Annotated in this window: 42 protein-coding genes and 1 riboswitch (2 of these 43 running past the window's edge); of the genes, 16 read left to right on the forward strand and 26 right to left on the reverse strand. The window is 64.2% G+C overall.

Going from position 1 to position 57671, the window contains the following annotated elements:
* From ABB26_RS06820 to ABB26_RS06860, 9 genes are all read right to left on the reverse strand, one after another.
* Positions 1–1218, reverse strand: the 5' portion of a protein-coding gene (locus ABB26_RS06820; RefSeq protein WP_057632930.1) for a hypothetical protein. It extends 3 nt beyond the left edge of the window; the window shows 1218 of its 1221 coding nt (coding positions 1–1218); its start codon is at positions 1216–1218; the stop codon falls past the left edge of the window.
* A 222-nt stretch (positions 1219–1440) separates the two neighbouring features.
* Complete coding sequence (locus ABB26_RS06825; protein ID WP_057632931.1) at positions 1441–2175, reverse strand: energy transducer TonB; 735 nt, start codon at positions 2173–2175, stop codon at positions 1441–1443.
* Entirely contained in the window at positions 2175–2597 is a 423-nt protein-coding gene (gene exbD / locus ABB26_RS06830) for a TonB system transport protein ExbD (protein ID WP_057632932.1), read from the reverse strand. The genes ABB26_RS06825 and exbD overlap by 1 nt, the downstream gene beginning before the upstream one ends.
* A gap of 12 nt (positions 2598–2609) precedes the next feature.
* Entirely contained in the window at positions 2610–3326 is a 717-nt protein-coding gene (gene exbB / locus ABB26_RS06835; RefSeq protein WP_245626155.1) for a tonB-system energizer ExbB, read from the reverse strand.
* Between the two features lie 165 nt (positions 3327–3491).
* On the reverse strand, positions 3492–3881 hold the full coding sequence (locus ABB26_RS06840; RefSeq protein WP_057633006.1) for a YbaN family protein: 390 nt from the start codon (positions 3879–3881) through the stop codon (positions 3492–3494).
* Positions 3882–3924: 43 nt separating this feature from the next.
* Positions 3925–4515 carry a biliverdin-producing heme oxygenase gene (locus ABB26_RS06845; protein WP_057632933.1) on the reverse strand — a complete coding sequence of 197 codons (591 nt, stop codon included), beginning with the start codon at positions 4513–4515 and terminating at the stop codon, positions 3925–3927.
* A gap of 172 nt (positions 4516–4687) precedes the next feature.
* Positions 4688–7603 carry a TonB-dependent receptor gene (locus ABB26_RS06850; protein WP_057632934.1) on the reverse strand — a complete coding sequence of 972 codons (2916 nt, stop codon included), beginning with the start codon at positions 7601–7603 and terminating at the stop codon, positions 4688–4690.
* A 115-nt stretch (positions 7604–7718) separates the two neighbouring features.
* Positions 7719–8699 (reverse strand): FecR family protein, encoded by a 981-nt coding sequence (locus ABB26_RS06855; RefSeq protein ID WP_057632935.1) that lies wholly within the window; start codon positions 8697–8699, stop codon positions 7719–7721.
* Between the two features lie 84 nt (positions 8700–8783).
* Positions 8784–9290 (reverse strand): RNA polymerase sigma factor, encoded by a 507-nt coding sequence (locus ABB26_RS06860; RefSeq protein WP_057632936.1) that lies wholly within the window; start codon positions 9288–9290, stop codon positions 8784–8786.
* A gap of 221 nt (positions 9291–9511) precedes the next feature.
* On the opposite strand from ABB26_RS06860, the gene ppa reads away from it, so the two are divergent.
* Positions 9512–10057 (forward strand): inorganic diphosphatase, encoded by a 546-nt coding sequence (gene ppa / locus ABB26_RS06865; protein WP_057632937.1) that lies wholly within the window; start codon positions 9512–9514, stop codon positions 10055–10057.
* Between the two features lie 161 nt (positions 10058–10218).
* A complete protein-coding gene (locus tag ABB26_RS06870; RefSeq protein WP_057632938.1) occupies positions 10219–11334 on the forward strand; it encodes an HDOD domain-containing protein in 1116 nt (371 codons plus the stop codon).
* A 260-nt stretch (positions 11335–11594) separates the two neighbouring features.
* Here the strand turns inward: ABB26_RS06870 and ABB26_RS06875 are convergent, their stop codons facing one another.
* The 6 genes from ABB26_RS06875 to thiC all read right to left on the reverse strand — a co-directional run bounded on the left by ABB26_RS06875 (position 11595) and on the right by thiC (position 21375).
* Complete coding sequence (locus ABB26_RS06875) at positions 11595–14465, reverse strand: TonB-dependent receptor plug domain-containing protein (RefSeq protein WP_057632939.1); 2871 nt, start codon at positions 14463–14465, stop codon at positions 11595–11597.
* A gap of 51 nt (positions 14466–14516) precedes the next feature.
* The gene (locus tag ABB26_RS06880) at positions 14517–15410 is read right to left on the reverse strand and encodes a helix-turn-helix transcriptional regulator (RefSeq protein ID WP_057632940.1); all 894 of its coding nucleotides are present in this window, start codon (positions 15408–15410) and stop codon (positions 14517–14519) included.
* A gap of 114 nt (positions 15411–15524) precedes the next feature.
* Complete coding sequence (locus ABB26_RS06885) at positions 15525–17831, reverse strand: winged helix-turn-helix domain-containing protein (protein ID WP_057633007.1); 2307 nt, start codon at positions 17829–17831, stop codon at positions 15525–15527.
* Between the two features lie 248 nt (positions 17832–18079).
* Entirely contained in the window at positions 18080–18751 is a 672-nt protein-coding gene (locus tag ABB26_RS06890; RefSeq protein ID WP_057633008.1) for an ion channel, read from the reverse strand.
* A gap of 59 nt (positions 18752–18810) precedes the next feature.
* Positions 18811–19392 (reverse strand): DUF4136 domain-containing protein, encoded by a 582-nt coding sequence (locus ABB26_RS06895; RefSeq protein ID WP_057632941.1) that lies wholly within the window; start codon positions 19390–19392, stop codon positions 18811–18813.
* A 108-nt stretch (positions 19393–19500) separates the two neighbouring features.
* On the reverse strand, positions 19501–21375 hold the full coding sequence (gene thiC, locus ABB26_RS06900) for a phosphomethylpyrimidine synthase ThiC (RefSeq protein WP_057632942.1): 1875 nt from the start codon (positions 21373–21375) through the stop codon (positions 19501–19503).
* A 116-nt stretch (positions 21376–21491) separates the two neighbouring features.
* Positions 21492–21593, reverse strand: a riboswitch (TPP riboswitch).
* Between the two features lie 217 nt (positions 21594–21810).
* Here thiC and ABB26_RS06905 point away from each other — a divergent pair.
* A complete protein-coding gene (locus ABB26_RS06905) occupies positions 21811–23391 on the forward strand; it encodes a BCCT family transporter (RefSeq protein ID WP_057632943.1) in 1581 nt (526 codons plus the stop codon).
* A gap of 213 nt (positions 23392–23604) precedes the next feature.
* Here the strand turns inward: ABB26_RS06905 and ggt are convergent, their stop codons facing one another.
* The gene (gene ggt / locus ABB26_RS06910; protein WP_057632944.1) at positions 23605–25314 is read right to left on the reverse strand and encodes a gamma-glutamyltransferase; all 1710 of its coding nucleotides are present in this window, start codon (positions 25312–25314) and stop codon (positions 23605–23607) included.
* A gap of 170 nt (positions 25315–25484) precedes the next feature.
* On the reverse strand, positions 25485–26288 hold the full coding sequence (locus ABB26_RS06915) for an AfsR/SARP family transcriptional regulator (protein WP_161809016.1): 804 nt from the start codon (positions 26286–26288) through the stop codon (positions 25485–25487).
* A 645-nt stretch (positions 26289–26933) separates the two neighbouring features.
* Here ABB26_RS06915 and ilvC point away from each other — a divergent pair.
* From ilvC to gdhA, 9 genes are all read left to right on the forward strand, one after another.
* The gene (gene ilvC / locus ABB26_RS06920; protein WP_057632946.1) at positions 26934–27908 is read left to right on the forward strand and encodes a ketol-acid reductoisomerase; all 975 of its coding nucleotides are present in this window, start codon (positions 26934–26936) and stop codon (positions 27906–27908) included.
* Between the two features lie 38 nt (positions 27909–27946).
* The gene (ilvG, locus tag ABB26_RS06925) at positions 27947–29674 is read left to right on the forward strand and encodes an acetolactate synthase 2 catalytic subunit (RefSeq protein ID WP_057632947.1); all 1728 of its coding nucleotides are present in this window, start codon (positions 27947–27949) and stop codon (positions 29672–29674) included.
* Positions 29658–29909, forward strand: a complete 252-nt coding sequence (locus tag ABB26_RS06930; protein ID WP_057632948.1) for an ACT domain-containing protein — start codon at positions 29658–29660, stop codon at positions 29907–29909. Before ilvG ends, ABB26_RS06930 begins: the two co-directional genes overlap by 17 nt.
* A gap of 111 nt (positions 29910–30020) precedes the next feature.
* Positions 30021–31121: a threonine dehydratase gene (locus ABB26_RS06935; protein WP_057632949.1), complete on the forward strand. Its 1101-nt coding sequence runs from the start codon at positions 30021–30023 to the stop codon at positions 31119–31121.
* Complete coding sequence (locus ABB26_RS06940) at positions 31118–32671, forward strand: 2-isopropylmalate synthase (RefSeq protein WP_057632950.1); 1554 nt, start codon at positions 31118–31120, stop codon at positions 32669–32671. Before ABB26_RS06935 ends, ABB26_RS06940 begins: the two co-directional genes overlap by 4 nt.
* A gap of 31 nt (positions 32672–32702) precedes the next feature.
* Complete coding sequence (leuC, locus tag ABB26_RS06945) at positions 32703–34121, forward strand: 3-isopropylmalate dehydratase large subunit (protein ID WP_057632951.1); 1419 nt, start codon at positions 32703–32705, stop codon at positions 34119–34121.
* Complete coding sequence (leuD, locus tag ABB26_RS06950) at positions 34121–34699, forward strand: 3-isopropylmalate dehydratase small subunit (protein ID WP_057632952.1); 579 nt, start codon at positions 34121–34123, stop codon at positions 34697–34699. The genes leuC and leuD overlap by 1 nt, the downstream gene beginning before the upstream one ends.
* Before the next feature lie 235 nt (positions 34700–34934).
* Entirely contained in the window at positions 34935–35996 is a 1062-nt protein-coding gene (gene leuB, locus ABB26_RS06955) for a 3-isopropylmalate dehydrogenase (protein WP_057632953.1), read from the forward strand.
* Between the two features lie 158 nt (positions 35997–36154).
* Positions 36155–37504, forward strand: a complete 1350-nt coding sequence (gene gdhA, locus ABB26_RS06960; protein ID WP_057632954.1) for an NADP-specific glutamate dehydrogenase — start codon at positions 36155–36157, stop codon at positions 37502–37504.
* Positions 37505–37566: 62 nt separating this feature from the next.
* Here gdhA and ABB26_RS06965 read toward each other — a convergent pair whose 3' ends face one another.
* The 3 genes from ABB26_RS06965 to ABB26_RS06975 all read right to left on the reverse strand — a co-directional run bounded on the left by ABB26_RS06965 (position 37567) and on the right by ABB26_RS06975 (position 44908).
* Complete coding sequence (locus ABB26_RS06965) at positions 37567–40512, reverse strand: ligand-binding sensor domain-containing diguanylate cyclase (RefSeq protein WP_083490716.1); 2946 nt, start codon at positions 40510–40512, stop codon at positions 37567–37569.
* Positions 40513–40618: 106 nt separating this feature from the next.
* Complete coding sequence (locus ABB26_RS06970; RefSeq protein ID WP_057632956.1) at positions 40619–43780, reverse strand: efflux RND transporter permease subunit; 3162 nt, start codon at positions 43778–43780, stop codon at positions 40619–40621.
* Positions 43781–43783: 3 nt separating this feature from the next.
* On the reverse strand, positions 43784–44908 hold the full coding sequence (locus ABB26_RS06975; RefSeq protein ID WP_057632957.1) for an efflux RND transporter periplasmic adaptor subunit: 1125 nt from the start codon (positions 44906–44908) through the stop codon (positions 43784–43786).
* A 106-nt stretch (positions 44909–45014) separates the two neighbouring features.
* Here ABB26_RS06975 and ABB26_RS06980 point away from each other — a divergent pair, with 106 nt between their 5' ends.
* The 3 genes from ABB26_RS06980 (at position 45015) to ABB26_RS06990 (ending at position 47850) form a co-directional block, all read left to right on the forward strand.
* Positions 45015–45677: a TetR/AcrR family transcriptional regulator gene (locus ABB26_RS06980; protein ID WP_057632958.1), complete on the forward strand. Its 663-nt coding sequence runs from the start codon at positions 45015–45017 to the stop codon at positions 45675–45677.
* A gap of 146 nt (positions 45678–45823) precedes the next feature.
* Positions 45824–46471, forward strand: a complete 648-nt coding sequence (locus ABB26_RS06985) for a protein-L-isoaspartate O-methyltransferase family protein (RefSeq protein ID WP_057632959.1) — start codon at positions 45824–45826, stop codon at positions 46469–46471.
* A gap of 20 nt (positions 46472–46491) precedes the next feature.
* Positions 46492–47850 carry a TolC family outer membrane protein gene (locus ABB26_RS06990; protein ID WP_057632960.1) on the forward strand — a complete coding sequence of 453 codons (1359 nt, stop codon included), beginning with the start codon at positions 46492–46494 and terminating at the stop codon, positions 47848–47850.
* Positions 47851–48007: 157 nt separating this feature from the next.
* On the opposite strand, the gene waaA is transcribed toward ABB26_RS06990, so the two are convergent.
* Positions 48008–49303: a lipid IV(A) 3-deoxy-D-manno-octulosonic acid transferase gene (gene waaA / locus ABB26_RS06995; protein ID WP_057632961.1), complete on the reverse strand. Its 1296-nt coding sequence runs from the start codon at positions 49301–49303 to the stop codon at positions 48008–48010.
* Positions 49304–49366: 63 nt separating this feature from the next.
* Here waaA and ABB26_RS07000 point away from each other — a divergent pair, with 63 nt between their 5' ends.
* Positions 49367–50296 (forward strand): LpxL/LpxP family Kdo(2)-lipid IV(A) lauroyl/palmitoleoyl acyltransferase, encoded by a 930-nt coding sequence (locus ABB26_RS07000; protein ID WP_057632962.1) that lies wholly within the window; start codon positions 49367–49369, stop codon positions 50294–50296.
* Between the two features lie 168 nt (positions 50297–50464).
* Here ABB26_RS07000 and ABB26_RS07005 read toward each other — a convergent pair whose 3' ends face one another.
* From ABB26_RS07005 to ABB26_RS07025, 5 genes are all read right to left on the reverse strand, one after another.
* Positions 50465–51790, reverse strand: coding sequence for an O-antigen ligase family protein (locus ABB26_RS07005; protein ID WP_057632963.1), 1326 nt, complete (start codon positions 51788–51790; stop codon positions 50465–50467).
* The gene (locus tag ABB26_RS07010) at positions 51771–52886 is read right to left on the reverse strand and encodes a glycosyltransferase (protein WP_057632964.1); all 1116 of its coding nucleotides are present in this window, start codon (positions 52884–52886) and stop codon (positions 51771–51773) included. Before ABB26_RS07010 ends, ABB26_RS07005 begins: the two co-directional genes overlap by 20 nt.
* Before the next feature lie 9 nt (positions 52887–52895).
* Entirely contained in the window at positions 52896–53093 is a 198-nt protein-coding gene (locus tag ABB26_RS07015) for a zinc-finger domain-containing protein (RefSeq protein ID WP_057632965.1), read from the reverse strand.
* Between the two features lie 108 nt (positions 53094–53201).
* Positions 53202–55328, reverse strand: coding sequence for a peptidase domain-containing ABC transporter (locus tag ABB26_RS07020; RefSeq protein WP_057632966.1), 2127 nt, complete (start codon positions 55326–55328; stop codon positions 53202–53204).
* A 36-nt stretch (positions 55329–55364) separates the two neighbouring features.
* Positions 55365–57671: the 3' portion of a M16 family metallopeptidase gene (locus tag ABB26_RS07025; RefSeq protein ID WP_245626157.1), read on the reverse strand. Its footprint extends 486 nt past the window's final position; the window shows 2307 of its 2793 coding nt (coding positions 487–2793); its start codon lies off the right edge, out of view; its stop codon occupies positions 55365–55367.

The following is a 57671-nucleotide window of genomic DNA, read 5'->3' on the forward strand; positions in this document are numbered from 1 at the left end:
GTCAATCGGCAGCGCAGCAGGGAGTAACAAGATCGTCGTGAATCCGCTCAACGGCATCGACCGCCAGCGCTGCGCTCGACCGCGTCCGTTGGAGTACACACGCCCTGCCGTCTCCAGCTCGATCAACGCCCGTTGCACGTTGCGCTGGCTGACTCCCAACGCCAAGGCCAGCGCCGAGGTTGACCATGCGGCGCCATCGGCGAGCAGTGCGACCAGCGCGCCCTGTTCACCTTCGATGGGTGGGAACAGCACCTTCACCGAGGTGGCCGAGCAAGGTGACAGGCGAAAGCCCGTCGCCGTGGCTTCGATACGCGCCTGCGCCGCGATGAGTCCGCGCAACCTGCCGATTTCCACTCGCAGCCGGGCTCGCAGCGTCTCGTCGGAATGACGCATGCCAAATGCGCGTGAGATCAACACATCGCGGTCAACGTCGCCCGGCCAGGCTTCGGCCAGTACGCGGGCAAGCTCGAACAGCACGGGACGCCTTGCCAACGATTGCCAGCGGGCTCCCGCCAGTACGCCGCGACGGCAGCCGTCCACGATCAGTGCTCCAGACTCCAGCAACTGCTGTACCTGATCGATACGCAACAACTGATCCGCGCCTCCACCAAGGCAGCGCGCAGCCGGTTGATCCAGTTTAGTGCGGGCTTCAGCTACTTCCATCTGCAGCGCCGTGATTCCTGCCTCAGCAGCCGCCTCGCGGGCGCTTTCGAGCAATGAATGTGCCTGCCCGATCCGCATCCGGCGCATTGCCAACGTTGCAGCTGTCAGCCCGGCCATCGCGCTCAGCGCGGGAGGCAAGCGCCTGCCGTCCATCCGACTCAGCGCATGTGCCGCATCATCCAGTCTGCCCAGCAGCAACAACCGTCGCGCCAATATCAGCCACGCCTGCAATGCATTGGCCGTATCACCATTCGAATCAAGCACGGCCGCGATAGCTGACAGCGGTTCGGAAGAACCGCCGAGTTCACGCAGTGCCAAAGCCACTTCGGCTTCGGCCAGTCCGCAGCGCGCACGCGCCAGCACCTCGTGCGTGTCGAAGCCACGCTGCGCACGTCGCAGCAGTTCCCGTGCAAGCGACAGGTCGCCCAGCTGGGCCATTGCGATTCCGCGCAACGCCAACGCCGGTGGATCCTCACGCAACGCGACGTGCTTGAGCGCGGTGAGGACGTCACCGGTAGCGAGGGCGCGGGCGGATGCTGCGATCAGGGAATCCATGGGTGCAGGCTAACTGCGGAGATGCGCAGATGCACTTTTCCGTGACCGCGCCGGTTGCGATCGGCGTGCTGCCGGGGTTCTTGCGGGTGCTGGATGAGTACTGGCGGGATGTCCAGATGCGTCGAGCTGCAAGAGAACGGCGATGAGCACTTTCTTCCCTGCCCTCCCCCGAAAGCAGCAGAGGGGACGACCTGCGCCCCCGGCTCACCTGGGCGCTGTTGTCTACCTGCGATTGATGAAGAATTCCACCGGCACCATCACTTCCACCGGATCGCCGCTCACCTCCGCAGGGGGCGGCGGTATGGGCGTTGCCCGCGCAATGGTTTCCAATGTGGCCTGGTCCAGCGCATCGTGGCCGCTGCTGCGACCAATCCGTGGATTGCTCACATTGCCCCGGCGGTCCACGCTGAAGCGCACATACGCCACGCCTTCCTGGCGCATGCGTTCGGCAAGCCGCGGATACCGGCGGTACTTTTCCAGATGTCCCAACAACAGCCCCTGCCAGGTGAGTGACGCCTGCGCCCGTTGGCCGGAGGTGGTCTGCCTGGCGGCATAGCGATCGCTGGGCGTGGCGGTGACATCCGGTGGCGCGAGGGTCTGGTCGACGTTGTGCGCATCCGATGCCGGCTGCTCGCGCGGCTGCGGCGGCACGTAGGCGTCCACAACCTCCGGTTCCTGCGGTGGTGGCTCACGCTCAACGCGCGGTGCCGGTGTGGGTTCGCTGCGCTGTTGCTCCTGCTGCGCTGGACCGGGCGGAATCTCGGTGGGTACCGCAGGCGGTGCTTCCGGTGACTCGGCCAGCTCCACCATCACCGCCTCCAGCGGTTGCGGATCGAGCAGCACGGGAGGTGCACGCAAACTCCACCACAAGGCCACGCCGATCACCACGACGTGCAGCAGCACCGCGACCAGGAAGCTGCCGCCCCAGCGCAGACGGGAAGATGCGCACCAGCCCATCACGGCGCCTGCTCTACCCCGACCAGCGCCACTTTCAGATAGCCGGCGCGACGCAGTGCATTCATCGTTTGCATCAGGTCGCCATAGGCGACCGAGCGATCCGCACGCAGGAAGATGCGCTGCGCGTGATCCCCCTGCGTACGTCGGTCCAGTGCGGTTCCCAGTGCCGTGGCGGTGACGATTTCCTCGCCCAGGCGCAGTGACAGATCCGCCTGCACCGTCAGGAACAGCGGCTCTGCATCACGCGGCTGCGGTTTGGCGCTGCTGGCCGGCAGTTCCACCGGCACGTCCACGGTGGCCAACGGCGCGGCAACCATGAAGATGATCAACAGCACCAGCATCACGTCGATGAAGGGCGTGACATTGATTTCATGCGATTCGTCCAAGGTCTCGTCGGACTCGCGGGAAGTGCGGATCGCCATGACGTGGTGGCCTCAGCGCGCGTTGCGCGGCTGCGCGCGGCCGCAATCCAGATCGCGCGAAACGATCTGCTGCACGCTGGCCGAGATGTCGCCGCCCAGCGCGCGCAACGTCAGCAGCCGCCGACTGAAGTAGTTGTAGATGACCACGGCAGGAATCGCGGCCACCAGGCCCATCGCCGTGGCCAGCAATGCTTCGGCGATGCCCGGCGCGACCACCGCCAGATTGGTGGTGTTGGATGCGGCGATGCCGACGAAGCTGTTCATGATGCCCCACACCGTGCCGAACAAGCCCACGAACGGTGCTACCGCCCCGATGCTGGCCAACAGCCCGACGCCGTGCCGAAGTTGCCGGCTGCTGCCCAGCTCGATGCGCTCAAGCCGCGAGCCGAGGCGCTCCTTGATGCCCTCATGGCCCTGCGCATCCACCGACAGCGTCAGCTCGGTGCGGGCTGCGTCCAACATGGCGCGCGCCAGCCCCGGCTGCTGCAACTCCGGCTGCGCATCGGTGATGTCCAGGCTGCCACTCGTATCCAGCAATTGGCGGGCGGACTGCAGTCTGCGGCCGATGCGCCCCAGCTCCAGCGTCTTGGCGATCAGCACCGTCCAGGTGGCCAAGGATGCCAATGCCAGGCAGATCATCACTGCCTGTACCACCCAATCGGCGGACTGATACATGGCCCAGGGCGTGAGTACCTGCGTGGTGGCGTGTGGAGAGATATCAGCGTGCATGTATGAGTTCCGGATCGTCGTCATGAAAATTCGCACTGGCGATCTGGCTGGTGCGTTGAACAGGAAGCGAAGCAGCGCCTCCCGTGGATGGGGCGCTACGATAGTGCGTCGACGTGTGTGGTGAATGAACCGAATCGATCCGCGCGGCGGGGAAATTCCGTTGCATCAGCGCTGCTCCGTGTCGTTCGCAGGCTGCTCGCGCGGGCTTGGCCGCGACAGCACATAGGCGGCACTGGCGAGAAAGAACAAGCCCACGCACACCGCCAGTTTCCAGCCCGGATGCGCTCCGATGAAGAACAACACGTAGCCCAGCGCCATGCCGGCAGCGGCAAATACCTTTCCCTTGCGACTCACCGCGCCCTGTTCACGCCAGAGCGTCAGTGCCCGGCCATAGCGCGGGTGCTGCAACAGCCACGCTTCAAAGCGCGGCGAGGATTTGGAGAAGCACCACACCGCAAGAATCAGGAAGATGGTGGTCGGCATCACCGGCAGCAATGCGCCGATCACGCCAAGCGCCACCATCACCCAACCCAGGCAGAACCACAGCCAGCGGATCACGGCCAATCCTCCCTGGCTTCAGGCCGTGCGCTGGCGTGCATCAGGCAAATTCCTGCTCGACATAACCGCGCACGGTACGGAACGCCACGTTCGCGCCTTCGATGGCGGCAGCTTCCTGCGCCTCGGTCATGGCAATGGCATCCAATGCGGCCGTGAACTCGCGCCAATGACGGGCCGCGCCATCGGGATGCGCGGCCAGGTGGCTGGCACCAAATGCCGCACCCAGCCCCAGCTTCGCCGCCAGCTTGAACAGAATGGTGCCGCCGAGGTTGGAACCCTCGGCCACGTACAGCCAGCCCAGCGCCTGCGGCAGTTCGATATCGTTGGGAATGACCGCGGCGGTTTCGGCCGGAATGCCCTGCCCCAGATCGCCGAGATCGGCAGCAATCTGTGCAAGCCGCTGGCGTTGTTCAAGGTCTGGCAACAGTGCGCGCAACAAGGGCGTTGCGTACAGCGTCTGAATGTCGCGGTGGAAGCGGTACTGCACCCGCACGAACTTCGCGAAACGCTCGCGGCTGACGAAGATGTCCTCGGACATGATGCGTTTATCCAACGAATCATGGGTGCTGCTGGTGGCTGCCTTCAGGCGTTGACTGCGGAGGGAGCCGGCAAGGGTTTCGGTGGTGGTCATGGCATGCAACAACGTAACGGAGGGGGAGCCGGCGGCATCGCGCACGATGCGGTTGCCGGCTATCAGGGTTAAGACGTCTGTCGGGGGCACATCCCCCAAGCTGCGCCGCCACATCCGTTGTGACGTCTGATCCCGGCAGCACTGCTGCCGGGATCATGGCTTGCGACGTGGATCAGTAGCGGAACGTCAACGCCATCCGCGCGGTACGACCCGGCGCCGGCAACACCCCCAGCGCGAGTGGGTCCAGGTAGTAGCGATCGGTGGCGTTGTCGAGGTTCACATCCACCGCCCACTGCTCATTGAACGACCAGCTCGCGAACAGGTCGACGATGGTCGCCGGGCGATACAGCTGCTGGATAGCCGACAGGCCGACATTCCATTCCTTGTCCAGCTTGCTGATTGGTCCGGCGTTGTGCACCACGCGGGTGCCGAACGTCAGCCGCTCGTCGAACAGGCGCGCCCCGAGCGTGGCGTTGACCGTGTAGCGCGGCGGGTTCTGGGTATTGCTGTACGAACCCTCGAAGCCACCATCCACGCAATTGGGCGTGTTCTTCAGTTCCTCGATGTTGCGCTTCACTCCGTATTCGCGACGCTCGGCCGCGATGTCCGGCGCACAGGTCTTGGCCTTGAAGTAGTAATGCGCGGACAGGTCGGCGAACACCTTGCCAGCGTCATAGTTGGACTGGAACTCCATGCCCGACACCTTGAAGCGATCGACATTCCGGATCAGGCCGGCCGACAGTGTGCGGTAGTCGCGGGTGATCAGGTCATCGACGCGGGTATCGAAGTACGCCAGCTTCAGCGCCAACTGATCGCCACCGATGAACAGATCATGCTTGATCGTGCTGGCGCCGATTTCCCAGCTGCCGGCGCGTTCCGGCTTCAGCTCACCCACCGGTTTGGCGGCAGTGAACAGGCCCAGCGTGGTTTCAAACAGACTCGGCAGCTTGGTGCCTTCGGCGTACTTCACGTACACCATGCTGTCTTCATCGAAACGATAGGTGACGCTGGCACTGGGCGAGAAGGCGCTGTCGCGGCGGTGGATCGGCCTGGACCAGGCCCAGCTCACCGGGACCATCAGGTCTTCAGCATCGTCGGCATCATGGAAGTTCCATCCTCCGATGTCGGCCACCGTACCCCTTTCGTAAGGCGAGGCCAGCAGCGAGGCTTCGGTGAAGTTGCCCTCCGCATCCGGGTACCAGTTCAACATCGCGATGCGCTTGGCACGCCACGACGGAAGGTTCGGGTCGCCATTGAGCAGCTGGGTGTAACGGTACTGACCGTCCGCCTCGAAGCGGTCTGCGGTGGCCAGTCGGTTGCGGTCCTGCACGTTCACGCGGTTCCAGCGGCCACCGAGCATCAGCTCCCAATGTTCATCGGGCTCCCACTTCATCGACGCCACAGCGCTGTATTCCTTGCGCTCGGCATTGCGCAGGAAGCGGTTGTTGACGATATCGTCGTGCATCACCGGCGCATTCGGGCGGATGTCCTCGTCGCTGAGCGACAGGCCATAGTCGAAGGTAAACAGACCGGCGCGGGTATCCAGCAATGAGGTATTGCTCACGTCCAGACCAAAACGCTTCTGCTTCAGCGGATTGGCGTAAGCGTCCTTGTAGCCGGGGTTGCCGCTGAAGCTCGGCGCGTCATACCACTCGGTGCGACGGTCGTAGTACCACGGCGTGATGCCGGTGAGGCTGTTGTACATCAGGCTTTCGGCATCGGTGAACCAGGCATTGGCCCGCAGGTCGACCAACGCGCTGTCCGGGTTGAAGCGATAACGCAGGCTGTAGCTGTCCATGTCGACGTGACCCGGATCCCACTGCGGTACGCGGTCACGGTCCACGCGGATGATCTGCGAGGCCATGATCTCGCCAGCCGTGCCCTCGTAGCGGCGGTAACCCAGCTCCAGGGTCTGCGCGTCATCGATGCGCCAGGTGCCCTTGAGCAACGCCGACTCCGACCGCGAGGAGGTATTGAAGACCTCCGTGCGCGGCGGGTTCAACGGCGCCAGCGTGCGGCGCGCCTGCGGGAAGTCGTCGTAGCCGTGCTTGCCACCAAAATAGTTGCCGGTATCGCGCCAGGCGTAGGCCGCTACCAGATCGAAGCGATCCCAGCGCTGGGCCACGGCGACGTTGGCGAACTGATTGCCGGTGGCGTTGCGGTCGGTGCGCGGAGCAGCACTGTAGTCCGGCACGTTGTTGGCGCTGTTGTTGGCCAGGCCGGTGCGCACGCGGATGCCGCTGTCACGCCCTTCGCGCAGCACGTCATCGACCTTCAGCGTTTCCATTTCCACCACGCCCCCAATGCCACCGGAGGCGTTGGCCTGCAAGCTCGGGCCCTTGGTGATGGTGATGTTGGAGATCAGGTCCGGATCCAGATAGGTACGCTGCGACTGCCCGGCGTAACCGCGATAGGTATCCATGGTGGACTGGCCACCATCGATGATCACCGGGATGCGGCTCTGGCCCTGGATGCCGCGGATGTTCACGTCCAACGCGTTGCCCACGCGCGGATCACCGGCGGTCACACCGGCCACGCCCTTGATGATGTCGGCGGTGGACGTGCCACGGAACCGTTCGATGGTCTGCTGCGGGATGTAGGCGGTCGAGCCGGTGGTGCGGTAGGTATCGAGCAGACGCGCGGCATCGCTGCCGCTGCCCTGCCCGTCACGCTGATCGCCAGCCACGCTGAGCGTGCTGGTGACGACCAGGTCTTCCTCGGCCACACCAGCCGGCAGCTTTTCCAACGTCACCGCACCACTCCCTGCAGCGCGGGCGACGATGCCGGTACCACGCAGCATCTGCTGCAAGGCCGCCGACGGCGCCAGTTGCCCGGAAACCGGCATGGATGTCGCGCCATCCGCCAACGAAGCCGCATATGCCACCTGCACACCCGACTGGCGCATGTACTGACCCAGTGCCGTGGCCAGTGGCTGTGCGGGAATATCAAACTGCACCGATGCGGTCGCAGCAGTGGTCTGCGCCGATACGGAAACGGCCGGCGTCAGCATCGCCAGGCCAGCGGCCAACATCGCGACATGCAGACGGGACAGGCACAGGCGTGGGCCGGCGCGGAAAGAACTGGGCATTGAAAAATCCTGTTGTCGAAGCCGCAATGAGGCGGCGGGGGTTCGACGTACGTGGCGGCGGCTGAGGTACGGTCGGGGTTAAGACGAATGACCCGGGCAAACCCCCAAGATCAAATCACCTGACTGGCCAAGGCCGTGCCGGAAGTTCGGTGCGTGCGGCCTGCACGATCGCGATGCCCAAGGGCAGTCGCGTCACCGAAAGGCCGCTGCCGGCCGCCAGCGCGTCCAGCGCCTGCTCCGGTTGATCCAGCCGCAGCGCGGCATTGATGGGCGGCAATGCCGACAGGTCGCCGCGCACAAACACATGGCCGGGACGGTAACGCCCGAGCTCGGCAAGCACCTGCGCCACCGGTGCGTTTTCCAGCAGCAGCTCACCGCGTCGCCAGGCGGCGACACGATCCAGCGGCAGCGCATCGCCACGCGCTGCGACTCCGCCTTTGCTCCAGCCAGCAGCCTGTCCGGCCTGCAGGTACATCCAGCCTTGATCGGGCCGCGCCGCTACCCGCACGCGCCCCTGCTCCACGGCGGTATCGACCCGATCCTCGTCACGGCTGACCACAAACGCGGTGGAAACATCTTCCACCACCCCATCACCGACAGTGATACGGAACGGCACTGCACGCTGTGGTGTCACTTCAAACCAGGCACGTCCGCGCAACAGTTCGATGCGTCGCACCTCGTCGTTGTAATGCACGGCGATGGCCGCGCCCGCATCGAGAACTGCGGTGGAGCCATCAGGCAGGCTGACCTGACGGATGCCATCGATCGCGCGGTAGTCCGCACGCATGTGCAGCAGCAGTTCCGGCGCGAACATCGCGCAGGCGAACATCGCCACCGCTGCCAGCACAGCAAGGCGTCGGCGCGGCGTGCGCCGCCGTGACTGCACCACCACGCTCGTTTGCGGCCTGGCCCCGAGACTGCGCCACACCATGCGCTCGCACTCGAATGCATGCCGGTGCCCCGGCAACGCCAGCCATTGCTCGAACGCCTGCAGTTCCTGCTCGCCCATGGTCCCGGAGGCCAGGCGCAGCACCCAGTCGCGCGCTTGCTGCGCGGCGGGGCTTTCAGGCGACGGGGAGGAAGGCGGCGGGCTCATGGGCTGGCGTTGATGGCAAGTGATGATGATGGGACTGGATACAAGACGAACGGCGGCAGCGTGTCCCCAAGGGCAAGTACGACGCTAGGTGCCGCTGCGTGCCCAGGCCAGCCGCTGCAGGGCAAGCCGCAGGTGGTTTTCCACCGTGGTCACCGACACCCCCATGCGCTGCGCCACTTGCGGCTGGGTAAGCCCCTGCAGGCGATTGAGGCGGAACATGCTGCGGGTCGGTTCAGGCAGGTGCTCGGCGGCCGCCAGCACCCGCGCCAGCTCGTCCTGTGCCATCACCTGCTCCTCGGTGGACAGCACCTCATCCGCCCCCCACAGGTGATTTTCCGCCTGCAGCCGCAGCCGCCGCGTGCGTTCGCGGCCGTGGTCGGTGGCCAGGTTGCTGGCCAGCCGGTACAGGTAGGCACGCGGATTGCCGATCACCGGCTCGTTGCCCACCCCGCGAACCTTGAACCAGACGCCCTGGATCACATCGTCGGCACCGCTGTCGCCGGCGCTGCCAAGGATCTGGCGGACCAGGCGCAGCAGCGCCGGGCGCTCGCGGATCAGGAGTTCAGTCAGGGTGCTGGCGTTGCTTTGCATGAGGCAATAGAGGCGAGACAGGGTGCCGGCATCGGGCAGGTGCGGCGGCCGATGATACCCTCTAATGATAATGGTTCTCATGAACATTTCGCGACACTGCGTTCCCTCTTGCTGCGACCGATACGGCCCCGGCACCTCCCAAGGCCCCGGTTTGGTGCGCCGCAATAGCGGCACGCGTAGAATGGAGCTCTTTTCGCCAATCACGATTCGGAGTCAGCGCAATGAGCCTGAAGCTTGTCTCGCCGGGTAAAAACCCGCCGGAAGAAATCAACGTCATCGTCGAGATCCCGAAGGATTCGGAGCCGGTGAAGTACGAAATGGACAAGGAAAGCGGCGCGATCTTCGTTGACCGCATCCTCTCCACGCCGATGCGCTACCCCTGCAACTACGGCTTCGTGCCGCAGACCCTGTGTGGCGACGGCGACCCGGCCGACGTGCTGGTGGTGCTGCCGTTGCCGCTGGTGCCGGGTTCGGTCGTGCGTTGCCGTCCGGTCGGCGTGCTCAAGATGAGCGACGAAGCCGGCAGCGACGAGAAGATCCTGGCCGTTCCGGTGGCGAAGATCTTCAGTGGCTATGCCCACGTTGAAGACATCAACCATGTGTCCAGCCACTGGCTGGAGCGCATCGGCCACTTCTTCGAGCACTACAAGGACCTGGAGAAGGGCAAGTGGGTCAAGATCGAAGGCTGGGGCGACGCCGCCGAGGCCAAGAAGATCCTGGTCGAAGCCCACCAGATGTTCCTCGCCCAGCAGGGCCAGGAAGGCTGATCACCCGCAGCAGGCGGCCGTAACCCGGCCTCCCGCAGCGACAGCGATCACGTTTCGCCTGTGCGGAACATGACCAGCTGCCAGTGATTCGCTACATTTACAGGCCGGTTGTCCGGCCTGTTTCTGTATGTGGCCGTGTGCTTTTCCAAGGGGAATGTGTCTTGCGAATCCTGTTAGTCGGTGGCGAAGCCAGTCTGCCTGCCGAGCTTCTCCAGTACGTCGACGATCTGGGCGACGAGTGGGAAGTACAGTCGGTACCCGATGGCAGCGCCGCCATCGTGGCAGTGGCCTCGGCCACCATCGATGCGGTGATCGCCGCCCCCACCCTGCCCGATCTGTCGCCGGTCACGCTGCTCGGCCAGATCCGCACTCTGCGCCCGGAGACCATCCGCATCGCGCTGATCGACGGCGACAGCAGCCAGCGCGTGCCTTCGGCTCGCATCATCGGCGTGGCGCATCGGTTCCTGCCGCTGCCGCTGGCGCCGGAAGTGCTGCTCGAAGCACTCACCAGCCTGGAAGAGCTGCGCGAGTTGCTGGATGGTGCGCGCCTGCGCGCGGCCATCGGCCGCATCGAGAAGCTGCCCTCGCCGCCCCACTTGTACCTGAGCCTGATGCAGGCGCTGGAAGCCGACGAGGACAGCAACGCAGCCGACATCGCCAAGCTGGTATCCACCGACCCGGCCATTGCCGCCAAGGTGCTGCAGCTGTCCAATTCGGCCTTCTTCAACAACGGCCGCGCGATCTCCGACCTGCGTGGTGCGGTGACACGACTCGGGCTTTCCACCCTGCGTGACCTGGTGCTTGCCAGCGAGGTGTTCGCCCTGCCCGGCATGTCCGGCAGCGAGCGCAACGCCCTGCAGTCGCGTGCGTTGATGGCTTCGCAGCTCGCAGCGAAGATGTTGCCGGCGTCCAGTGCCGAACTAGGCGCTACTGCCGCACTGCTGGCCGACATCGGCCTGTTGCTGGCAGGTGTGCGCGACGAACGCCTGCCGCTTGAATCCGGCGACGAGCGCCCCGGCCATGCCGAAGCCGGCGCGTATCTGCTGGGCCTGTGGGGCCTGCCGATGCCGATCATCGAGGCGGTGGCCTTCCACCTGCAACCGCAGCGTTCCAACGTGCGCAGCTTCTGGGTGGCCGGTGCGGTGCATGTGGCCTGCGCATTGGCCGCCGGGCACGAGGTCAACGAAGACTACCTGGCGCGCGTCGGGGTGCTGCCCAAGCTGGCACAGTGGCGCGAACTGGCCGATGAGATGATGGGCATCAGCGTCGAGGCATGAAACCCGACGACATGCAGCGATGCAGATCGACGGCCGCCTGGTGCGGCCGTTTTTTTTTGCCGGACGCTCCCGCGCTGCATGGATGGGGCCTTGATATCGATTGCAGTCATGCCGTGCTGAGGGAGCACCCACGAGGGAAGCCCGGCAGGCATGCGCGGGCACCCCGCGCAATCGCCTGATCGTCGTTCAAACAATGCGCCAAAGAAAAAGGGTGGGCCCGAAGGCCCACCCTTTGTCGTGTCGCACAGAACTTCGATGGATCAGAAGCGCTGGTTGTACTGAATGAACAGGAAGCGGTCGTAGTCGAGCATCGGATCGATCTGCGAGGCGCTGCTGTTGCTCACCGAGTAGGTGATCGGCGGCTGCTTGTCGAACACGTTACGTGCGCCGATGGTCACGCTGCCGTCCCACGGAGCCTGCCAGGTGACAGATACGTCGTGGTAAACGATCGCACCCTTCTTGTTGGCACCTTCGCCACCACCCCAGCCACCGTTCGGCGTCTGGTAGTTCGGCTCGTTGCACTCAATGCCTTCGTCGTAGCAATAGTCACGGAAGCCGCCGTAGTAGCGCATGCCCCAGTTAGCCGACAACGTATCCTTGGCCCAGTTCAGGCCGAGGGTTGCACGCACGCGCGGGAAGTTCCAATAGCCGGCGTAGTTGTCCCACTCCGCACCCTTGGTCGACTGCTGACGGTACGCGCTCAGGTAGTTGGCATCCAGGTTGACACCGAAGGTGCCCACGGCGGTTTCCGGCAGGCGGTAACGGACACCGAAGTTGTAGCCTTCGGTTTCCAGCGAGCCCAGGTTGGCGTTACCGCGGCTCAGGCTGGTGACCTGACCGGTGGTTGCATCACGGCTGTACTGGTCACAGAACTGCGCAACGCCGTTCTGGTAGCACTGGCCCAACACGTAGTTGGCCGACACGGCGGTGATCACGTTATCAACCGTGATCTTGTACCAGTCCAGCGAAACGTCCAGACCCGGCACGTAGCTCGGGCTGTACACCAGACCCACGGTGCGGGTCTTGCTGGTTTCCGGCTGCAGCTGGTCGTTGCCCACGCCCGACTGGAACGCAGCATTGGCCTGCGTGTCACGTGCGGTGACCGGCTTGCCGGCGGCATCGGTCTGGCGGTAGGTCGAAGCCAGGCCTTCGGACTGGCAACGCGCGGCAACGCCGGCATCGCTCAGCATGCCGAACTGTGCATCGCACGGATCGGTGAAGCGGTCGAAGGTCTGCGAGCCACCACCGAAGGTGTCGTCCATGGTCGGGGCACGGAAGCCTTCGCCATAGGTACCACGCACCAGCAGGTCTTCAATCGGACGCCAGGTCAGGCTGAACTTGCTGTTGATGGTGTCGCCGAACTTGTCGAAGTCCGAGTAGCGGCTGGCGATATCCAGCGACAGCTCCTTGGCACCCGGCAGATCGCGCAGCAGCGGGATCATGAACTCCAGGTAGAACTCATTGGCCTTGTACTTGCCCGAAGCGGCGCCAGCAGCCAGGTCGGTGGTGTAACCGGCGGCGGACAGTGCATCCGGGTGGTCGTAGCCGCTGACTTCGCGGTGCTCGTAACCAGCAGCGAAGGCCAGCTCACCAGCGTCGCCCGGCATGTCGAACAGACCACCGGTGATGTTGGCGAAGTACTGCTTGCTCTTGCTCTGCGAGGTCGCATTGAGCAGGGTATTGATGTACTTCAGTGCTTCCGGGGTAGCAGCGGTAGCGCCGCCCAGGACGTCAAACGGGGTGCACTGGCCCAGCGCTGCATTGGTGCCCAATGCAATCGGCTTGGCCAGCGAACCGCACTGCGCCACACCTGCGCTGTTGATGAACGACGGGCCCAGGGCCTTCTGCAGTGCCAGCAGGTTGATGTTGCCGCTGCTGGTTTCGGTCACGTCGTACTGGTTGTAGTTCAGGCCCACATCCCAGTCGAACGGACGGTCGTTGAAATCGAAGGTGCCTTCCAACGCTGCGTCGAAGTGGAACGACTTGACGTTGTTCTCGCTGATGCGCGGCAGCTCGAAAATACGACGGCCCCAGCTGGTGATATCAGCACCGACCGGGTTGTAGATGCTGTCCTTGCTCAGGGCAACCGGGAAGTTCTTCTGCGAAGTACCGGTCAACGGGTAGCCAGCGACCTGACGCTTGGAGTCGCGCTCGGAGTACATCACGGTCGACTTCAAACGCATGTTGTCGTTGATGTCGTAGGTACCAGCGGCAAAGACCGACTTGTTCTCCGAACCCTGGTTCAACATCATCTGCTCAGTGGCGTTGTAATAATCATCGCCATTGATCTCGTGGTAGTTGTTCGGATCGCTGGAATCAGCGCCGACGCCACCCGGATGGTTGATGACCATCACCTTGCCGGTGACCGGATCGGTGTAACGACCCCACTGGCCGGCCGGGCTCAGGCCGTCTTCCGCGTGGCGCGGGCCATAGGTGTAGCGGGTCAGTTCACGGTCCTTTGCCCACACCGGATCTTCCTTGGTGTAGGAAGCGCCCAGCATGATCGACGAACGCTCACCAACTGCGCCCAGGGTCAGGTTGTACTGGGTCTTGGCACCGTCGCCGTCGCTGTTCTGGCCGTAATAGACCGAAGCTTCAGCGCCGTCGAAATCCTTGCGCAGGATGATGTTGATCACGCCGGCAATCGCGTCGGAGCCGTAGATGGCGGAGGCGCCGTCCTTCAGCACTTCGATACGCTCGATCAGCGAGCTCGGGATGGTCGACATATCGGTGAAGCCAGCCAGGCTGGAGCTCCAACGCTTGCCGTTGACCAGCACCAGGGTGCGCATTTCACCCAGGTTGTACAGGTTTGCGTACTGGCCACCCTGCTCCGGGTTGGATGCCAGCACGGCAGCCTTGGAGAAGGTCTGGGTGCCCGACACGGTCAGGTTCTGCAGGATGTCGCCAACGCTGACCAGGCCCGAACGCTTGATGTCCTCGGAGGACACCGTGAAGATCGGCTGAGCGGTTTCGACGTCCACAGAGCGGATGCGCGAACCGGTAACTTCCAGACGATCAAGAGTGGTGGCACCGGCAGCGGCGTCCTGCGCCGAAGCGAAAGCCGGCGTCAGCGCCAGCGCGATGCCTGCCGGCAGCAAGCCCAGCCGCACAGCGGGAGTACGAAAATTCATCAATCTCTCCGATTACGTTAGTGGTGTGTTAAACACCCCTGAACGTTACGTTCACGCAGCCTCGTTTGTTTTGCGCGAACCGCCCTTAAACTTTGCCGAATCTGGCTTCAGCATCTCGGGCATGTCGCGATAACGCGTTGCCGATGTACCAAAGCGGGCGCGGAATGCACGCGCAAAGCTGCAACAGTTGTCAAAGCCGCTGGCAGATGCCACTTCGCCGATCATCATGTCGGTATCGCGCAACAGCATCGCCGCACGTTCCAGGCGCAGGCGCGCGGACAGCGACTGCGGGCTTTCTTCATACAGGCTCTGGAACGTCTTGGACAAGTACCAGCTGGAGAAGTTGGTCAGTTCCGCCAGTTCACCGATGCGTACCACGCGGTGGCTGTTGCCTTCCAGGTACATGCGCGCACGTTGCATGCGGCCAAACACCTGGCGCTTGCGCATGCGCGATCGGCCTGGGCAACGCTGCACGGTGCCGGACAATTCACGTTGCAACGATGCCAGGTGCAACAACAACGGCCGCAGCTGATGCACGCTGCTGCCCGGATCCTGGGCCTCACGCCACAGACGCAGGGCCATGCGGGCCTCGGCCAGGCTCATCCGGCCACGCCCGGTGTAGACACTGCAGTCGGCCACGGTGCCGAGCATGCGCAACGCATCGGCATCCAGGCTCACGCCGATACAGATGCCATCGCGACCGGCCTGGATCAACGGGCGGGATTCCTTCTCGAAGGCAATCCACTCGCGCTGGCGCAAACGGAACTTGCCTTCCTTCGATTCCACCCAGGTGGTGCCACGCAACTGCAGCCATACCGTGAACACCGTGCCCGATGTCTGCAGGCTGCCCAGGCGGGCAACCCCCACGCAGCACGGACGGGGACCGTCCTCTGCCTTCTCGAACGAAACCGATTGCCCCCGATCCACCCAGGAAACCTGTCGCATGCTGCACCATCTCTTTGCCTTCAATGGGCGATGGTTTTGCCAAGTCTGGCCGGCAGCGTCAGGAAGATCCTGCGAGATTGCTCCGAAAGATTCCGGAAGCCTCTTACGAAAGAACTACGAAAGCGGTTTTTCCAGCCACGGCAACCACTTGCCGACGCCAAGCACGCTTCGCGGCGCGCGCTTGGGCACTCGCATCACGCCAATGTCGGCACCTTCAGCAATGCCCAGGGCGATGAATGCGGCGCTGCCGTCGGGCGCCAGGCTCATGCCATTGCCGGAACTGAACTTGTCCGTATCCAGGCATCGGCTGGCACCGTCCCCGACAATCACACTGAACTGGCTGGCGCAGCCGGCGCCGATACTCATGTATCCGACCGTACCGTTGCCGGTCACCGCCCAGGTGCGGTAACGCCAGCGCGTCGGCACTTCCTTGTTCACCGGCAGGATGCTGCCCGCTGCCAGATCCGGCTTGACCTGCCACAAACCGCTGCTGCCAAGCCGCGTGAACAGGACACGATCGCCGGCACGGTCCAACCGCGCCTGCGAAACCCCCTCCAACGAGGCCAAACGCTTCCATGGCGTCTGCGTGCGGTCGAACAATGTCAGCGACATCCGTTCCTCATCGCCACGCTCGACAACCAGCAGCGTTCCTGGCGTCCCCCCATAGATCGCCTGCAGCGGTTCGCGCACCGGCACAGCCAGCTTCTTCCAGCGCCCGTCCTCCGGCATCACTTCATAGATGCCGGGCAATCCATCGGCGTCGCGCCCGCTTACCAGCAGACTTCGAGCATCGCCAGACCAATCCATCGGCTGCCGCGCTTCCGGGCGCAGCCCCTCCACCACACGCAACGAATCAGGCTCGGCCAACCGCCCCCACCACAACGCGAAGGTGCCGGATCTGTCCGACGTGAAGGCAAGCTGGCTGCCATCCGGAGATACCATCGGCTGTGAATCACGCCCGGAGGAAGCAAACAAGCGCACGCGCTGGCCAGCACCTTCCTTCAACGGAACCCGGAACAGACCGAACTGCGGCCGGTCACGCATGAAAGCCAGATTGCCACCATGGCGTGACACCGTCGGGTTGCGTGCATCGTCCACGCCCATGTCACGCAGGGTCCGTGTGGCGACATCCAGGCGATACAGGCGCGATTCGCTGTCCACCCGTCGGCCGAACACGATCTCATCCGAATGCAGCCAGCTCCAGCCACGGATCTCGGCGGCATCGTTGGTCAGCCACTTGGCGTTGCCGCCGTCGGCGTCCATCACCCACAGATCGCCTACCTGCGGATTGCGGACAAAACCGATCCTGCTGCCGTCAGGCGAATACTGCGGCGCGTAGTCAGAATCATCGGCTCCCATTTCGTATGACAACGATGACCAACGCCCGGAGGCCAGCTCCAGTGTGCGGATACCGCGGCTGGCATAGGCACCGGTCATCGAGCCAAACAGCAGGCTGCGGCCATCTGTCGACCAACTGAAACTGAGCATGTCGGTGCCATCGCAGCGCGTTGCGCGACGCGCATCACCACCGGTGGCCGACACCAGCAACACCTCGCAGCCGGCATGCGGCAGGAAGCGTGCAAACGCGATCTGACGTCCGTCCGGTGACCACACCGGGAAACGGTCAGATGCATCGGCCGGCGTAGCAACCAGCGCAACCGGCGGGGTGCTGCCGGTGCTCTGTATCCACAAGGTGGAACGCCCTTCCGCCTCTTTGGCAAACACCACCAGCGCGCCATCAGGCGACAACGTGGGGTTGGTCTCGAACGCCGCATTGGACGTGATCAGTCGATAGGGCCGCGCGGGGCTGCCCACCACCCGGGTTCCACTGGCATCCACTTCGTCCGTCGGTGCCTCCGGCGACATGCGGCCCCATAACAGCCATGCCATCACCACCGTGCTGGTCAACAACACCAGGCCGACGGCCAGCAGTACGTGGCGGCGCAGCCGGCGACGCAGCTCGCGGGCGGGCTTGGTTGAAATTGTCGATGCCGCGTCGCTGCGCGGCGCAGCTTCCGCAGCAATTTCGCTCCCTTCCATCGTGGCACCGGTGGTGTCCACGTCATCCCACACCACCGGCGCCAACAACCGATAACCGGTCTTGGCGATGGTCTCAATATAAGGGGTGCTGTCATCACCTCCGTCGGCCGCTGCGAATACCTTGCGCAGCTGGGTTACCGCCTGGGTGAGTACGTCGTTGGTCGGCATGGTGTCCGGCCACACATCGGCAAACAACTCATCGCGCGTTACTACCTGACCCGCACGCCGCGCAAGCGCAAGCAACACACCCAGGCTCTTCGGGGTCAGCCGCTGCACTTTGCGTGCGTTGGGGCCATGCACCTCACGAGAGGAAAGCAGTACCACGCATGCGCCGATATTGAGCCGATCAGCTTCCGGCTTCGAGTTGTCGACTGTCTGCATTACGATCAGGAAAGAACGCAGGCCAGACACAACTCCGGTGTCCAACATGCGAAAAAATAAAGCGCCCAATCGCCAACATCAGCAAAAGTCATCGACGCAAAGAGCAAATGTTCCAACTGGAACGAATATTACTCTAAGGGAGTTGCCGGTGTGCTCACACCGGAAGACATCAGGCTCTCTCTCGCCGACGGAATTCACATAATCGCTGCATGATTCGCGCCTTCGGGCGCGATTTTTTTATCTGGCGTTCAGTCTTTCGACGCTTTGTGAATGGTCAAACCCACCAGTCGCGATACCACCAACGCAACATACATAACGCCTGAAAACTGCTCCAGCATGACCAATGCACGTGCCTGCGGATGCACCGGCACGACATCACTCAGGCCTACCCCTGACAACAAGCTGAAGCTGAGATAAAGCAACTCCATCCAGCTCCTGAAACTCCCCTCGCTGGCAGCCACAAAACTGCCCGGGTACCACTGTTGACAGACTGAATACGCGAAGGCAAATGCCCACGCCAACAAGGTGAAAGTAGCCCCTGCAGCAAACAACTCATCGCGGGTGACTTTATGGTCCTGCAGCATGTAGGCCGTCAGACTGCAGGCCGTGTAGAAATACAGCAGGCACTCGAACACCTGCGCCGTTGTCATCAATGACGGCTGATCGAACACCGCACCGGCAACCGAGAAGATCACGGCGGGAACCGCCAGCAGCAAGGCAAGCCAGATCGTCAACGGACTGCGCCGCACCACCCATACCGCCAGCCCCAGCACCGCCATGCCGAACGCACCAAACAGCGCGCGGCCGGCCGGTGTGTGCTCCATCGTCGGGTAAAGCAACACCCCAAGCAGCTGCACGGCCAGCAGCCAGGCAGACGGATGCCGCCGTGCCTGCACGATCCACCTCAAGTGCGACGGCATGGCTGCGCCTCCCTGTGCACGCATGACAATAAACAACGTGACTGCATGCGGCCGCCCCTTTAGCGGGCGAGGCCCGCCGCACGGTACGGGTACTGGTCGAAGATCGCGGCGACCGCCGCATCGATCTGTGCGGCCCGCTTCTCAGGCGTGGCACGGCCCACGGTCCCAACCGCCACACCTTCCCAGACAAGCCGTTTCTGCCGGGCATCCACCACATCCACGTTGAGCGTGCCTTCGGTGTACTGGCGCACGTCGGTGCGGTCGCGCCAGTACGGTACGGCCACATAGCTGCGCGCGCGGTAGCTGTAGTAATAGTCGTAGTCCACTTCCGGCATCGTGGTGACGCGCGTCTTGTCCTGCAGGTAGGCGTTGAGGTTCACCCACAGGTCCGGATTGGCCTCGTCATACACATAGCCACGCGCCAGCATCTGCGTGCGTACCGCATCGCGGATCCGGTTGCTGGTGATGGTGGTGTAGCCGTTCTGTTCAAGCGCCAGCGGTGTAAAGAACGAAAAGCTGCGGTAACGCCCGAACTCGCCGGCCGGATCGGCCTGGCTGCTGACACGCGGGGTACTGGCACAGGCGGCCAGCGCCAGCACCAGCGACAAAGAGAGCAGGTGGATTATGGATCGAAGCTTCATGACAACCTCCCCAGTTGTGGACGGAAGAACGCTAGCACGCCCTGCCGTTGACCTGCGTCAACCGCCCGCCACAGGCCGCCCGGAGGGCAAGCCTGCGGCCGGCAAAGGTCATTCGATGCGGTACACCTGTGCGCCCTGCTCGCGGAACTGCGCCGACTTTTCGGCCATCCCCGCCTCCAGTGCGCCGGCCTCTTCCAGGCCCTGCTCGGCGGCGTAATCTCGCACGTCCTGGGTGATCTTCATCGAACAGAAGTGCGGGCCGCACATCGAGCAGAAATGGGCCAGCTTGTGCGCGTCCTTGGGCAGGGTTTCGTCGTGGAACTCCTTGGCCTTTTCCGGATCGAGACCGAGGTGGAACTGGTCCTCCCAACGGAACTCGAAGCGCGCCTTGCTCAGCGCGTTGTCACGCACCTGCGCACCCGGATGGCCCTTGGCCAGATCGGCCGCGTGCGCGGCGATCTTGTAGGCCATGATGCCGTCGCGCACGTCCTGGCGATTGGGCAGGCCAAGATGCTCCTTGGGCGTCACGTAGCAGAGCATCGCGGTGCCATACCAGCCGATCATCGCCGCACCGATGGCGCTGGTGATGTGGTCATAGCCCGGCGCGATGTCGGTGGTCAGCGGCCCGAGTGTGTAGAACGGCGCCTCACCGCATTCGTGCAGCTGCTTTTCCATGTTCTGTTTGATCAGCTGCATCGGCACATGGCCCGGACCTTCGATGATGGTCTGCACATCGTGTTTCCAGGCGATCTTCGTCAGCTCTCCGAGCGCTTCCAGTTCGCCGAACTGCGCGGCGTCATTGGCATCGGCGATGCAGCCCGGACGTAGCCCATCGCCGAGGCTGAAGGACACGTCATAGGCCTTCATGATGTCGCAGATGTCTTCGAAGTGCGTATAGAGGAAATTCTCCTTGTGATGCGCCAGGCACCACTTGGCCATGATCGAACCACCACGCGAGACAATACCGGTCACGCGCTTGGCAGTGAGCGGCACATGCCGCAACAGCACGCCGGCATGGATGGTGAAGTAATCCACGCCCTGCTCGGCCTGTTCGATCAGCGTGTCGCGGAAGATCTCCCAGTTCAGTTCCTCGGCGCGGCCATCCACTTTCTCCAGCGCCTGGTAGATCGGCACGGTGCCGATCGGCACCGGCGAGTTGCGGATGATCCACTCGCGGGTTTCGTGGATGTGCTTGCCGGTGGACAGATCCATCACCGTGTCGCCACCCCAGCGGATCGCCCACACCAGCTTTTCCACTTCCTCGGCGATGCCCGAGGAGACGGCGCTGTTGCCGATGTTGGCGTTGATCTTGGTCAGGAAATTGCGGCCGATGATCATCGGCTCACTTTCCGGGTGATTGATGTTGTTGGGCAGCACCGCGCGACCGCGCGCGATTTCATCGCGCACGAATTCCGGGGTGATGATCGTCTGGATGTTGGCGCCGAAACTCTGCCCCGGGTGCTGGACCAGCAGGCCCGCGTCACGCACCGCATCCAGTCGCTGGTTCTCGCGGATGGCTACGTATTCCATTTCCGGGGTGACGATGCCGCGCCGCGCGTAATGCATCTGGGTGACGTTGGCCCCACCGATCGCACGACGTGGCAGCACGCGGCTGGGGAAACGCACCGCGTCGAGCTTTGCGTTGTCTTCGCGGGAGCGTCCGAACGCCGAGCTCAAGCCAGTCAGCTGTTCGGTATCGCCACGTTCTTCGATCCAGCGCGCGCGCAACGGCGCCAGTCCTGCAGCCAGATCGATGGTGGCCTGCGGATCGGTGTACGGACCGGACGTGTCGTACACGGTGATCGGCGGATTCTCTTCGCCACCAAACAAGGTCGGCGTACGGCTCTGCACGATCTCGCGCATCGGCACCTGCAGGTCGGCGCGTGAGCCGGGCACGAAGATCTTGTGCGAGCCGGGGATCGGCCGGGTCACGGATTCGGAAAGTTGCTGGGCCTGCTGCTGCAGGCTGGGCTGTGCGTTCATCGGCAATCGTCCTGTTAATCCCCGCACTTGCGGTGCGGGTGTCTGCGAGGGATTCGCATGACGGAACGAAGCGAAGGCGCACGCCGGTCAACACGAGCCCATCATGGGCCCAGCGACTGCCGGCATACGAAGCTTCCCTACGCCGGTATGAGCCGGATCAGGTTCGAAGGGTATGTCTCAACCGTGGTCAATTGACCGCGGTACCCCCGCTTCGGGCGGCATTAGATCACAAAGCAATGACAACAGCGCGATGCAGCGCGTCATGCTGTCCTAACGGAACCGTGACGTGCTGTTCAGTAAAATCAAGTGGCAGCATGTCGACTTGATTGTCCTCTGCCTTTCACCGGCCCTGTCCGGCTCGTGCCCGGATGTCGCCGGTTTCTTTGCAAGCCCAGGCTCGCCTCCCTCAATCCCTTTGATCGGAGAAGCTCCTTCATGGTGTTTCGTATCTCAATCGCGCTGGTTGCCGTACTGGTGCTGATCGCCGGCCTTGCGCCCGGCCCCTTCAACGACGTGGTGCAGACCGCGCTGGTGCATGTCGTCCGTGGCGCCGGCTGGATGTATCTGTTGATCGTGTTCCTCACCCTGACCTTTCTCGCCTACCTGGCGTTTGGCCGCTTCGGCAGCCTGCGCATTGGCGGCGAGGATGCCGAGCCGGATTTCTCCCGTGCCAGCTGGCTGTCGATGTTGTTCGCCGCGGGCATGGGCATCGGTCTGGTGTTCTGGGGCGCGGCCGAGCCGGTGTCGCATTTCGTCACCCCCCCGGAAGGGCTCACGCCGCTCAGCATGGATGCCGCACGCGCCTCGATGCGCTACGCCTTCTTCCACTGGGGGCTGCATCCGTGGGCAATCTATGCATTGATCGGGCTGGCGATGGCCTGGTTCCAGTACAACCGCAATGGCCGCGGGCTGATCAGTGACATGCTGCAGCCGGTGATCGGCCGCCACCATCGTGGCTGGTTTGGCCAGATGGTGAACATCGCAGCGGTGGTGGCCACCGCCATCGGTGTCGCCACCACGCTTGGCTTCGGCACCATCCAGATTGCGGCGGGCCTGCACCGCGTGTTCGGCCTGACCAATGGCGTACCGTTGCAGCTGACCGTCATCGCAGTGGCGTTCGTGCTGTACATGCTCTCCACCACCAGCGGCGTGGACCGCGGCATCAAGTGGCTTTCCAACTTCAACCTGGCACTCGCCGCGCTGCTGCTGGCCGCGGTGCTGGTGCTCGGCCCCACCGGTTTCATCTTCGATACGTTCACCACCACGCTCGGCTCGTATCTCAACCAGCTGGTGACGATGAGCCTGCGCATGTCGCCGTTCTCCGGCAGCACCTGGGTGGCCGACTGGACGATTTTCTACTGGGCGTGGTGGATTGCATGGGCGCCATTCGTCGGCGCCTTCATCGCGCGTGTGTCGCGTGGCCGCAGCGTGCGCGAGTTCGTCGTGGGCGTGGTGCTGGCCCCGACCATGCTCGGCTTTCTGTGGTTCTCGGTATTCGGTGGCACGGCGTTGTGGGCGCAGCTGTTCGGCCACGTCGATCTGGTCCAGGCGCTGGGCAATGGCTATGAAACGGTGCTGTTCACGTTGTTCGACAGCCTGCCGGCCTCGCTGTTGCTGTCCGGGCTGGCACTGGTGCTGCTGGTGATCTTCTTCGTCACCTCGGCCGATTCGGCGGTGCTGGTGTTGGCCAGCATGTCAATCGACGAAGCGGGCGACCCGCCGCTGTCCCGCAAGCTGGTATGGGGCGTGGCGGTCGCATTGATCGCCGCCGTACTGCTGCTTGCCGGTGGACTGGAAGCGCTGCAGGGCATGATCACCATCGCTGCATTGCCGTTCGCACTGTTGATGCTGCTGGTGATGGTGTCGCTGTACCGGGTGCTGGATGCCGAATACAACCGGCAGCGGCGCCTTGCGCAACGTACACGGCACATCATCGAGGCGTGGATCGAGCGCGAACAGGCCGCGCAGGAGGACGCGCGGGTTGAAGCTGAGCGGGTGGCTGGCGGTGATCGGTAGCTTGGAAGCTGTTGGGGTCTGCCGGGAGGAAGCCAACGTAGAAGGCTCCCCCTCTCCCGCCCTTCCCTTCGCCGGTGGCTAAAAGCAGGCGGCGGAAAGCCGGCGGCAAAGGGACGGAGCAGGTGCTGCACGCGCGCCTGCTCTGCTCACTGGCTTGCGTCTCGCGCAGAGGAGGGCTGCGAAGAGGCGCTTGCGCCTACTCGTTCACGGCGATCAATACCCCGCCGCCTGCCCATCCTTGCGGCTTTCCGAAGCACCGTAGTACACCCCGGTTTCCGGATCACGCTGGATCGCCTGATAGCCGCCGTAAGGGCCGTCGGCGAAAACCACGCGATGGCCCTTGCGCATCAGGCTGCGTACCGTTTCGTACGGGAAGCCGGTCTCCAGATTGACCTCGCCGCCATCGCGCATCGCGGTCGCCTGCCCGGTCGGTTCGGTGGAACCTTCGTGCTGGATGCGCGGCGCGTCGCCTGCCTCCTGCAGATTCATGCCGAAGTCCACCAAGTTCATCACGATCTGCGCATGCCCCTGCGGCTGCATCGCGCCGCCCATCACCCCGAAGCTCGCAAATGGTTGGCCGTCCTTGGTGATGAAGGCCGGGATGATCGTCTGGAACGGCCGCTTGCCCGGTGCATAACCGTTGGGGTGGCCCTTCTGCAGCACGAACATCTCACCGCGATCCTGCAGGATGAAACCCAACCCCGGCGGCGCCATGCCGCTGCCCATGCCACGGTAGTTGGACTGGATCAACGACACCATCATGCCGTCGGCATCGGCCACGGTCATGTAGATGGTGTCGCCCTCTTCCAGCTGCTTCGGCGTGCCCGGCTGCACTTCGTTCAACGCCTTGTCCATCGAGATCAACGCGCGGCGCTGGGTCGCGTACTCCCTGGAGATCAATCGCTGCACCGGTGCCGGTGAAAACGCGGGATCGGCATAGAAGCGCGCACGATCGGCGAATGCCAGCTTCTTGGCCTCGACGAACAGATGCACATGCTCGGCCGAGCCGAACGGGATCTTCGAGAAGTCGTAGCCTTCAAGGATGTTGAGGATCTGCAGCGCGGCGATACCCTGGCTGTTGGGCGGCAGCTCCCACACATCGTAGCCACGGTAGTTGCTGCTCACCGGCTCCACCCATTCGCCCTGATGCGCGGCCATGTCCTCATAGCTGAGATAACCGCCATTGGCCCGGAAGAAGGTGTCGATGGTGTGGGCGATCTCACCTTTGTAGAACGCATCGCGGCCGCCGTCGGCGATCTTCTGCAGGGTGTCGGCCAGGTTGGGGTTGCGCCACATCTCACCCTTGCGCGGTGCACGGCCCTCAATGGTGAACTGCGCCTTGAAGCCCGGCTGCGGCGACAACTTCGGCACCGAGCGATCCCAGTAGTAGGCAATCACCTCGGCCACCGGATGACCTTCGCGTGCGTAGCGGATGGCCGGGGCCAGGTTGTCGGCCATTGGCCTGCGCCCAAAGCGTTCGTGCAGCGCAAACCAGCCATCCACCGCACCGGGCACCGACACCGGCAGTGGCCCGGTGGCCGGAATTTCCTTCAGGCCACGGCGCTGGAGTTCGGCCAGCGTCAGCGACCGTGGCGAGCGACCCGAGCCGTTGTAGCCATGCAGCTTCTGCGTCTTCGGGTCCCAGACGATCGCGAACAGGTCTCCGCCAACACCATTGCCGGTGGGCTCCATCAAGCCCAGCGCGGCATTGGCGGCTATGGCCGCATCCACTGCGGAGCCGCCAGCCTTCATCACATCCAGTGCAATCTGCGTGGCCAATGGTTGCGAGGTGGCAGCCATCGCATGCGGCGCGATCACCTCCGAGCGGGTAGCGAATTCGTGGCCGGTGATTCGATCGGCAGCCTGGGCAGGCAGCAACGGGATGCCGGCGAGCAGGAGCAGGAGCGGAGTCGTACGCAGCATGAGGCGAACCTGACAGGGACTTCCCCGAAAGATAGCTCATGCCCCGACCCCGGCCCCATCCTTTGGCAGCGAGCCGGAACTGGACTACGCCTTTCTGCCTGATGCGCAGGTGCACGGTCCCTCACACCGGTCACGTCTGCCGGGCCTCGCTGCTGATAGACGACGCCCCCTCAAGCGGAAGCCGACCTCACCAACGCCGGCGGCTGTGGCTGTGGCTGTGGCTGTGAAGAAGCGTGGATCTGTGCCAGCAACTCCCGGGTCTCCACCGCCGTGTCCAGACCCAGTTCCTCGCGCAGCAAGGCCTCGAAGCGGTAATAAACGTGGGATGCCGAAGCCGGCATGCCGATACCTGCATGCGCACGCATCATCCGGCGCGCATGCGCCTCGCTCCACGGATCACGTTCGACCAGCGCACGTGCCAGCACCACGGCGTGCTCCCACTCGCCTGCCTCCAATGACTCGTCGCAACACCGCTCGGTCGCGTCCACCAGCTGCCGCTCCATTTCCTGGCGTGTGGTCTCCAACCAGCTGAGGAAGTCCACTCCCCCCAGATCCTCCATGTCGTCGAGGAAGTTGCGCTGCTCAGGCAACATCTGCAGCAGCCGGCAAGGCGCGCTCCGCACCAGATCGATGTCGAACATCGGCTGCGCGTCGCGCATCAGTCCGACCCGGGTGCGTTCGATGCACAGCACGCCAGCCCCCAGTTCCTGGCTGCAATAGCGATTGAGATTGCTCAGCACCTGGCGCAGATTGGTCAGCGCACTGGTCTCGCCCAGCCCCGGCCAGAACAGGGTCGCCAGCATCGTGCGTGAATGCAGTCGATTGGATTCAACCGCCAGATAGCCCAGCAGCGCCCAGCCCTTGCGATAGATCAGGGGAACCGGCAGCCCCTCGTTGCGCCCCATCAACTGCACCAGTTGCCGGCCCGGGCCCGCGCCCGACCATTCACAACCGCCCTTCGACGTCACAGCCATTTTCAGTTCCGATATCAGCGCCATGAAAGCCCCCGCCCTGGACCGCGCCAAAGCAGCCCTCTATCTGACAAACCGTTGAAAGCGACGAGATCCCATCACCGATTGCCGGATTGCTCTGAAAATCAGGCTTCCGGCGCTGTTTTCCGCGCAATGTGGCCGCCGCGCTCCCCCGGGGCCGCTAGGTTTCAGTCGCAACCAAGCCGCTGCAATGCGGCTTGCGAAGGATTTCCTGACAATCACACCTGCAAGCGTTGACAGGCCCATCGCGCAGATGGTTATCTCGACCTCATGTTGCAACGCCACAACACCACCGCCCGCCTGACTTCGACCCCGGCCTCCGCCGCGGCGTCGCTGCTTGTACTCGTACTTATTACCGAGCCAACAGGTGCGGGGCGAACTGGCGCGTAACAGAACAACAGCCAGATTCGATAAAAGACCCCGCGCCGACCCCGGTGCGGGGTTTTTCGTTTCCAGCCTCTATTTCATCTGAAACCATGTTCTCAAATCACACCACCATGCTGAAAACTCCGTCCGGCAATGCCCCGCGCAGCGCGTCGGCGTGCATGGTGTTTGCCCTGCCCCACCCGGCCGACGCGTCCTGACGCGACGGCCGTTTTTCTTTTCACTGCAAGGAATCGAGACACCATGAGCACCAACGAACTGCCCCAGATCAAAATCGCCGTCGTCGGTTACGGCAGCCAGGGCCGCGCCCATGCACTGAATCTGCGTGAGTCTGGTTTTGATGTCGTGGTCGGCCTGCGTGCCGGCGGCCCCACCGAGGTCAAGGCCCAGGCCGACGGCTTCACCGTCAAGGCACCTGCCGAAGCCGTGAAAGACGCCGACCTGGTCGCCGTACTGACCCCGGACATGGTGCAGAAGAAGCTGTACAACGAAGTGCTGGCCCCGAACATGAAGCAGGGCGCCTGCCTGCTGTTCGCGCACGGCCTGAACGTGCATTTCGGCATGATCGAGCCGCGCGCCGACCTGGACGTGGTGCTGGTTGCACCCAAGGGCCCGGGCGCACTGGTACGCCGCGAGTATGAAATCGGCCGCGGCGTGCCGTGCATCTACGCGGTCTACCAGGACAAGAGCGGCAAGGCCGAGCAGTTCGCGCTGGCCTATGCGGCTGGCCTGGGCGGCGCCCGCGCCAACATCATCAAGACCACCTTCAAGGAAGAGACCGAAACCGATCTGTTCGGCGAGCAGGCCGTGCTGTGCGGTGGCGCTTCCTCGCTGGTCCAGGCCGGCTTTGAAACCCTGGTGGAGGCCGGTTACCAGCCGGAAATCGCTTACTACGAAGTGCTGCACGAACTGAAGCTGATCGTCGACCTGTTCTACGAAGGCGGCATCACCCGCATGCTGGAGTTCATCTCCGAGACCGCGCAGTACGGCGATTTCGTCAGCGGCCCGCGTGTCATCGATGCCTCGGTGAAGGCACGCATGAAGGACGTGCTGACCGACATCCAGAACGGCACCTTCACCAAGAACTGGGAAGCCGAGTACGAAGCCGGCCTGCCCAACTACAAGAAGTTCCAGCAGGCCGACAAGGAACATCCGATCGAAAAGGTTGGCAAGGAACTGCGCGCCAAGATGGTTTGGCTGCAAGGTCAGACTGCGTAATCCGCGGTCCCCCACCCGCAACTGGCAAAGGTCGCTGCATGAACACTTCCACCCCCGGTGCGCCCCGTAACGGCGCACGCTGGCTGACGCAGGCTCTGGAAGCCGAAGGCGTGCAAACGCTGTTCGGCTACCCGGGCGGCACCATCATGCCGTTCTACGACGCATTGGTGGACTCCAGCCTCAAGCACATCCTGGTACGACACGAGCAGGGCGCGGCGCTTGCCGCCAATGGTTATGCCCGCGCAAGCGGCAAGGTAGGCGTATGCGTGGCCACCTCCGGCCCGGGTGCATCCAACCTGGTCACCGGCATTGCCGACGCCATGCTCGATTCGGTACCGATGGTGTGCCTGACCGGCCAGGTCGCTACCCCGCTGCTGGGTACCGATGCGTTCCAGGAACTGGATGTGTTCGGCATGACCATGCCGATCGTCAAGCACAGCTGGTTGGTACGCAGCGTTGATGAGCTGCCACACGTGGTTGCCGAAGCCTTCCGTGTCGCCCGCGAAGGGCGGCCCGGCCCGGTGCTGATCGACCTGCCCAAGGACGTGCAGCTGGGCGATGCCTCGCACCTGCCCGAGCATGTGCCGGCCTCGGTGGATCCGGTGCCTGCACCTTCTGCCGAACGCCTGGCTGCTGCGGTCGAGATGATTGCTTCCGCCGAAAAGCCGGTCATCTACGGCGGTGGCGGCATCGGTCTGGCCGATGCGGTTGGCGAGTTCCACCACTTCGTCGAAGCCTCCGGCATTCCGACCGTGCTGACCCTGCGTGGCCTGGGTGCATTGCCGGCCAATCATCCGCAGTACCTGGGCATGCTGGGCATGCACGGCACCCGCGCCGCCAACATGGCAGTGCAGGAGTCGGACCTGCTGATCGTGGTCGGCGCCCGTTTCGATGACCGCGCCACCGGCAAGCTGGCCGAGTTCGCGCCGTTCGCCCGCGTCATCCATCTGGATGCCGATGCCTACGAGATCTCCAAGCTGCGCGCCGTCGATATCGCCATCCCCGGCAACGTCAAGACCGGCCTGCAGGCACTGACCAGCATCCGCAGCAGCTGCAACAGCTGGCGTGCACGTTGTGCCGCCAATCGTGAAAAGTTCGCCGCACGCTACGACGCCCCCGGTCATGACATCTACGCCCCGGCGCTGCTGAAGCGGCTGAGCGAAGTGGCACCGCCGGATACCGTCATCGCCTGCGATGTCGGTCAGCACCAGATGTGGGTGGCCCAGCACTGCCGCTTCAACCACCCCCGTAACCACCTGACCTCCGGCGCGCTGGGCACGATGGGCTTCGGCCTGCCGGCAGCGATGGGCGCGCAGTTTGCCTGCCCGGACCGCACCGTGGTGCTGGTCTCCGGTGACGGCAGCTTCATGATGAACGTGCAGGAGCTGGCCACCATTGCCCGCTGTCGCCTGCCGGTGAAGATCGTGCTGCTGGACAACTCCTCGCTGGGCATGGTCCGCCAGTGGCAGGAGCTGTTCTTCGCCGAGCGTTACAGCGAGATCGACCTGTCCGACAACCCGGATTTCGCCGCGCTGGTGCAGGTGTTCGGCATTCCCGCCACCCGCATCACCCAGCGTGCGCAGGTTGAGGATGCCCTGGCCGCCATGCTGGATACACCCGGCCCGGCATTCCTGCATGTCTCCATCGACGCACGTGCCAACGTGTGGCCGCTGGTGCCACCCAACAACGCCAACAGCACCATGCTGGACAGCAACCCAGCCCATGCCAAGGCAGCGCAGGAGAGTTCCAATGCAATACCGGCTTGACCTGGTGCTGAAGCCTGCCGAAGGCGCGCTGGTGCGCGTGATCGGCATGGTCGAACGGCGCGGCTTTGCCCCCAGCAACATCGCCGGCAACCGCAATGCCGACGATGCAGGCCGCTGGCACGTGCAGATGGACATCCATGGCACGCGCCCGCCGGAAACGCTGTGCCACCAGCTGCAGAAAGTCTACGACTGCGAATCCGTGCGACTGGTACCGGTAGCAGGTGCCAGCGTATGAGCAGCGACGTAAGTGGCGTACCGGTAGTACGCCGCCGCAAGCAACGGAGGCGTCTTCTTCGACGCGAACAGTCGACAGCTGGTTCGCTCGTATCCGGTGACGGCCACGTACATGCCTGACCGTGGCCGCGCCGTCGCAGTTGCAACACCCGCTGACGCGTTTAACGTCAGCGTTGCCGACGTATTGGCCGCGCAGGCACGCCTGCGCCGTTTTCTGCCGCCTACCCCACTGCATTACGCCGAGCGGTTCGGCACCTGGTTGAAGCTGGAAAACCTGCAGCGCACCGGTTCCTACAAGGTGCGCGGCGCATTGAACGCAATGCTGGCGGCGCTGGAACGTGGCGATGAGCGCCCGGTGATCTGTGCCTCGGCCGGCAACCACGCCCAAGGCGTGGCCTGGGCGTCGCATCGTCTGGGTGTGCAGGCGATCACGGTGATGCCGCATGGTGCACCGGCCACCAAGATCGCCGGCGTCCAGCATTGGGGCGCTACCGTACGCCAACACGGCACCAGCTACGACGAAGCCTTCACCTTCGCCCGCGAACTGGCCGAACAGAATGGCTACCGTTTCCTGTCTGCGTTCGATGACCCCGATGTGATCGCCGGGCAAGGCACGCTGGGTATCGAACTGGCGCCACATGCGCCGGACGTGGTGATCGTGCCGATCGGCGGCGGCGGCCTGGCCTCCGGTGTGGCACTGGCATTGAAGTCACAAGGCGTGCGCATCATCGGTGCGCAGGTGGAAGGCGTCGATTCGATGGCCCGCGCCATCCGTGGCGACATCAACGAAATCGATCCGGTGCCCACCCTGGCCGACGGCGTCAAGGTCAAGATCCCCGGATTCATCACCCGCCGCCTGTGCGCCAGCCTGCTGGACGACATCGTCATCGTGCGCGAAGCCGAGCTGCGCGAGACGCTGGTGCGCCTGGCACTGGAAGAACACATCATTGCCGAAGGCGCCGGCGCGCTGGCGCTGGCCGCAGGCCGCCGCGTCTCCGGCAAGCGCAAGTGTGCCGTGGTATCCGGCGGCAACATCGATGCCACGGTATTGTCGACATTGCTGTCTGAAGTACGCCCCAGCCCACCACGCAAACCTCGACGGCGTAACGCCGAACGACTTAGAAGCCGTGTCGTTGCATCGACACAGCGCAGCTCCAAATCCGAATCCCCCCAAATTTCCGTTACCGCCGCAGTCGAGGAGACCCTCTGGTGAATACTCCAACCAACAATACCCCGCGAATTACCATCTTCGACACGACCCTGCGCGATGGTGAGCAATCACCCGGCTGCAGCATGACGCCGCCACAGAAGCTGGTGATGGCAAGGGCGCTGGCGGAACTGGGCGTGGACGTGATCGAAACCGGCTTCCCCGCAAGTTCGCAGTCCGACCGCGAAGCCATGGCGCTGATCGGCCGCGAGGTACGACAGCCGGTGCTGGCGGTGCTGTCGCGCTGCCTGGCCGGCGATATCGAAACCTCGGTCAAGGCGTTGGAAGCCGCAGCGCGCCCGCGCCTGCACGTATTCCTGTCCACCAGCCCGCTGCATCGCGAGCACAAGCTGCGCATGAGCAAGGAGCAGGTGCTGGAATCGGTGCACAAGCATGTGAGCATGGCGCGCGGCTATCTGGATGACATCGAGTTCTCGGCAGAAGACGCCACCCGTACCGAGTTGGACTTCCTGACCGAAATCACCCAGGTCGCCATCGCTGCAGGCGCGCGCACCATCAACCTGCCCGACACCGTTGGCTTCACCACGCCGGAAGAAATCCGCGCGATGTTCCAGCACGTGATCGGCAATGCCGCCGGTGCCGACAAGGTCATCTTCAGCACCCACTGCCACAACGATCTGGGCCTGGCCGTAGCCAACTCGCTGGCCGCCATCGAAGGCGGTGCGCGCCAGGTGGAAGGGTCGATCAATGGCATCGGCGAGCGCGCCGGCAACTGCGCGCTGGAAGAAATCGCGATGGTGCTGAAGGTACGCAACGCCTTCTACAACTTCGACACCGGCTTCGACACCCAGCGCATCGTGCCCACCTCGCAGCTGCTGCAGCGCCTGGTCGGCATGCCGGTCCAGCGCAACAAGGCCATCGTCGGCGCCAATGCGTTCGCGCATGAGTCCGGCATCCACCAGCACGGCATGCTGCGCAACCGCAACACCTACGAAATCATGCGCCCGGAAGACGTGGGCTGGGAATCCTCGCAGATGGTGCTGGGCCGCCACAGCGGCCGCGCTGCAGTCGAGGCACGCCTGCGTGCGCTGGGCTACTGGCTGGAAGAGGAAGAGCTGAAGCTGGTGTTCGAGCAGTTCAAGGCCCTGTGCGAGCAGCAGCGCGTGGTGACCGACGCCGACCTGCAGACCCTGATGCAGGGCACCTCCAGCAGCGACGGTTACCGCCTGGCATCAATGACCATCAGCGATGTCGGCAGCCGTGCCAACGCGCTGGTCGAGCTGTCCGATCCGGAAGGCAACCGCGTCGCCGAAACCGCACAGGGCGATGGCCCGGTCGATGCGCTGTTCTCGGCATTGTCGGCCGCTACCGGCGTGCAGCTCACCCTGGACAGCTACCACGTGCACAGCGTCGGCATTGGTGCCGATGCGCGCGGCGAAGCCAACCTGAGCGTGCGCCACGCAGGCGAAATCCTGGAAGGCACCGGCACCAGCCGTGACATCATCGAAGCCAGCGCACTGGCCTGGTTGGATGTCACCAACCGTCTGTTGCGCCAGCGCGAAAGCGTGCAGACCCAGGAAGCCGTCAGCGCTTGAGCGCGACGGCACATAGGCAACGGAATAGACAATGAGCTCCGCACCCAAAACCCTGTACGACAAACTGTGGGACGCGCACGTCGTCGTCCCTGAATCCGACAGCGCGCCCGCCGTGCTGTACATCGATCTGCACCTGATCCACGAAGTCACTTCGCCGCAGGCCTTCACCGAACTGCGCGAGCGCGGCATCGCACCGCGCCGCCCGGAACGCACCAAGGCGACGATGGATCACTCCACGCCGACCACCCCGGCAGGCGCCGATGGCAGGTTCACCTATGCCAGCAAGGCCTCTGAAGCGCAGGTCGACATGCTGGCCAAAAACTGTGCCGAGTACGGCATCGAGTTGTTCGACATGGCCTCGGCCAGCCGCGGCATCGTCCATGTCATCGCACCGGAGCAGGGCTTCACCCAGCCCGGCATGACCATTGTCTGCGGTGACAGTCACACCTCCACGCACGGCGCGTTCGGCTCGCTGGCGTTCGGCATCGGCACCAGTGAAGTCGGCCATGTGCTGGCCACGCAGTGCCTGCTGCAGCGCAAAGCCAAAACCATGGCGATCACGGTTGATGGCGTGGTTGCGCCTGGCGTCGGCGCCAAGGACGTGGTGCTGCACATCATCGGTGTGATCGGCGTCAACGGTGGCACCGGCCATGTGCTGGAGTTCCGTGGCTCGGCGATCCGCGCGATGGACATGGAGCAGCGCATGACCCTGTGCAACATGTCCATCGAAGCCGGCGCACGCGCCGGCATGGTCGCACCGGACCAGATCACCTTCGACTGGGTCGCCAGGACCCCGCGTGGCCCCAAGGGCGCCGACTTCGACAAGGCCGTGGCGTACTGGTCCTCATTGAGCAGCGACGAAGGCGCACGCTTCGATGTGGAAGTGCATATCGATGCTGCCGACATCCGTCCGACCCTGACCTGGGGCACGCACCCGGGCACCGCGATTGCCGTTGATGCGCCGATTCCGGCCGCCAACGATGCAGCCGCCCAGAAGGGACTGGATTACATGAAGTTCGAGGCTGGCCACAGCTTGATCGGGACGCCGGTAGACGTTGTGTTTGTCGGCTCCTGCACCAATGGCCGCTTGAGCGACATGCGCGAAGTGGCACAGGTGCTGCGCGGTCGTCAGGTCGCCGATGGCGTACGCATGCTGGTGGTACCGGGCTCGGAGATCGTCAAGCGCGATGCCGAAGCCGAAGGCATCCACGAGATCGTGCGCGCCGCCGGCGCGGAATGGCGCGAACCGGGTTGTTCGATGTGCATCGCCATGAATGGCGATCTGGTCGCACCGGGCCAGTTGGCGGTGAGCACCAGCAACCGCAATTTCGAAGGCCGTCAGGGCCCTGGGTCGCGCACCTTGTTGGCCTCGCCGATGAGCGCTGCATGGGCAGCGGTGAATGGCCGCGTTGCCGATACCCGCGATCTGTTTGCCAAGGAGGTGGCGTGATGGCCGCACTGACCACGATCACCTCGCGCAGCGTGGTGCTGCGCCAGACCAACATCGATACCGACCAGATCATTCCGGCGCGGTTCCTGTCCACCACCGAACGCGCAGGACTGGGCAAGAACGCCTTCAACGACTGGCGCTGGCAGGCCGATGGCACGCCGACGCTGGACTTCGCCTTCAACAAGCCGGAGAACGAAGGCCGCGCGATCCTGCTGGCCGGGCGCAACTTCGGTTGCGGCTCCTCGCGTGAGCACGCGCCCTGGGCACTGACCGACCTGGGCCTGCGCGCCATCGTGAGCAGCGAGATCGCCGACATCTTCCGTGGCAACTCGCTGAAGAACGGGCTGCTGCCGATCGTGCTGGACGAAGCCGACGTACAGGAATTGATGCAGAACCCGGACGACGAGCTGACCGTTGACGTTGCTGCACGTGAGCTGCGCACGTCGTCCGGCAAGACCTATTCGTTCCCGCTGGATGGTTTCTCGCAGACCTGCCTGCTGGAAGGCGTGGATCAGCTGGGCTGGCTGCTCGGCCGTGCCGATGAGATCGCGCGGTATGAGGCTGCGCTGGTAGCGTGAGACTCCAGTCCTTCTCCCTTCGGGAGACAGCCCGGCAGGATTGTCGGACTGCACGGCGCAGCCGCCCCTAGGGTGAGGCACAGGGAAGTGCCGAATGCAGGTGCCCCGTAGGGGGCGGATGAGGGTAAGGCAAGCTTCACACGGCCAAACAGCGTACTGCCCCCTACCCTCTCCCCAACCCCTCTCCCGCAGGGAGAGGGGCTTCAAAAAACAAAACAGCAACCGGAACCCTTACATGCAAGCCAACATCGTCGTACTGCCGGGTGACGGCATCGGTCCTGAAATCACCGCCGTCGCCGTCGACGTACTCAGGGCCGTCGCTGCCCGCTTCGGCCATAGCTTCACCTTCAGCGAACACGACATCGGCGGCATCGCCATCGACAACCACGGCGAGCCGCTCCCGGCCAGCACCCTTGATGCCTGTGCCAAGGCCGACGCGGTTCTGCTCGGCGCGGTCGGTGGCCCGAAGTGGTCCGACCCCAATGCCAAGGTGCGCCCGGAGCAAGGCCTGCTCGCCATCCGCAAGGCGTTGGGCCTGTTCGCCAACCTGCGCCCGGTGCGCACGCATCCTGCCGCCTTGAATGCTTCGCCCATCAAGCCGGAGCTGCTCAGGGACGTGGACTTCATCGTCGTGCGCGAACTCACCGGCGGCATCTACTTCGGCGACAAGACCCGCGATGCCGACAGCGCCAGCGACCTGTGCCGCTACACCACGGTCGAGATCGAGCGCGTGCTGCGCAGCGCCTTCCGCCTGGCGCAGCAACGTCGCGGCAAGCTGACCTCGGTGGACAAGGCCAACGTGCTCGAAACCTCCCGTCTGTGGCGGGACATCGCCGCACGCATCGGCCGCGAGGAGTTCCCGGACGTCGAACTGGAGCACCAGCTGGTCGATTCGATGGCCATGCACCTGATCTCCAAGCCGCGCGCCTACGATGTGATCGTCACCGAGAACATGTTCGGCGACATCCTCACCGACGAAGCTTCGATGCTGGCCGGCTCGCTGGGCCTGCTGCCCTCCGCTTCGCTGGGCGAGGAAGGCAAGGTCGGCATCTTCGAACCGATCCACGGCTCGGCACCGGACATCGCCGGCAAGGGCATCGCCAACCCGTACGCCACCATTCTCAGCGCGGCAATGCTGCTGCGCCATTCGCTGGGGCTGGAAGCCGAAGCGACCACCATTGAAGCGGCAGTGAGCGCCGCGCTCGATGCAGGCCAGTTCACGGCCGATCTCGCCGCGCAAGGGCAGGCACTTTCCACGCAGCAAGCCGCGCAGGCCGTGCTTGCGCAGCTCACCTAGTTGCAAGCGGACGCGGCCATTGGCCGCGTCTTTGTTTGTGCCGGCGCAACCCCAACCGCGCCGCACACAATTGATTGGCGGCACGTTTCCGCCGGGTGGACAAACCGTTCTGCTTTTCATTCTTGGATCTGTCGCTTCAGATCCCCCTCCTGAGAGGAATGCACTTGAACTACCGTAGCCCCGACGACTTCCTGGCCCATGTGGCCAAGCGCGACCCCAACCAGTCCGAGTTCCTGCAGGCCGTGAAGGAAGTCAGCCACAGCCTGTGGCCGTTCCTGCAACGCAACCCGAAGTACACGCAGCACGGCCTGTTGGAACGGTTGGTCGAACCGGAGCGGGTGATTCAGTTCCGTGTGGCATGGGCCGACGACAAGGGCCAGACCCACGTCAACCGCGCCTGGCGCGTGCAACACAGCTCAGCCATCGGCCCGTTCAAGGGCGGCATGCGCTTCCACCCGTCGGTGAACCTGTCGATCCTGAAATTTCTGGCCTTCGAACAGACCTTCAAGAATGCACTGACCACTCTGCCCATGGGCGGCGGCAAGGGCGGCTCGGACTTCGATCCCAAGGGCAAGAGCGATGGCGAGGTGATGCGTTTCTGCCAGGCGTTGATGCTGGAGCTTTACCGCCACCTCGGCCCGGATACCGATGTGCCGGCCGGCGATATCGGCGTAGGCGCACGCGAAGTCGGCTTCATGGCCGGCATGATGAAAAAGCTCAGCAACGATGCCTCCTGTGTTTTCACCGGCAAGGGCCTGGCGTTCGGCGGCAGCCTCATGCGCCCGGAGGCTACCGGTTACGGCACGGTCTATTTCGTCGAGCAGATGCTGCATCACGCGCGCCGCGAAACCCATGGCGCCAAGGTGCTGGTGTCCGGCTCTGGCAACGTTGCCCAGTTCGCCGCGATCAAGGCCGCTGAACTCGGCGCGCGCGTGCTCACCTTCTCCGATTCGGGCGGCACCTTGTATGCGCGCGATGGCTTCGACGAGCTGGGCATCAACGAGGTGATGACGTTGAAGAACGAACGTCGCGGTCGCCTGGCCGAACTGGCTGGCGACGCGCGTTTCGAGTTCCTCCCGGACCGCCGCCCGTGGCACATCCCGGCCGACATCGCGCTGCCCTGCGCCACCCAGAACGAACTGGACGAAACCGACGCACGCACCCTGGTCAGCAATGGCGTGCAGTGCGTTGCCGAAGGCGCGAACATGCCATCAACGCTGGAAGCGGTGGATGTATTCCTGCAGGCCGGCACCCTGTATGCGCCGGGCAAGGCCAGCAATGCCGGTGGCGTGGCGACATCGGGCCTGGAAATGAGCCAGAACGCGCTGCGTCTTTCCTGGCGTCACGCCGATGTGGATGAACGCCTGCATGTGATCATGAAAGAGATCCACGCCAACTGCGTACACCATGGCATTCGCGCCGACGGCAGCGTCAATTACGTGGATGGCGCCAACATCGCTGGTTTCGTCAAAGTGGCCGACGCCATGCTGGCGCAAGGGCTGTACTGAGCAATGCACGAGCGTGGGCCGGGAGTACTCCGGCCCACATCGTCATGCAGCCGAAGCAGCTGTCACGACAGCACCCGGTTGCGGCCCTCGCGCTTGGCGCGATACAGATGCCGGTCGGCTGCGGCCAGCAAGGTACGTATCGTGTCCTGATCCTGGCCCAACGCCGCCACGCCGATGCTGACGGAGATCGCGATGTCCGGGTCCACTTCCTCAAGACGCAGGCGCGCCAGGCGCATCCGCAATTCCTGCAGCAGCATCACCGCCTTGTCCAGCGACATGCCGCACAGCACGATCAGGAACTCCTCACCACCGTAACGCGAGACGTACTGCCCTGCCCCCAACTGCAGCTGCAGCAGGCCCGCCACTTCACGCAGTACACGGTCACCGGCTTCGTGGCCGAAACGGTCGTTGACATGCTTGAAGTGGTCGATATCCAGCAGCGCCACATTCAATGAAGTACCAGTCCGCGCGGCTTCGCCCAGCATCTGCTGCAGATGGGCATCGCCTGCGCGGCGATTCGGCAGCCCGGTCAGCGCATCATGCATCGCCATGTATTCCAGGCGCTGCATCAGGTTGTCGCGCTCCACCCCGGCCTGTTCCAGCGCATGGTTCTTCTCGCGCAGCTCCTGCGTGCGTGCACCGATCTCGGTATTGAGCAGACGCTGGCGCCGGCGATAGCTGGCGGTGCGCCAACTGATCAGCAACAACAGCAGGCCCACCATCGTCGCAGCGGCCAGCAGCAACACCCAGGGCCGCTGCCAGTAAGGTGCGGCGATGTCGAAGGTGATGCTGGTTTCCCCCACGCGCTCGCGGTTGTCCCAATCCAACGGCAACGCGATGGATTGAACCCGCAGCCGGTACCTGCCGGGCTGCAGGTTGGTATACACCGCTTCGGTGCGGCTGCCGGCATCCACCCAGTCGGCATCGAAGCCTTCCATCCGGTAGCGGTAACGCATCTTGTCCGGCGCGCGGAAACCCAGCCCGGCATAGGCCACGGCAATGCGCTCCACTTCGGCAGGCAGGTCGTAGGCCACCCGCACCGACTGCGGCGTGCCATCGACTTCGACGCTTTCAATCGCCATCGGGGCCTTGCGCTGACGCACATAGCCATCGGCACGCGCCGGATCGATCAACGCCAGGCCACCGGCGGTGGGGAACAGCAGCAGGCCTTCGCGCGTCATCCACCCGGCCGGTGACGAAGCGCCATTGCCCTGGCTGCTGGGCATGCCGTCGTTGTGGTCGACCACATGCACCGCCAGATGACTGCGCGCGGCGGCAGCCACCGCCACCAGATCACTACGCTCCAGCCGGAACACGCCCTGGTTGCTGGACAACCACAGATGCCCATTGCCGTCATCGATGATGCGGAACAACTTGTCGCGCGGGAGGCCGTTGCGGTGGTCGAACACAGTGAAGTCCAGGCCGCGCTTGCGCAGCAGTCCGTGGTCGGTGGCTATCCACAGATCGCCGTTGGCGTCACCGAGGAAATCGAAAACGTAGCGCGCCGGGAAATCCCCGTCCGCCGACCACGCCTGCAGGCGGCCATCGGCGCCCATTGCGGCCATACCGCCATTGCAGCCGATCCACAGCACCCCTGCCGGATCGCGGTAGAGCGAAAGCACCGCCAACCCCGGCAGCCCTTCCTCCTCGCCGTAGTGGCGCAACTCGCCGTCGCGGTAGCGGTACACGCCATCACTACTGCCAATCCAAACGGTGCCATCGTCATCCACCCGCAGCGCGCGCACCAAAGGCTGCAACGCCCCGGGCAGGATGATCTGCTGGCGCACCCGGCCACTGCCATCGAGCCGGTAGACGCCCCTGTTGTACGTGCCGGCCCAGACCTCGTCGCCGTGCGAGGCCAGCGCCAGCACCGAGGCGTCACGTCCGCTGCCCGATACCAGGCGCACCGGCACGGCCCGCTCGCCCTGGAGCCGGTTCAAGCCTTCCGAATGGCCAACCCAGACCACACCATCGTCGGACTGGATCACCGCCCGTACGTAATCCGAGCCCAGTCCGTCGGCGTGGGTCAGGCCGCGTGCCGCGCCCTCGTCCACCCGGAACAGGCCATCGGTACTACCGGCCCAGACCAGGCCCTCGCGGTCAATCATCAACGCCGGACTGACCTGGCCGGGGATCACAATGCGCTCGCTGTGGCCGTCGACATAGCGCTCCAGGCGCCCGGCCGACAGACTCATCCACAACGCGCCGTTGGCATCTCGGCGTACCGAGTCCACCCGTTCGCCCGCCAGCAGATGCTCCTGTCGCCCATCCCCGTGCAGCCAATGGATGCCGTCGTCTGCCGCCACGATCCAGCCACCTTGGGTATCGTCGACCAGGTCGCGCACCACCCAGCCGGCCGTCGCCTTCCAGGGGGCCAGCCTGCCCTTCCAGACGCGGTGGACGCCGTGTTCGGTCGCCACCAGCAGGGCGCCATCGCGGTCACTGCTCAACGCGGTGATCGGGACCCTCGGCAACCCCATTTCAGCGCCGGCATCGATCAGTTGACCGGATGTCATCAGCCGCAACAACCGTTCCGCCGAGGCGATCCACAGCGCGCCGGAGGAATCGCGCAGCATCGCGCTGACCGGCAGATGGCGCGTTGCCTCCCCGCCCACGGCTTCCCAGCGGCCACGGTGGTAGCGGTAGATCCCATCGGACATGGTGCCAAACAGCATCGCGCCATCCGCCTCGGCCAGGATGCTCTGCACCCCGGACAACTCCACGCCTGGCGTGTTCTGGCGGTCAAAGACGGTGAAGCTGCGGCCGTTGAAACGAACCGCGCCCTCCCAGGTGCCCAGCCAGATGAAGCCGTCACTGCCCTGCGCCACCGACTGCACCAGGTTGTGCGGCAACCCTTGCTCCATCCCCCAACCGGCCACGGTGTGCCGGGTTGCGGCGGCCAACGGCCCTGCACCGACGATCAGCAGCAACAGGCAACAGCCCAGCGTCCGCGCCAACCACAGGGCACGGGAACGGCGAGCACCAGCATTGGACGGACTACGGGACAACCCTGCCTCCCCAGGCGTGGCCGGCCCCAGCCGGCCGGCTGTCCCAATTTAGCATTCCGCCGTGCGATTCACCCCTTCACAGGGATGAATCAGGCCAGCGGCGGACTCAGTGGGTCGCCTCGTCCGGGCGCACCCGGAACCAGGCCGCATACAGCGCCGGCAGGAACACCAGCGTCAGCACGGTACCCACGATCAGGCCGCCCATGATCGAGATCGCCATCGAGCCGTAGAACGCACTGCGCGACAGCGGGATCATCGCCAGCACCGCGGCCAGCGCCGTCAGCACGATCGGCCGGAAGCGCCGCACCGTCGCATCGATGATCGCGTGCCAGCGGTCATGGCCGGCGTCGATGTCCTGCTGGATCTGGTCGATCAGGATCACCGAGTTGCGCATGATCATGCCCGCCAGGGCGATGGTGCCCAGCATCGCCACGAAACCAAACGGCACGCGGAAGATCAGCAGGAACAAGGTGGCACCGATGATGCCCAGCGGTGCGGTCACGAATACCATCGCCGCCCGCGAGAAGCTGCGCAGCTGCAACATCAACAGTGTCGCCACCACCACCAGGAACAGCGGCATGCCGGCCTTGATCGAGTTCTGGCCGCGCGCCGAATCCTCGACCGTGCCACCGGTTTCCAGCAGGTAACCGTCCGGCAGCTGCGCGCGGATGTCTTCCAGGGTCGGCAGGATCTGTTCGACCACTCCCACCGGCAGCATGCCGTCGCCGATATCGGCGCGCACGGTGACGGTCGGCAGGCGGTCGCGATGCCAGATGATGCCGTCCTCGAACACATGCTCCAGGCGCGCCACCTGTGACAACGACACCGGCTTGCCGCTTTCGGTCGGAATGGCCAGGCTGCCCAGCATGTCCAGGCGTGCGCGCTCATCATCCGGGCCACGCAGCAGCATGCCGATCTGGCGATTGCCTTCGCGGTAGGTACTGACGCTGGTACCCGACAGCGAGCTGCTCAGGAACTGCGCCAGCTGCGCGCTGCTCACGCCCAACGCACGGGCACGGTCCTGGTCCACGACCAACCGCACCACCTTGCTGGGCTCGCTCCAGTTGAGGTTGACGTTGGTGGTGTGCGGGTTTTCGCGCACCTTGTCCGCCACCTTCTGGGCAAGTGCCTGGACACGTTCGATATGTTCACCGGACACGCGGAACTGCACCGGGTAGCCCACGGGCGGACCGTTTTCCAGGCGGGTCACGCGCAACTGCACATCGTTGAACTTCGGCACCACTTCCTTCAACAACCACTCGCGCACTTCCTCGCGCGCATGGATGTCATCGGCCAGCACCACGTACTGGGCGAAGTTGGTGGCCGGCAGCTGCTGATCCAGCGGCAGGTAGAAACGTGGCGAACCACTGCCCACATAACCAACGTAGTTGGCGATGCCCTTGCGCTGCTTCAGCAGCGACTCGAACTTGTGCGCCTGCGCCTGGGTGGCGGTCAGTGACGCACCTTCGGCCAGTTCGATATCCACCATCAGCTCGGGGCGGGTCGAATCCGGGAAGAACTGCTGCGGCACGAAACGGAACATCACCAGCGAGAACACGAACAAGCCGATGGTGGCGAAGATCACCAGCCAACGGCGCCGCAGGCAGGCATCCAGGAAACGTCGGAAGCGCTGGTAGAACGCACTCTTGTACGGGTCGTGGTCGTGCGACAGCTCTTTGGGACGGACCAGGTTGGCCAGTGCCGGATTGCGGTCGGCCCAACGCAGGCGCAACGCATGCCAGCGCGCGGCCAGGCTGCCGGGCTTGGGCGGCTGCGGGTTGTGCAGGTCCGGCAGCATCTTGTCACCCAGGTACGGGATGAACAGCACCGCGGCAATCCACGACACCACCAGCGCAATCGTCACCACCTGGAACAACGAGCGCGTGTACTCACCGGTGCTCGATGCCGCGGTGGCGATCGGCAGGAAGCCGGCGGCGGTGATCAGCGTGCCGGTCAGCATCGGGAACGCCGTGGACTCCCAGGCAAAGCTCGCCGCACGCAATCGGTCGTAGCCCTGCTCCATCTTGGTGGCCATCATCTCCACCGCGATGATCGCGTCATCCACCAGCAGGCCCAGCGCCAGCACCAGCGCGCCGAGTGAAATCTTGTGCAGGCCGATGTCGAACAGATGCATGACGAAGAACGTCATCGCCAGCACCAACGGGATCGATACCGCCACCACCAGCCCGGTCCGCAGGCCCAGCGAGAAGAAGCTCACCAGCAGCACGATCACCACCGCCTCGGTAAGCACCTTGATGAACTCGCCTACCGAATCCTTCACCGCATGCGGCTGGTCGGACACCTTGCGCAGTTCCATGCCGGTTGGCAGCGTCTTCTGCAGCTGGGCGAACTGCTCATCCAGGGTCTTGCCCAGCTTGAGGATGTCGCCGCCGTTCTTCATCGCCACCGCGATGCCGATGGCGTCTTCGCCCATGAAGCGCATCTTGGCCGAGGCCGGGTCGGCAAAACCGCGCTTGACCTCGGCAATGTCGCCCAGGCGCACGGTGCGGTCACCGGCGCGGATCGGGAAATCGCGGATCTCCTGCACCGATTTGAACTGGCCGGTGATGCGCAGCTGCACACGGTCGGTGGGTGTCTCGAACCAGCTGGCCGGTGCCATCGCGTTCTGCTGCGACAACGCCTGCTGCACCTGCTGCATCGACACACCCAGCGTGGCCAGCTTGGTGTTGGACAGCTCAATCCATACTTTCTCGTCCTGCAGGCCGAGCAGATCCACCTTACCGACATCGTCCACCCGCTGCAGTTCCAGCTGGATGCGGTCGGCGTAATCGCGCATCAACGCATAGTCGAAGCCCTTGCCGGTCAGCGCGTAGATGTTGCCGAAGGTGTCACCGAACTCGTCATTGAAGAACGGGCCGATCACTTCGGCCGGCAACTGCGAATGGATGTCGCCTACCTTCTTGCGCACCTGGTAGAACAGCTCCGGCACATCCTTGGAGCGCATCGAATCGCGCGCCATGAAGATCACCTGCGATTCGCCCGGTCGCGAGTACGACTGGATGAACTCGAACTCACCGGTGTTCATCAACGCCTTTTCAATCGGCTCGGTGACCTGCTTGGATACCTGCTCGGCGGTGGCACCGGGCCACATCGTCTGCACCACCATCGCCTTGAAGGTGAAGGGCGGATCTTCGGACTGCCCCAGGTGCTTGTACGACCACGCACCGATGACCGCCATGGCGATCATCATGAACAACACCAGCGGGCGATTGCTCAACGCCCATTCGGAAAGATTGAAGCGGCGCACGCCTCACTCCCCTTTTTTGACGGCCGGAGCCGACGTCAGGACCGGGCGGTTGTTACGGTCCACCGCCGTCACCTGCTGGCCTTCGCGCAGCAGATGACCACCGGCGGCGACGACCCACTCATCGCCCTTCAGGCCCTGCAGCACCGGCACCTGCTCGGGGCCATAGGTGCCCAACGTCACCGCACGTCCCTGCAACGTGCCATTGGCCGGGTTCACCACCCAGACGCTGGCCTGTTGATCCGACTTGCCCGGCTGTACCGCCGCCAGCGGCACGTTCAGCACACCGTCCTTGCCATGGCTGACGAAAACGCGCGCGCTCTGGCCCAGCTCCACTTCACTCAGCGCTTCCGGCGCCAGACTCACCCGCGCCGCATAGGTGCGGGTCTGCGGATCAGCGGCGGCGGCGATTTCACGGATGCTGCCCGGCAGGTGCTTGCCCGGCTGGTTCCACAGTTCCACCTGGACCGCCTGGCCCACACTGAAATCGCGGATCGTGCTTTCCGGCAAGGCGATGGCGACTTCGCGCGCGCCATCGGCAGCCAGTGCATAGATGGTCTGACCGGCGGCGACCACCTGCCCGGCCTCGGCCTCACGGCTGGCGATCATGCCGGCCTCCGGCGCACGCAACTGCGCATAACCGGCCTGGTTGCGGCTGACATCCAGATTGGCACGGGCTGCATCGGCCTGGCCCTGCGCCGCTTTCAGCGCCGCCGTCTGCGCATCCAGCGCGGAACGGCTGACCAGTTGCTGCTCGGCCAGCGCTGCATAGCGCTTGTGTTCATCGCGGGCGCGCACCAGATCCGCCTCGGCCGCGGCGTACTGCGCCTGCGCCGCACGTGCCTGCAGCTCGTAATCGGCGACGTCCAGCACAGCCAGCAGCTGGCCCTTGCTCACCCGTTGGCCGACATCCACTTCACGGCGCAGCAGCTTGCCACCCACACGGAACGACAGCGCCGCCTCTTCGCGTGCGCGCACCTCGCCCGGATACGCGGCCACCGCCATGCCATCACTGCCATCGGGGTGAACCACAAACACGGGGAGCGCCGGCGCCGGCGCGGTTTCGGGTTTGCCACAAGCGGCAAGCAAGGCCAACAACAGGCCGCTGCCAATCCATCGAAGGTTGTTCATGAGTAGGGTCGCGAACGCAAGGGGAAGGAGGCGGCGAGCTTTCGGCGCCATTACTGAACGACGCGGTATAGTATAAATATCGAACCAGCTGGTCTAGTATTGAACGATGTCTTCGAAAACTCCCTCCCATGACGCCGTGAAACCGGCGGTACGCAGTTCTGGTCCGGGCCGCCCGAAAGACCTGAGCAAGCGTGCGGCCATTCTGGACGCGGCCAAGGAGATGTTCGTCGAACAGGGTTTCAATGGCGTGAGCATGGACGGTATCGCTGCCAGTGCCGGCGTGTCCAAACTTACCGTCTACAGCCACTTTGGTGACAAGGAAGCGCTCTTTACCGAGGCGATCCAGGCCAAATGCGTGGAGATGATGCCCGACGAGCTGTTCGTCACCGACAGCGAAGGCCCGTTGCGTGACCAGCTGCTGGGCATCGGCCATGCGTTTTTCACGCTGATCAGCAGCGACGCGGCCATCGCCACACAGCGCATGATGATGACCCCGGATACCGACGACCGCATCCGCCAGATGTTCTGGCAGGCCGGCCCGGCGCGTACCGAGACCGCGCTGTCCGACTTCCTCGGCGCCCGGGTGGCCCGTGGCGAGCTGGCCATTGACGACCCGCACCTGGCCGCGCGCCAGTTCTTCTGCCTGATCAAGGGTGAAGTGCACACGCACATGATGTGCGGCCTGTGTGCCGCACCGGGACAACTCGATGCGGCCGCCCACATCACCGCCAGCGTCGATTTCTTCCTGCGGGCCTATGAACCCCGCTGAGCCCGGCCCACCAAGCTGAATGAACTGGTGGTCCCGATGACTTCCGGCACTCCGACCCCCGACACCGCACGGCGATGCTTGGCCGCACCTGCCGCGTACTAACCGCTAAAATGGCCAGCCCACTGCGCTGGAATGATGAGCTTCCCATGACGATCAATTACTCCCACGTCCGCGAAATGATGGTTGAACAGCAGGTCCGCCCTTGGGAGGTGCTGGATATCCGCGTTCTGGACGTGCTGGCCCGCCTGCCGCGTGAAGCCTTTGTCGCCGAGTCCCATCGTGCGCTGGCCTACACCGATGTCGAGCTGCCGCTGGGGCATGGTCAGAAGATGATGAAGCCGGTCGTTGAAGGCCGCACGCTGCAGGCACTGGATCTGCAACCGGGTGATGAAGTGCTGGAAATCGGCACCGGCAGCGGCTACATCAGCGCCTGCCTGGGCCAGCTGGCCCGCGAAGTGCTCAGCCTGGAGATCCAGCCGGAGCTCGCAGAGCGCGCCCGCCAGAACCTGGATGCCGCCAAGCTCGGCAGCAACGTCCGTATTGAAGTGGCCGATGCGCTGAACTGGCAGACTCAGCGTCAATTCGACGCCATCTGCATCACCGGTGCGGTAGAAACCGTACCGAGCCAGTTCCTCAAGCTGCTGCGTCCGGGTGGCCGCCTGTTCGTCATCCAGGGCAGGTCCCCGGTGATGGAAGCACTGCTGGTCAACGCCGACGGCAGCAGCAAGTCGTTGTTTGAAACCGATATCGACTATCTGCAGGGCGCCGCCCCCGCACCGCAATTCCAACTCTAAAAACGTCCAAGGAAGCCGCAATGATCCGCCGATCCCTCACCCTTGCGCTGGCAATCGCACTGGCCCCGCTGACGACTCACGCCGCCGACCTGCTGCAGGTCTACGAAATGGCCCGCAATGGTGACCCGCAGCTGTCCGCAGCCGAGTCCAACCGGCTCTACACCAAGGAAGGCCAGGTGCAGGCGCGCGCAGCGCTGCTCCCGCAGGTCAATGGTGAGGCATCGCTGGATCGCTCCCGCGTAAAGGCTGACGGCGTCAGCGGCAGCACCACCAGCAAGAGCCGCACCTACGGCATCAACGGCAGCCAGACCCTGTTCAACTGGGGCCAGTTCGCCACCCTGCGTGCGCAGCGCGATATCAGCCAGGCCGCCGACTTCACGCTGGATTCGGCCAACGACGACCTGGTCGTGCGCACCGCCACCACCTACTTCAATGTTCTGGTGTCGATCGAATCGCTGACCGCTGCCGAGACCAACGAAGCGGCGGCCAAGAAGCAGTTCGACTACGCCGACAAGCGCCTGGAAGTGGGCCTGGCCCCGATCACCGACGTGCACGAAGCCCGTGCCCAGTACGACCAGGCACGCGCCAACACCATCCTGGCCCGCAACGCGCTGGAAGATGCCTACCAGGCCCTGACCGAACTGACCGGCCAGCCGGTGCGCGACGTACGCGGCCTGCCGACCGATTTCCGCCCGGAACTGCCGGCCAACCGTGGCAACGTTGACCAGCTGGTCACCGATGCGATCTCGCGCAATCCGGCGTTGAAGTCGCAGGAGTTGCAGGTCAGCGCCGCCGAATCCAACGTTTCCGCCGCCCGTGGCGCCCACTATCCGACCCTGTCACTGGGCGGCAGCTGGGGCAAGAACGCCAAGTGGGGCGACAGCGTCGGCGGCAGCTCGCTGACCCCGGACACCACCAGCAACTCGATCGGCCTGACCTTGAACGTGCCGATCTTCGCTGGCGGCGCCACCCAGTCGCGCGTGCGTCAGGCACTGGCCCAGCGTGATATCCAGCAGGACACCTTCGAGCAGCAGAAGCGCGCCCTCGACCGCAACACCCGCAACGCCTACCAGGCCCTGGTGGCCGGCATCAGCGAAGTGGAAGCACGTCGTCTGGCGGTGGTCTCGGCGCAGAGCGCGTACGACGCATCGCAGGTCGGTCTGGAAGTCGGTACCCGTACCGTGCTGGACGTGGTGCAGAACCAGCGCACCCTGTTCCAGGCGCAGCTGGATTACGCCCAGTCGCGTTACAACTTCCTGCTGGCCCGTCTGCAGTTGAGCCAGGCCATCGGTGATCTGGAAATTGCCGAAGTACAGGACATCAACCGCCTGCTGACCCAGGACGCCAGCGCCAAGCTGCAGTCGTCCAGCGCACAGTAAGCAGTCGCTGCAACCAACGAAAAGAGCGGGCTTCGGCCCGCTCTTTTCGTTTCTGGACGCGGCACCGGCGTGTGCCCGGCAGAGCAGAAGCGGAAGTGCCGAACCACGCCCGGCAATGGTCTCTCTGCAAAGCTCCAGCGTACCGTGGTTGTGTGCTTTACAAGGGCGGTGGCAACGTCGGCCCGATCAGTTCCAGCGTGCGTTGCAACGCGCCACGACCATTGGCCACCAGCGCGCGCCCGGCCTGCACCATGCGCTCGCGCTCAGCCACATCCTCAAGCAACTCGGTCACTGCTGCCGCGACGGCGGGCGCGTCGGCACAGATACGCAGTGCACCGGCCTCACTCATCCGCCGCGATATCTCGGCGAAGTTGTGCAGGTGCGGGCCGGTCACCGTCGCGGTTCCCATGGCCGCAGGTTCCAGCAGGTTGTGACCGCCAATGGCCTGCAGGCTACCGCCGACGAAGGCCACCTGTGTGCAGGCAAAAAACACCATCAGCTCGCCGAGCGTATCCACGACGAAGACCTGGTTGTCGGTCGCGGGCCATTGCTGTGCGCGGCGCGTGGCGACCCCCCAGCCCTGCTCGCGTGCCAACGCCTCTACCCGGCTGAAGCGCTCCGGATGACGTGGCGCCCATAGCAGCAAGGCGTCGGGATGTCGTTTCAACAGCTGCGTGTGGATATCCACCACCGCTTGCTCCTCGCCTTCATGGGTGCTGGCCGCGATCCACACCGGTCGGCCCTCAGGCACATGCTGACGGAATGCTTCCAATACGACCGTCGGGTCCGGCGGGCGAATGTCGAACTTCAGGTTGCCCAGCGCACGCACCTGTTCCGGGCGCGCACCCAACTCGATGAAACGCTGCGCGTCATCCTGCGACTGCGCAGCCACGCAGGTCACGGTGCGCAACGCACGCCCGACCAGCGCCTTCAACAGGCGATAGCCCTTCAACGAGCGTGCCGACAGTCGCGCGTTGAGGATGTAGACCGGAATGTCACGGTCACGGCAACCAAACAGCATGTTCGGCCACAACTCGGTCTCCAGGATCAGCGCAAGGCTGGGCCGGAAGTGGCACAGGAAACGGGTGACACTGCCCGGTACGTCATACGGCAGATAGACGTGATCCACCGCATCACCCCATAGCGTGCGCACACGCTGCGAGCCGGTGGGGGTGATGGTGGTGATGATCCAGCGGATGTCCGGGCGCAGCTCGCGCAGCGCATTGACCACCGGTGCGGCAGCATTCACCTCCCCCACCGATACCGCATGCAGCCACACCCGTGGCTGCCCGCCACTCTCTGGATAGGAGGCATAGCGCTCGTCCCAGCGCTTGAAGTACTCGCGTACCCGGAAACCGCGCCACACCAAGTGGTACACGGTGATCGGCAACAGCAGATACAACACGGCCGAATAGAGACCGCGCAGCAGAAGTTCGACGGGATCCTTGCGCATCGGCGAAGGATACGGGAGAACGCGGGAAGTGAGTGAAGGCAGGCGGTGGCTTAGAATCGACGCATGTCCGATTCACCCTCCACCGCCACCCGCCCTTCTCTGCTGCAGCCGCGGCATTGGCCGACCTTCGCCCTGCTGGGCGTTGCCATGCTGGCCGCACGCCTGCCGTGGACCCTGCAGCGTGCGCTGGGTCGTGGCGTTGGCTGGCTGGCACTGCACCTGGCAAGCAGCCGGCGTCATGCAACCGAAGTGAACCTCAGGCTGTGCTTCCCCGACAAGGATGAAGCGTGGCGCCAACGCCTGCTGCGGGACAGCTTCGATGCGCTTGGCGTGGGTATCTTCGAGTTCGCACGGGCCTGGTGGGGCAGCATCGATGCCATCCGCCCGCAGGTGCGGATCGAAGGACTGGAACAGCTCAAGGCGCTGCAGGCCGAAGGCCGTGGCGTGCTGCTGATCTCCGGCCATTTCATGACGCTGGAAATGTGCGGCCGGCTGCTGTGCGACCACGTACCGCTTGCCGGCATGTACCGCAAATACCGCAACCCGGTGATGGAGTGGGCGGTGAAGAGTGGTCGGCTGCGCTATGCCAGCGCGATGTATGCCAATGAAGACATCCGCGCGACAGTGCGTCATCTGAAGAAGGGCGGTCTGCTCTGGTACGCGCCGGACCAGGACATGCGTGGCAAGGACTCGGTGTTCGTGCCGTTCTTCGGCATGCCGGCATCAACCATCACCGCCACCCACCAGTTCGCACGCATGACCGGCTGCGCGGTGGTGCCGTTCTTCCATCGCCGTGTCGGCAGCAGCTATGTGCTCAGGATCGCCCCGCCGCTACCGGACTTCCCGTCCGATGATGTCGTGGCCGACACCGCGCAGGTGAACGCCGCCATCGAAGACATGGTGCGCGAAGCACCCGCCCAGTACCTGTGGATCCATCGTCGCTTCAAGCGCCAGCCAGAAGGCCTCAGTGACTTCTATAGCAAGCGGAAGTGAGCGGAGCGACAGGCCGGGGCTGGATGGCATGGAGGCCAGGGAAGTGAGACACGAGTAAAAACAACAACGAGGGCTGAGTCCCGCCCCTTTCAGGAGGTGCCTCGCCCCTTGCGCACAGCACAAGGGAGAATCGAGCAGGGGGTGCAGTTGCTACCGCCTCTTTGCTCTTCACTCACTCCTGTCTTCTGCCAGCAACGCGCCGGCAAACAACGCGGCCAGCAGCACCGTCACCCCGCCCCAGAACGTCGAATAGAACGCCAGATGGGTGTTCAACGGAAACACGGTGGCAACCAACGCCAGAGCCGCCGGACGCGCGCGGGCGCGCGCTTCGGTGCCTGCATAGCGCCAGGCACGCATGGCCATGGCGGCCCCAGCCAGCCACAGCAGCAGACCCAGCACACCGGTTTCAGCGAGGATTTCCAGCACGACCTGATGTGCGTGCAAGGCCGGACTGGCGCCCCACACGGCAGTACGCTCCGGCATCGGATCACATCCTGCGTACGCCAGACGGAAGTCACGCACACCCACGCCGTTGATCGGATGCTCGCGCACCATGCACAACGCTGCGCCCCATATCTGGCTGCGACCGGACAAGGCTTCATTGAGCCCATCGGCATCGCCGCTGAACACCAGTGCCGTGCGTGAGAAGCGCTCGCGCACCTGCGATGAACCCATGCCCAGTGCCGCCAGGCCGATCACGCCAGCCAGCAGCATCAACGTCATCCATTTCGCCCCCAGCAGTCGCCAGCCCGAGAACAGCACGATCAATGCATAGGTGATCCACGATGCGCGCGAGCCGGCCAGTACCAGGACCACGCCAACCAGCAGCGCCGTCAACAGCCAGCCCCAACGCCCCCAGCGGGTACCCACGAAGAACAGCAGGAACGGTGACATCGTCGCCAGCACCTGGCCGAACTTGAGATTGCAGGGTCCGAACACACCAGACAGACGGTCTGCTGCGGCAGCTTCTTCAGCGCTGCACAAACTATGCCCGTTGATCAGCCACTTGAGCTGGTCCATGGACCAGAACAATGGGCTGGTACCGAGCAGTCCCTGCGCCAATGCATCCAGCGTCCATATGCCGATGATCACGGCCAATCCCGTGAAGGTCCGGCCTCGCCGCTGCGGTGTCGCAACGGCAATGGCCACCAACCACATGAAAGGCAGATAGCGCAGCGCTGCGGCCACCTTTGCCCAGCTTCTTCCCGGGTCGGCCGCGTCCAGTGCGGAAACCGCCTGCGGCAGCCAGTAGGCCATGAACAGCACGCCGGTCAGCGCCCATGCCGGAATGCTCAGCAGCGGCCGAATGCCACCATTGGCATGCAGTTGCAGCAGACGCACCACGGTGAACAAAGCGCCCGATACCAGCACCGCCTCGGCAACACCCGGCGCCGGCCACAACGCAACGAAAGCGAGCAACCACGCTGACGCCCAACGCCCCGGCAGCCGCTGGGGCGCCATGTTTCCTGCCGGCTCAACCAATGAGTTCGCCATAGACGTCCAGTGTCGCGCGTTGCATTGCCTGCAAAGTGAAGGGAATGCGTGACGGCAGTGCTGGCGGATGCCGCAGCAGTGACAATGCCGTCCTTGCCAAGGCAGCCTCGTCACCCAATGTCACTGCCCCCGCCGGTTGCAATTGGGTCAGCAACTCGCCCACGCCACCGTGCTTCCAGCCCAGCACCGGGCGCCCCACGGAAAGGGCCTCCACCACCGTGCGCCCGAATGCCTCCGGCTTGTCCGAGACCTGCAGTACCAGATCGCTGGCGGCGTAAGCCTGGGCGATACGGCTGGTCGGCTCGGTCAACGCCACGCCGCCGGCGACGCCCAGGCGCTGCGCCAGTTGTTCAAGCTCGCTTACGTACGCTTCACGCCCCGGCTCACGCGCACCGGGCATCCACAGCACCGCGTTGTCTTCGCCTTGTTGGTGCAGGGTCGCGAGCAGTTGAATCGCATGCGCGTGCCCCTTCAGACGTGTCCCGCGCCCGGGCAGCAGCAGCAGCGGACCAGCGCCGGCCAGCTGCGGGTAGTGCCGTGCCACCTCCAGACGCGGGCGACGGTCCGTACGTGCCACACGCGGAAACTGGGATACATCGACACCGCGCGGTATCACCCGCAGCTTGGCTGGATCCGTTGCGGGATAGTTGGCAAGCAGGTACTCGCGCACGGTCTGTGACACGCAGATCACCCGCTCGCCACTGACCATGATGCCGCTGTAGCGGCCTGGCGAATTCAGGCCGTGCATCGTCGTCAGCCAGTGCGGGCGGCTGGCCGCAGGCATGCCCTTGAGGGCATACCAACCCAACCACGCCGGAAGGCGCGAGCGCGCATGCACGATGTCCGCGTCGGTTTCAGTGAACAGACGCCGCAGCGATGCCACGTGCCGCAATGTCAGCAGCGACTTGCGCCCGATATCAAGCGTCAGGTGCTCGGCGCCACTGTCCAGCAATGGCTGCACCAGCCGTCCGCCCGCAGAGACCACGATGGCGCGATGGCCTGCAGCCACCAGCGCGCGGGCGACCTCCAGAGTCGAGCGTTCGACACCGCCGGAGTGCAGCGCCGGCAGCAACTGCACCACAGTCAGGCGGCGCATCGATCCGGGTCAGTCGACCAGCACGAACACGGAGCCGCAATACGGGCACGCGGACTCGCCATTGGGCTCGTTCTCGATGGGCAGATAAACCCGCGGGTGCGAGTTCCACAGCGCCATTTCCGGCGTCGGGCAGCTCAGCGGCAGGTCGGCGCGGTGGACGTTGTAGCGCTTCTCGGCGTTGGCCGGGGCGGTGGCGGTATGGCTCATGGCGTCATTCACGGGAAAACCAGGACGCGCAATTCTAGCAGTGGCGAGGCAATGCGGGCCGTTTGGCAGGCCGGCTCCGGCCCGGACCTGCCCCCGCTAGCGCGGCGTTCACGCCGACAGCGGCGCACCCGGCGGTTCAGCGTCCGCCGTCGCAGCGGCCGGTTCGGCCTGCGGGTGGAGCTCCTGCACGATCCGGCCCTGTTCCATCACCAGTACCCGATCCGCACTGGCAATGGCCTCCGGTCGATGGGCAATGATCATCCGGGTCAGCCGCAAGCTGCGCACGGCATCGTTGACCAGCCGCTCGCTCGTCACGTCCAGATGGCTGGTTGCCTCATCCAGGAACAGCAGCTTGGGCTGCCGGTACAACGCGCGGGCCAGGATGATCCGCTGCTTCTGCCCACCCGACAGCGCACTGCCCATGTCACCGATCAGGCCGTGGTACCCCATCGGCATCGCCATGATGTCCTCATGCACCGCCGACAGACGCGCGGCGACCTCCACCCGGGCCAGATCGGATTCCGGGTCGAAGAAACCAATGTTGTCGGCAATGCTGCCGGCGAACAGTTGATCGTCCTGCATCACCGCACCGACGATGGCACGCACATTGCGCGCCCCCAATCGGTGCAGGTCATGCCCGCCGATACGAATGCTGCCGGAGGTAGGCCGCAGCAGCCCCAGCAGCAGTCTGACCAGCGTGGTCTTGCCGCAACCCGACGCACCGATGACTGCCACCGACTCCCCTGGCGTGATGCTGAAACTGCAATCCTTCAGCACCCACGGCTCGCCATCGGCGTAACGGAAACAGAGATTCTCGACCTCTATGCGTGCATCTTCCGGCGGAAAGCCTTCGATGCTGCCCGCGTCATCCTCCGGCGCGGTCAGCACGATGTCGGCAAGACGCTCGCCATGCAACCGCAGCATGCGGAATTCCAGCCACTTGTCGATCAACGCGCTCATGCGTGCGGCGAACTGATCCTTGTAGGCCAGAAAGGCAATCAACATGCCCACCGAGAACACGTTGTCCAAGGCCAGCAACGCGCCAATCCAGATCACCGCGATGCGTTCCACGCCGAACAGCAGCTGGCTGGCGCCATTGAACCCGAGGCCCAGATTCGCCAGCCGCACTTCGCGATTGACCGTGTCCACCATCAGGTTTTCATAGGCACTGCGGCGGCGCGATTCTTCGCCAGCTACTTTCAAGCTCTGCATGCCGCGCAGTGACTCGAGCAGGTGCGTCTGCTGTTTCGCCGCCGTCACCAACTGCTGTTCGGTGCCATCGCGCAACGGACGCCAGGCCAACGTGCGAACGACGGCGTACAACAGCACGGCCAGTACCGTCACCAGTGCCAGCTTCCAGCTGTAGACCAGCATCAAGGCCAGCGTCACGACCGCCATCAAGCCATCGATCAAAGCCTCGACGAAGCTGGTGGTCAAGGTCCGCTGGATGGCCTGCACCGACGACAGACGTGAGGTGATGTCGCCGAGGTTGCGCTTCTCGAAGAAATCCAGCGGCAACCTGAGCAGGTGCGCGAACACATTGCCCATCCACTGCAGGCCGAGCCGCGAGGAAAGATGAACCACTGCAGCGCCACGCAACACACCGATGCCTACCTGCAGCAACAGCGCCAGGCCAAAGCCCAGGCCAAGCACGGTCAGCAGATCGCGGTCAGCAGACACCAGCACCTGGTCGACCACCCACTGCATCAGGAACGGCGCCAACACCACAAACACCTGCAGCGCCAGCGACAACGCGACGATCTGCCCCAGTACCTGCCATAAGCCGCGGACTGGTCCAGTAAGCTGCCGCACGCTCACCGACGGGCTGGCATTGCGCGGGGTGAAATCCGCGGTCGGTGACAGCTCCAACGCCACGCCGGCAAAGTGATCAGACACCTCCGCCGCCGACAGCTTCCGCTCACCGATGGCCGGGTCCAGCACCACCACTTTCGACTTGCCGACTTTCTTCAGCACAACGAAGTGGTTCAGATCCCAATGCAGAACACACGGCAGTTTCAGCTTTCCGAGGTCGTCCATGTCCAGCCGCAACGGCCTCGCGGAGAACCCAAGCTGCTGCGCGATGCCAATCAGATGACTGAGCTTTTCGCCCTTCAACGACAGCGGAAAGCGTCGCCGCAGTTCCAGCAAGTCAATGTGCAGTCCGTGTGCATCGGCCACCATCGCGAGTGAAGCCAAACCGCATTCGGCCGCCTCGGATTGAATGATCGTCTTCATGACAAGGGGCGGCCAACGGCAGCCCCTGTTTCTCCCTTACTTGAAATCACCCGCCACAAACACGCTCAACTGTTCGGGCTTGAGGTACTTGCGGATGGCCGCGTTGACCTGCTCCACCGTCAAGGCGCGATACGCAGCGTCACGCGCTGCCTCGAACTGCATGCTGCGCCCGTAGTACAACTGGTTACCGAGCAAACCCGCCACCGCACTGTCATTGGCGCGCGACTGTTCACGCGCAATCAACCTTGCAGAAACCGTATCGCGCAGCTCCTGCTCGGTCACGCCATCTGCCAACAGACGCACCAGCTCTTCACGGACGGCCGCCTCGACTTTGCCTGCGTTCTCCGGCGCGGCAATCGCCTGAATGCTGAGGCTGCCGTTGTCATCACGGCCGGTGCGGCTTTCATCGGCCTGCAGGCCCGCGCCAACGCTGTAGCTCAGGCCATCCTTCTGCCGAATCCGGCTCGCCAGACGCGCCTTGAGCGGATCACCGCCCAGTATTCCCACCGCGATACTCAAGGCTGGAAAATCGACATCTGCCAGATTGAGTGACAGGTTCTGTCGCGCCAACAACACCGCATTGGGCTTGTCGGGCGTGATGAGACTTTCCCGAAGCGCCGCACGTTCCCGATAGTGGGTGGCAATCGGCGCATACGGGGCGGGCGACTTCCAATCCGCGAACAACGTCTGCAGCTGCGTTTTGAGCGCAACCGCGTCGAAGTCCCCGACAACCACGACCTCGCCCTCGGCGGTTCCGTAGAAATCACGATGGAAGGCTCGCAGATCCTCGATACTCAGCGCCTGCAGCTTCGCCAGCGATTCGTCGAACGAGTCCACATGCAGCGGATGCCCCTTCGGCCAGGGATCGAAGTACTGCGCCAGGGCCATCGACGCCAGCGCGCCCGGCTCCTTTCGCTGGAAGTCCACCCCGGTCACCGCCTGCAGCCGCAGTTGCTCGAATTGATCCGGCGGGAATGCGGGATTACGCAGGACATCGGCGGCCAATGCCAAGGCTTCGGCCAACGTGTCGCGCTTTCCATCCAACCGAATGGTCGCGCTTTGCGCAACACCACCCAGCATCGCCTGCGTACCCAACGCATCAAAGCGGGCCGCAATCTGCGCCCGGCTCATCGTCGTACTGCCCATCATCAACATCGGGCCGACCGATGTCGCCGCAGTACTACGCCCGGTGATCGTCTTCTCGTCGCCGAAGCGGAAGATCGCCGCCAGCGTCACCGTCTGCCCCCGGTTCCTCTTCGGCAGCAGCGATACCTTCAAACGATCGCCCAGGGTGAACGTCTCGGTTCGGGCCGCAATGTTCTCCAGCGTGGCCTCGAACGCTTCGCCCGAATCAGCCACCGCTCTACCGACATAGCCATCCACCAGACTGGCGACGGGTGCCGCTGCCGGAATCACCGCGCGATCCGGCGCCGCTGTCGGAACGAAACGCCCCAGCGTGCGGTTGCTCGATTTCAGATAGGCCGCAGCGACACGGTTGACGTCGACGGCGCTCACTTTTGCAATGGCATCACGCTGCACGAACAACAAGCGCCAGTCGCCGGCCGCCTGAAACTCGGACAACGCCATCGCCACCGCGTTGACGTCGCTGGTCAGTTTCTCCAGGCCGTTGCCGATGCGCTGCTTGGCTGCCGCCACTTCTTCATCGGAAATCGGTCGCGCGGCGATGGATTCAACCTGCCTGAGCAGTTCGGATTCTGCCTTTCCCGCATCACCGTCCTTGGGCAGGACGCCGAGCACAGTGAACAAGCCCGGGTCGCGAAAGCTCTCTCTGGCCGCCATCGCGAATGCAGCCAATTTTGGCTCCATCAGCGCTTTGTACAAGCGGCCGTTCGGATTGTCTCCCAGTACGTCGGCAAGCACCGCCAGCGCGGCGCTGTCGGCCTGCGCCAATGCAGGAACGTGATAGCTGGCAGCAACCATTGCCAGATCGCTGCCACGGCGGACCGTCACCTCGCGCTCTCCGTCCTGCGTCGGCTCCACTGTATGCAGGGCGGGCAGCGTGCGTAGCGGCTTCTTCAACGGGCCAAAATGCGTGGCGATACGCTGCAGAGCGATTGTGCTGTCGATCCGACCGGCCACGATCAACACCGCGTTGTCGGGCTGATACCAGGTACGGTAGAACGCCTGCAGATTGGTGATCGGCACGTTCTCCACATCCGAACGCGCGCCAATCGGCATGTTGGCGTAGTTGTGCCAGTCAAATGCCACCGAGCGCATGCGCTTCATCAGCACGCCACCTGGATTGTTGTCAGCGGCTTCCATCTCATTGCGGACGACAGTCATTTCACTGTCAAGGTCCGTTTTGGCGATTCTCGAATTGAC

Source organism: Stenotrophomonas humi, from assembly GCF_001431415.1.
Taxonomy (GTDB): Bacteria; Pseudomonadota; Gammaproteobacteria; order Xanthomonadales; family Xanthomonadaceae; genus Stenotrophomonas; species Stenotrophomonas humi.

Excerpts from the sequence above, each read along its gene's own strand:
- ABB26_RS06880 (WP_057632940.1), bottom strand. The coding sequence starts at position 15,410 with ATGCGACAGGTTTCCTGGGTGGATCGGGGGCAATCGGTTTCGTTCGAG.
- thiC (WP_057632942.1), bottom strand. The coding sequence starts at position 21,375 with ATGAACGCACAGCCCAGCCTGCAGCAGCAGGCCCAGCAACTTTCCGAA.
- leuC (WP_057632951.1), top strand. The coding sequence starts at position 32,703 with ATGAGCTCCGCACCCAAAACCCTGTACGACAAACTGTGGGACGCGCAC.
- exbD (WP_057632932.1), bottom strand. The coding sequence starts at position 2,597 with ATGGCGATCCGCACTTCCCGCGAGTCCGACGAGACCTTGGACGAATCG.
- ABB26_RS06905 (WP_057632943.1), top strand. The coding sequence starts at position 21,811 with ATGGTGTTTCGTATCTCAATCGCGCTGGTTGCCGTACTGGTGCTGATC.
- ABB26_RS07005 (WP_057632963.1), bottom strand. The coding sequence starts at position 51,790 with ATGGCGAACTCATTGGTTGAGCCGGCAGGAAACATGGCGCCCCAGCGG.
- ABB26_RS06845 (WP_057632933.1), bottom strand. The coding sequence starts at position 4,515 with ATGACCACCACCGAAACCCTTGCCGGCTCCCTCCGCAGTCAACGCCTG.
- ABB26_RS06990 (WP_057632960.1), top strand. The coding sequence starts at position 46,492 with ATGATCCGCCGATCCCTCACCCTTGCGCTGGCAATCGCACTGGCCCCG.
- ABB26_RS06930 (WP_057632948.1), top strand. The coding sequence starts at position 29,658 with ATGCAATACCGGCTTGACCTGGTGCTGAAGCCTGCCGAAGGCGCGCTG.
- ABB26_RS06885 (WP_057633007.1), bottom strand. The coding sequence starts at position 17,831 with ATGCAGACAGTCGACAACTCGAAGCCGGAAGCTGATCGGCTCAATATC.
- ABB26_RS06895 (WP_057632941.1), bottom strand. The coding sequence starts at position 19,392 with ATGAAGCTTCGATCCATAATCCACCTGCTCTCTTTGTCGCTGGTGCTG.
- leuB (WP_057632953.1), top strand. The coding sequence starts at position 34,935 with ATGCAAGCCAACATCGTCGTACTGCCGGGTGACGGCATCGGTCCTGAA.
- ABB26_RS06975 (WP_057632957.1), bottom strand. The coding sequence starts at position 44,908 with ATGAACAACCTTCGATGGATTGGCAGCGGCCTGTTGTTGGCCTTGCTT.
- ABB26_RS06825 (WP_057632931.1), bottom strand. The coding sequence starts at position 2,175 with ATGGGCTGGTGCGCATCTTCCCGTCTGCGCTGGGGCGGCAGCTTCCTG.
- ABB26_RS06855 (WP_057632935.1), bottom strand. The coding sequence starts at position 8,699 with ATGAGCCCGCCGCCTTCCTCCCCGTCGCCTGAAAGCCCCGCCGCGCAG.
- ilvC (WP_057632946.1), top strand. The coding sequence starts at position 26,934 with ATGAGCACCAACGAACTGCCCCAGATCAAAATCGCCGTCGTCGGTTAC.
- ABB26_RS06935 (WP_057632949.1), top strand. The coding sequence starts at position 30,021 with ATGCCTGACCGTGGCCGCGCCGTCGCAGTTGCAACACCCGCTGACGCG.
- ABB26_RS06915 (WP_161809016.1), bottom strand. The coding sequence starts at position 26,288 with ATGGCTGTGACGTCGAAGGGCGGTTGTGAATGGTCGGGCGCGGGCCCG.
- exbB (WP_245626155.1), bottom strand. The coding sequence starts at position 3,326 with ATGCACGCTGATATCTCTCCACACGCCACCACGCAGGTACTCACGCCC.
- ABB26_RS07010 (WP_057632964.1), bottom strand. The coding sequence starts at position 52,886 with ATGCGCCGCCTGACTGTGGTGCAGTTGCTGCCGGCGCTGCACTCCGGC.
- ABB26_RS06875 (WP_057632939.1), bottom strand. The coding sequence starts at position 14,465 with ATGAATTTTCGTACTCCCGCTGTGCGGCTGGGCTTGCTGCCGGCAGGC.
- ABB26_RS06890 (WP_057633008.1), bottom strand. The coding sequence starts at position 18,751 with ATGCCGTCGCACTTGAGGTGGATCGTGCAGGCACGGCGGCATCCGTCT.
- ggt (WP_057632944.1), bottom strand. The coding sequence starts at position 25,314 with ATGCTGCGTACGACTCCGCTCCTGCTCCTGCTCGCCGGCATCCCGTTG.
- ABB26_RS06980 (WP_057632958.1), top strand. The coding sequence starts at position 45,015 with ATGTCTTCGAAAACTCCCTCCCATGACGCCGTGAAACCGGCGGTACGC.
- ABB26_RS07020 (WP_057632966.1), bottom strand. The coding sequence starts at position 55,328 with ATGAAGACGATCATTCAATCCGAGGCGGCCGAATGCGGTTTGGCTTCA.
- ilvG (WP_057632947.1), top strand. The coding sequence starts at position 27,947 with ATGAACACTTCCACCCCCGGTGCGCCCCGTAACGGCGCACGCTGGCTG.
- gdhA (WP_057632954.1), top strand. The coding sequence starts at position 36,155 with ATGCACTTGAACTACCGTAGCCCCGACGACTTCCTGGCCCATGTGGCC.
- waaA (WP_057632961.1), bottom strand. The coding sequence starts at position 49,303 with ATGCGCAAGGATCCCGTCGAACTTCTGCTGCGCGGTCTCTATTCGGCC.
- ABB26_RS07015 (WP_057632965.1), bottom strand. The coding sequence starts at position 53,093 with ATGAGCCATACCGCCACCGCCCCGGCCAACGCCGAGAAGCGCTACAAC.
- leuD (WP_057632952.1), top strand. The coding sequence starts at position 34,121 with ATGGCCGCACTGACCACGATCACCTCGCGCAGCGTGGTGCTGCGCCAG.
- ABB26_RS06850 (WP_057632934.1), bottom strand. The coding sequence starts at position 7,603 with ATGCCCAGTTCTTTCCGCGCCGGCCCACGCCTGTGCCTGTCCCGTCTG.
- ABB26_RS06985 (WP_057632959.1), top strand. The coding sequence starts at position 45,824 with ATGACGATCAATTACTCCCACGTCCGCGAAATGATGGTTGAACAGCAG.
- ppa (WP_057632937.1), top strand. The coding sequence starts at position 9,512 with ATGAGCCTGAAGCTTGTCTCGCCGGGTAAAAACCCGCCGGAAGAAATC.
- ABB26_RS07000 (WP_057632962.1), top strand. The coding sequence starts at position 49,367 with ATGTCCGATTCACCCTCCACCGCCACCCGCCCTTCTCTGCTGCAGCCG.
- ABB26_RS06860 (WP_057632936.1), bottom strand. The coding sequence starts at position 9,290 with ATGCAAAGCAACGCCAGCACCCTGACTGAACTCCTGATCCGCGAGCGC.